Genomic DNA, 55,981 nt, shown 5'->3' with positions numbered 1-55,981 from the left:
GCTGGGCTTCATGGCCATCGCAGCCGGGACGCAGCCGATCGGCACCGACGGCAACACGATCGTCCCGGTGCTCTTCCAGCAGATGTTCCCGAGCTGGTTCGCCGGCATCGCCTTCGCGGCCATCGGCGTCGGGGCACTCGTGCCGGCGGCCATCATGTCGATCGCCGCAGCGAACCTGTTCACCCGCAACATCTACAAGGAGTACCTGAAGAAGGACGCCACCCCGCGGCAGGAGGCCCAGGTCGCCAAGCTCGCCTCGCTGGTGGTCAAGCTGGGCGCGGTCGCGGCCATCCTGTTCCTCGACCCGCAGTTCTCCATCGACCTGCAGCTCATCGGTGGCGTGATCATCCTGCAGACCATGCCGTCGGTGGCCCTCGGGCTGTACACGCGCTGGCTGCACCGGGGCGGGCTCATCGCCGGCTGGGTCGCCGGGATGGCCACCGGACTCGCGCTGGTCTACAACGTCCCGCGGCTCGCCCCCGACGGCACGGTCGCCCGGGAGCACTTCGGCGGGTCGTCGTTCGCCCTGAGCAAGCTGGGCTTCGACACCAAGGTGACGATCTACGCCGGGCTGCTGGCCCTGCTGGTCAACCTGGTGGTGACCGTCGTCGTCACGGCGGTGCTGCGGGCCATGAAGGTCGCCGACGGCGTCGACCGGACGGCGGAGAGCGACTACACCGCTGAGCGGGAGGACCCCACCTTCCGTGACCTGCCCGACCCGCTCTCCGACGAGCCGCTGGGCGGCCCGCCGCCGGGCAGCGCCCCCGCGTCCCGGCACTGACCGTCGGCTGCGCCCCGGGCCCGGTCCGCTCCCGGCGGGCCGGGCCCGGGGTGTCCTCGACGGTTCTGCCGCGCGGGTAGGTTGACCGGGTGCAGGCTGACCACTTCGACCAGCAGAAGCTGCTGGCCCTCGCCGCGGAGGACGTCGCCCTCGCGCAACTCGCCCACCGCGCGCGGACCCTCCCCGAACTCGCCGCCGTCGAGGCGGCCCAGGAGGCGCAGCGGACCCTGTCCGACGACGTCGTCCGGGCCGAGACCGAGGTGCGCGACCTCGACCGCGAGCAGAAGCGGCTGGAGGGCGACGTCGACACCGTCCGCCAGCGCGCGGTCCGTGACCAGTCCCGTATCGACTCCGGTGGCGCGACGCCCAAGGAGATCACCGGGCTCCAGCACGAGCTCGAGTCGCTGCACCGCCGGCAGGGCGACCTGGAGGACCAGGTGCTCGAGCTGATGGAGCGCCGGGAGACCGCCGACGCCGCGCTGGCCACGGCGCAGGGCGGGCTGGCCGGGGCGCAAGCCGACCAGGAGCGCGCCGAGCAGCAGCGGGACGCCGCGCTGGCCGACATCGCCGACGGCACGTCCCGGCACCGGGCCACCCGCGCGGAGATCGCCGGCACGGTCCCGGCCGACCTGCTCAAGCTCTACGACCGGGTCGCCCAGCAGACCGGCAGCACCGGTGCGGCGCACCTGCGTGCCGGCCGCTGCGAGGGCTGCCGGATCGAGTTCTACGGCACCGAGCTGGCCGCGTACCGCAACGCCGACCCGCACACGGTGCTGCGCTGCGAGAACTGCGGCCGGATCCTGGTCCGCAACGCCGAGTCCGGACTGTGAAGACTACGGGCGAGCGAGCATCGCAGGGAGCGCCAGCGACCGAGGAGCGGAACGAGTCCGGAGTCGGACGGGGAGCGCTGTGAGGCCGGTCCCGAGGGCAGGAGTGGCCACTTCCGCCGCTTGGGGTGTGCGGTGAGCCGCCGCCTCGTCGTGGAGGCGGACGGCGGGTCCCGCGGGAACCCCGGCCCGGCCGGCTACGGCGCGTTGGTCCGGGACGCCGAGACGGGGCGACTGCTCGCCGAGCGGGCCGAGTCCGTCGGCCGGGCCACCAACAACGTGGCCGAGTACGGCGGGCTGGTCGCCGGGCTGCAGGCCGCCCTCGACCTCGACCCGACGGCGAGCGTCGAGGTCCGGATGGACTCCAAGCTCGTCGTGGAGCAGATGTCGGGTCGCTGGCAGATCAAGCACCCGGACATGAAGAAGCTCGCCGTCCAGGCGCGGGACATCGCCCGGCAGCTGGGCACGGTCCGCTACACCTGGGTGCCGCGGGCGCAGAACGGCGCCGCGGACGCGCTGGCCAACAGCGCGATGGACGGCAAGCCGGTGCGCCGGGACCTGGCCGCCGAGCCGGTGGTCCTGGAGGACGAGACGCAGCCGGCCACCGAGCCCGCGCCGGTCGTGGTCACCACGACCTTCCTGCTGCGGCACGGGCGCACCGAGCACACCCCGGAGCGTCGGTTCAGCGGCAGCAGCGACCTGCCGCTGTCCGAACTCGGCCGGGCCGACGCCGCGGCCGCCGCCCAGCACCTGGCCGGCCGGGGCATCGACGTCATCGTCGCCTCGCCGCTGCAGCGCACCCGGCAGACCGCCGAGGCCGCCGCCGCGGTGCTCGGCGTCCCGGTGGAGGTGGACGGCGACCTGCGCGAGCTCGACTTCGGTGCCTGGGAGGGCCTGACCGCCACCGAGGCCCAGGAGAAGAGCCCGCTGGCGTTCCGCCGCTGGTCCGGGGCGCTCGACGTCCGGCCCCCCGGCGGCGAGTCCATCGCCGACGTCTCGACCCGGGTGGCACGGGCGCGGACCCGGGTGCTGGACCGGCACGCCGGGAAGACGGTGCTCGTGGTCAGCCACGTGACCCCGATCAAGCTGCTGCTGGCCGCCGGGCTCGGCGTCGGCGACGACATCGTCCACCGGGTCTTCCTGGAGGCCGCGTCGCTGTCGACGGTCACCTGGTCCTCCGACGGCCGCACGAGCGTGCGGCTGGTCAACGACACCTCGCACCTGAGCTGACCGGCCGGGATAGCCGTCGGCGTCCCCGGCCGTTCCTCCTGCTGGTACCGACCCGCCCTCCTGAGGAGAGCCGATGACCGCCACCACCGCTGCCGGCGACCGCACCATGTCCGACCTGGAGTACGAGGCGTGGGCGGCCGAGGTCCGCCGGCTGGCCGACGAGCGCGGCGCCGTCGTCCTGGCGCACAACTACCAGGTGCCCGAGATCCAGGACGTCGCCCACTTCACCGGCGACTCGCTGTACCTGTCCCGGGTCGCGGCCGAGACCGACGCCCGGGAGATCGTCTTCTGCGGCGTCCACTTCATGGCCGAGACCGCGAAGATCCTCTCGCCGGACAAGACCGTGCTGCTGCCCGACCACGCGGCCGGCTGCTCGCTCGCCGACAGCATCACCGCCGAGCAGCTGCGCGAGTGGAAGGCCGAGCACCCCGGCGCCGTCGTCGTCAGCTACGTCAACACCACCGCCGCGGTGAAGGCCGAGACCGACATCTGCTGCACCTCGTCCAACGCCGCCGACGTGATCCGGTCGATCCCCGAGGACCGCGAGGTCCTGTTCTGCCCCGACCAGTTCCTCGGCGCGCACGTCAAGCGGGTCACCGGGCGGGAGAACATCTCGATCTGGGCGGGGGAGTGCCACGTGCACGCCGGGATCAGCCCCAGCGACGTGCGAGCGCAGATCGCCGACCACCCCGACGCGGAGATCCTGGTGCACCCCGAGTGCGGCTGCACCACCTCGGTGCTGGACCTGGTCAGCCACGGCGACCTGCCCGCCGACCGGACCCGGGTGCTGTCCACCGGCGGGATGGTCGAGGCCGCGGTGGCGACGCGGGCCCCGCAGGTGCTGGTGGCCACCGAGATCGGCATCCTGCACCAGCTCCGCTCGCTGAACACCGGCACCGACTTCATCCCGATGAACGCCCGCGCCTCCTGCCGCTACATGAAGATGATCACCCCGGCGAAGCTGCTGGCCACGCTGCGCACCGGCGAGGGGGCGGTGGACGTCGACCCGCAGGTCGCCGCCCGGGCCCGCCGCGCGGTGGAGGCGATGGTCGCCATCGGCGAGCCGGGCCGCGGCGGCGAGTGACCCGGGTCTCCGGGTCCCCGGTCGGGTGTTGATCATCGGCAGATGGTCAGGAGACACGCCGTCAGCGGCGTGTCCAGCGGCAAGACGCCCATGATCACCCGGCAGCGGCTCAGATGAGCAGCGCTGCCCAGAGGGCGGTGGTGGCAGCTGCGATGGTGAGGGGGACGGTGGCCAGGCCTACCGCGGTGAAGCGGGCGGTGCCCGGGGCGTGCTCGCCGAGCACCCGCCGCCACAGCAGGTTGGCCAGCGACCCGGCGTAGGTCAGGTTCGGGCCGAGGTTCACCCCGATCAGCATCGCCAGCACGGTCGGGACGCCGCCGGCCGCGGCGACCGGCACCAGCGCCAGGGTGGCCGGCAGGTTGTTCACCAGGTTGGCCAGCAGCGCCGAGATGCCGGCCACCGCGAGGAGGGCGAGCAGCCCGTCGCCGTCCGGGAGCACGGCGTGCAGCAGCGTCTCCAGGCCGTGCAGCTGCAGCACGAGCACCAGCACCGCCAGGCCGACCACGAACAGCCCGAACGGCAGGTTCGCAGCGACCAGCTGCTCGCGCAGCGTCGTCCGGCGGGTGGCCAGCTGGCGGACACCCAGGACCAGCACCCCTGCGGCGGCCGGCCAGACCGGCGGCAGGCCCACCAGTGAGGCGACGCCGAAGCCCAGCACGGTGGCGCCGACCACCACCAGGGCCAGCACGGGCGTGCCCGGGACGTCGTGCACCGGCACGTCGACCGCCCCGCGCAGGTCCTGGCGGAACAGCCACCGCAGCACCAGGTACTCCAGCGCCACCGTGGCCAGCTGCGGCAGCACCATCAGCCCGGCGAAGTGGACGAAGGACAACCCGGTCGCCGCCACCGCGAGCAGGTTCGTCAGGTTGGACACCGGCAGCAGCAGGGACGCCGAGTTGGCCAGGTGCCCGACCGCGTAGCCGTGCGGCCGAACCGGCACCCGCATCCGCAGCGCGGTCGCGACCACCACCGGCGTCAGCAGCACGACCGTGGCGTCCAGGCTCAGCACCGCGGTGACCACGGCGGCCAGCACCGTCACCCGGGTGAGCAGCCGGGTCGCCGAGCTGCCTGCCTGCCGGGCGGTGAGCGCCGCGGCCCAGCTGAACAGCCCCTCCCGGTCGGCGAGCTCGGCGAGCAGCAGCACCACCACGAGGAACGCGACGGTCGGTGCCACCTCGCGGACGGTGTCCGCGGTGTCGTGCCAGCTCACCGCCCCGAGCAGGACCAGGAGCAGCGCACCCGGGACGGCGACGACGGCCGGCGGCAGCCGCGGCGAGTCGGCGGCTGCCGCGGCGAGGGTCGCCGCCAGCAGGACGGCGGCCAGCAGCAGGGCGAGCGGAGCGGACACTGCGCCGGGCCGGTCAGCCGCGGATGAACAGGTAGATCGAGACCGCGATGCCGAAGACGACGATGAGCACCCGCAGCGGCGTGCTCGGGATCCGGGTGGCGACCTTGGCGCCGAGGAAACCGCCGAGCAGGGCCGCGGGCGCGCAGACCGCGACGTAGGCCCACTCGACCGGACCCCAGATGCCGAAGACGACCACCGTGACCGAGGCGGTGACCAGCGAGATCGCGCTCTTCATCGCGTTGGCCAGCTTCAGCCGTCCCAGACCGAGCCCCAGGACGCCGACCAGGATCACGCCCAGCGCGCCACCGAAGTAGCCGCCGTAGACGGTGGCCAGGAACAGTGCCACGTACAGCCACGCCGGGTCGCCGGTCCGGCCGCCGTCGTCGGCCCGCTTGAGCCGCTTGGTGATCAGCGGCTGGAAGGCCAGCAGGATGCTGGCTCCGAACACCAGCACCGGGACGACGGTGTCGAACGCCTCGCTGGGGGTGGTGAGCAGCAGGACCGAGCCGACCGTGCCGCCGAGCACCGCGACGACGGAGAACCGGACCAGCCGCCCGCGCTGGCCGCCGTACTCGCTGCGGAAGCCGAGCACCCCGCCGATGTAACCGGGCCACTGGGCGACCGAGTTGGTGACGTTCGCCGGCACCGTGCCCAGGCCCAGCCCGACCAGGACGGGGAACAGGATCAGCGACCCGCCGCCGGCGATGGAGTTGATGCCACCGGCGAGGAGCGCGACCCCGGCGGCGATGAGCAGGTCGACAGCGGACACGACCGGCGAGCCTACGGTGTGCCCATGCCGAGGGACGTGCGAGCGCTGGCCATCGCGGCGGGGATGACCGGGACCGGTGCCTTCCACCTCGTCCGTCCGCAGGCCTACGACTGGATGATCCCGCCCGAGCTCGGCCGGCCCCGGCCCTGGGTGATCGGCAGCGGGGTGGCCGAGCTGGCCACCGCCGCGCTGGTCGCCGTCCCGGCCACCCGCCGGCTCGGGGGCTGGGCCGCGGTGGCGGTGTTGGTCGGGGTGCTGCCCGCGCACGCGCAGACGCTGCGGGCCTTCCGCCGTCAGCCGTGGAAGCTGGCGGTCGCCGCCGCCCGGATCCCCTTCCAGGTCCCGATGATCCAGGCCGCCCTGCGAGTCGCCCGCGGGGGGTGAGGGTCTCGTGGCCTCGTCCCGAGGCTCGCCCCGAGCGTGCGAGGGGTGAGGAGGACGGGGTCCTTCCTCAGCGGCCGCGGACCGGTGGCGGCTCGGGGTCGGTGAGCCGCGGGCCGTCCATCAGGCTGCCGGCCTGCTTGACCCGGCGCAGCACGGTGGAGGTCTCCAGGCTGCGGACCGGCAGGGCGCCGACCCGGTCGGTGAGGAACCGGTACAGGTGCGCGGTGTCCCGGCAGGTCACCGCCACCATCAGGTTGGCCGGACCGGTCACCACGGCGGTGAAGGCGGTCTCCGGCTCCCGGGCCAGCGACTCGCCGACGTGGGCGATGTCCGCCGGTGCCACGCCGAGCCAGAGCATCGCGCTGACCGGGTGCCCGAGCAGTTCGCTGGCGATCTCCAGGTCGAAGTACAGCGCACCGGCCGACCGGAGGGCCTCCACCCGCCGCGCCACCCGGCTCTCCGACCACCCGGTGACCCCGGCGAGCTCGGCGTAGCTGAGCCGGCCGTCGGTGGCGAGCGCGGCGAACAGCAGGTCGTCCTCCGGGTCGAGGGCCACCGGGGCGGTCGCGACCCGCGCTGACTCGTGGCTGAGCGCGGCGACCTGCTCGTCGGTCAGCGGGTCCTCGAAGCCGGTCCACTCGTAGGCTCCGCCGACGTAGGCGTGCAGCACCGAGAAGGCGGCCAGGTCGATGACCTGCACCGTGCGCGGCAGCCGGTCCAGCAGCAGCGCGTCGCGCTGGCGCGGCGTGCGCGGCCGGGTCGAGCAGGTGATCTCCGCGCCACCGGCGGTCAGGCTCACCCACGAGACGTCGGGCCGACGGGCCAGCGCGTCGGCGACGGCGCCGGCCGCGGCCGGCTGGACCCGCATCCGGATGTGCCAGCTGGGCTCGGTCGCCTCCGGCGTGGTCAGCCCCAGCACCCGGACGACGCCGTCGGCACGCAGCCGCCGCCACCGGCGGGCCACGGTCTGCTCCGAGACCCCGAGCACCGACGCCACCCGGCTGAAGGGAGCGCGACCGTCGATCTGCATGGCGTGCACGATCTGACGGTCCACGGCGTCGAGCACAGTCGACATCCTGCACCATTCCGCGTAATGGTGGAGGATCCCGTCACCGACGCCGCTCTGGTGTCACTCCTGTCGCTGGGTCGTCGCACAGTGAGCGCATGCGCAAGTGGTTGCCGCTGGTCGCGATCTGCACCGGCACGTTCATGCTCCTCATCGACGTCACGATCGTGAACGTCGCCCTGCCCGACATGGCCCTGGACCTGGGCACGTCGTTCGACCAGCTGCAGTGGGTGGTCGACGTCTACGCGCTCGCGCTGTCCGCGCTGGTGCTGGGCGCCGGGTCCCTCGCCGACCTGTACGGCCGGCGGAAGGTCTACCTCGCCGGACTGCTGCTGTTCGCGGTGGCCTCGCTGGCCTGCGGGCTGGCCCCGAACGCGGAGCTGCTGATCGGAGCGCGGGCGGTCCAGGGGATCGGTGGCGCGGCGATGCTGGCGACGACCATCGCGCTGATCAACACCAGCTACGAGGGGCGTGACCGCGGGACCGCCTTCGGGATCTGGGGCGCCGTCGTCGGTGCGGCCGCCGCGCTCGGTCCGATCCTTGGTGGCGCGCTCACCGAGCTCTCCTGGCGCTGGATCTTCTTCGTCAACCTCCCGATCAGCGTCCTCGCCGTCGTGGTGACGCTGGTCGCGGTGCAGGAGGCGCGCCAGCCCAACGCCCCCCGGCCCGACGTCCCGGGCATCGCGCTGTTCACCCTCGGCGCCGGCGGCGTCGTGTTCGGCCTGGTCCGTGCAGCGGCGGACGGCTGGGGTGCGCCGGTCGCCTGGGGGCCGCTGGTCGGCGGTCTCGTCGTCCTGGGGGTGTGGGTGCTGGTGGAGCGCAGCCGCCGGGCGCCGATGCTCGACGTCTCGCTGTTCGGCAACCGGTCCTTCACCGGGATCATGCTGGGCGCGCTGCTGCTGAACGCGGCCGCGTTCTCCGCGAGCCTCTACACCTCGCTGTGGCTGCAGTCGGTGCTCGGCCTCTCGCCGCTCCAAGGTGGGCTGGTCTTCATCCCGCTGTCGGCCTGCAGCTTCCTCGTCGCCGCCCTCGCCGGCCGGTTCCTGCAGACGATGGCGCCGCGGCTGGTGCTCGGCGGTGGGCTGCTCCTGATCGGGGTCGCGTCGCTGCTGCTGGCCATGGTCGACGCCGACTCCTCCTGGACGGTGCTCGTGCCCGGGCTCGCGGTGCTCGGCGTCGGGGTCGGGGTGGCCAACCCGACGCTGGCCTCCGCGGCGCTGGCGACGGTCCCGCGGGAGCGCAGCGGCATGGCCTCCGGTGCGGTGAACACCGCCCGGCAGCTCGGCTTCGCCCTCGGCGTGGCGGTGCTGGGCAGCGTGTTCACCGCCCAGGCGACCGCCGCGCTGCGGGACGGCGGTTCGCCGGACCCGGCGGGCACCGCGTCAGCGCTGACCGCCGGTCAGGCCGGCCAGCTCATCGGCTCCGCACCCGCCGAGCAGCGGGCGGGCCTCGCCGATCTGCTGGGCAGCGCCTACGCCAGCGGGCTGCGTGACGTGTTCGTGGTCTGCGCCGTCGCCGCGCTCGTGGGCGGGGTGCTGGTGTTCTGGCTCGTCCGGGCCGGCGCGCCGAGCAACGGTCACCAGGCCGGCCGGCCGGCGGGCCAGCCGCAGGAGACTGCCGCGGCGCGCTGAGCCCGGGCAGACTCCCGGCATGGCTCCTACGGCGTTCCCGGACGACTGGCAGCGCGCACTCGTCGTCGCGGCCCATCCCGACGACATCGAGTACGGCCTCGCAGCCGCCGTCGCCTCCTGGACGTCGGCGGGCAAGGAGGTGCACTACCTGCTGGCCACGCGAGGCGAGGCCGGGATGGCTGGGGTGCCGCCGGAGGAGGTCGGGCCGCTGCGCGAGGAGGAGGAGCGGCGGTCGGCCGCCGTCGTCGGGGTGAGCGAGGTGGAGTTCCTCGACTTCCGCGACGGTGTGCTCGTCGAGGGGCCGGACCTGCGGCGGGCGATCGCCGGCGCGATCCGCCGCCACCAGCCGAACCTGGTGGTCACCGGGTACTTCGGGGCGACGTGGACCCCGCCGGGCATGTCCCCGGGCTACCTGAACTCCCCGGACCATCGGGCGCTTGGCCAGTGCGTGCTGGACGCCGTCGCGGACGCCAACAACGAGTGGATCTTCCGGGACCTGACCGAGCCGCGGTGGCGGTCGCAGTACGTTGCGGTGACCGAGATGCTCGATCCGGCGCACCTGGTCGACGTCGGCGAGCACGTGGAGACGGCGGTGGCCTCGCTGAGCGAGCACCGGCGCTACCTGGAACTGCTGTCGGACACCCCGGTCGAGGAACAGGCCCGGCAGATCGTCGACATGGCGACCGCGGCCGAGGACGGCACGCGCCGGGTGGGCTTCCGGCTCTACTGGGGATGACCGGCGGGTAAGCTCCGGCCCGACGGACGAGTTGGCTGGGCGGTCGCGTCGGCGGGGGAGACCCCGCCGCCGAGGAACGTCCGGGCTCCACAGGGCAGGGTGGTCGTTAACAGCGACCCGGGGTGACCCGCGGGACAGTGCCACAGAGAACAGACCGCCAGTGCGTGCACTGGTAAGGGTGAAACGGCGGTGTAAGAGACCACCGCACACCGGGTGACCGGTGTGGCTCGGTAAACCCCACCCGGAGCAAGGTCGAGAGGGACGACGGCTCGCCGCCGTCCTGCGCAGGCGTTCGAGGGCTGCCCGCCCGAGCCTGCGGGTGGACCGCTCGAGCCTGCCGGCAACGGCAGGCCTAGATGGATGGCCGCTCATCGGGATGCCGTGAGGCACCCGGGGACAGAACCCGGCGTACAGGCCGACTCGTCCGTCGTCCCCTCCGGCCAGTGGTCACAGTGACCGCAGGAAGTCCAGGAGCCCCGGGAAGTAGTGCTCGGGGTCGTCGAACTGCGACAGGTGACTGCCGTTCGGGCAGTGCAGGTACCGGCCCTGGGGCAGCTGCTCGGACATCCACCGCATGTGCGCGGGGTCCATCGTGTCGTGCGTCGCGCCGATCACCAGTGCCGGGACGTCGATGCCGGCGAGGTCGGCCGAGCGGTCCCAGTCCTCGAGCGTCCCGGACAGCCCCAGTTCGCTCGGACCCTGCATCGGCACGTAGATCTTCGGGTTGATGTGCGCCAGCGACCGGACGACCGGGTCGGGCCACTCGTCCTGCGGCAGCCGGCACACGTGCAGCACGTAGTGGTGCTCCATGAGCAGGGACTCGTAGCGCGGGTCGTCGGTCCGGCCCTCGGCCTCGTACCGCTTGATCTCCGCCAGGACGCCGGAGTCCATCGCCGGCATCAGGACGTCCTCGGCGTAGTCGTTGTACTGCCGCGCGCTCGACATCATGTTGGAGATGACGAGCCCCTTGAGGGCCTCCTGGTGGTGGACCGCGTACTCCATGGCCAGGATGCCGCCCCACGACTGCCCGAGGAGCACGAAGTTGCTGCTGTCCAGGCCGAGTGCCAGCCGCACCTGCTCGACCTCGTCGACGAACCGCTCGAGCGTCCACAGCGAGTCGTCGTCGGGCTGGTCGCTCCGGAACGAGCCGAGCTGGTCGTAGTAGTAGAACTCGATCCCGGCCCCGGGGAACCAGACGTCGAAGCTCTCGTACAGCTCGTCGGTGGCGCCCGGGCCACCGTGCAGCAGCAGCACCTTGAGATCCGGGTTGGTGCCGACCCGCTTCGTCCACACCCGGAAGGTGCCGCTGGCCGTCTCGACCGGGATCAGGCGCGAGCCTCCGGAGACGACGGTCCGGGGGTCCCAGCCGGAGGTGTCGAACCAGGACGGTGCCGGGGTGCTCGTCATGCCGGACCCTAACCCGCGCCCCGTCGGCTGACGCGGAGCACGTACCGGCGGACGAGGAGGGCATGTGCACGTCGGACTGGACAGGCTGGTCGCAGCGGAACTCGTGCGGCACGTCCCGGAGAGCCGGGCGTTCTACGCCGCGCGAGGTGAGCGGCGCGGGCCCGCGTCCCTCGGGGAGCTCATGGCGGCGCGTGCCCAGCACGTCCCTGCGCCGCTCGCCGGAGGCGTTCCCGTCGAACAGGTCGTGGACGCCTCCCGGCGCGAGGTCCGGCTGCGCATCCACCGGCCGACGCACGGGGAGGTGCGAGGCGTGTACCTCGACCTCCCCGGTGGGGGCTTCTACCTCGGGTCCACAGCGGACGGGGACGCACGCGACGCGGCGCTCGCCGAGTCGCTGGGGCTGGTCGTGGTCAGCGTCGACCACCGGCTCGCGCCCGAGCACCCCTGGCCTGCCGCGCCCGACGACTGCGAGGCCGCCGCGCTCTGGCTCATCGACCAGGCCGAGGCCCGCTTCGGCACGACCGACCTGGCGATCGGTGGCAGCTCGGCGGGCGCCACCCTCGCCATGACCACACTGCTCCGGCTCCGGGACAGGGGCCTGGCGGGCTCCTTCGCCGGCGCCGCCCTGCAGTTCGGGACCTACGACCTGAGTGGCCGGACCCCTGCGGGACGGCTGATCGCCGACGAGTACTTCCTCGAGGCCTACGTCGGTCACCTGACCGATCGCACCGTCCCCGACGTGTCACCCGTCTTCGGCGACCTGCGCGGTCTGCCGCCGGTCCTGCTGGTCGTCGGGACGCGGGACGTCCTGCTCGAGGACAACCTGGTCATGGCGGCCCGGCTCTCCGCATCCGGAGGGGAGGTCGATCTCCGCGTCTACCCGGAGTCGCCGCACGGATTCACCGGCCACCCGACCGGCATGGCCAGGGTCGCGCTGGCCGACCGGGACGGCTGGCTCGTCGAGCGCCTCCGAGCGGTCAGGCGGTCGGCTGGCGGCGGACCATCTCGGTGATCCAGATCGGCGCGAACGGGGACGTGCAGTTCGGCGGGGTCGGGAAGTCCTTGAGCACCTCGAGGCGCTCCCCGATGTCCAGGGCACGGGCGCGGTGCTCGGGGTGCTCGATGCCGATCTGGGCCAAGCAGTGGTTCATCGCCCACTGCAGGCGGTCCGGTGCGCTCTTCATCTCGGCCTCGATGACGTCGAGCAGGCCGGCGAGGTCGACGCCCGCCGGCTTCTTCGCCACGCGTTCGGTGGTCAGCGCCCAGCCGGCGCTGGCGACCACCGGGTCCGGGTCGGTCGACCAGGCCAGCCGCAGCTCCTCGGCGTGCGGGCTCTTCTTCACCACGTAGTTCACCAGCCAGTCGTGCACCTTCGGGGCACGCGACTCGCGCAGCATCACGTCCAGCTCGTCCCGCTGGAACGCCTTCGGGCGGCAGATCAGGAGGGCGAGCAGCCGCGCCGCGGTGTCGTCGGTCTGCCAGAGCTGGAGCGCGAGCTCCTGCTGCGTCTTCAGCCGCTTCGCCACCGCCCGCAGCTTGCCGAGGTTCACGCCGTGGTCGTCCCCGTGCCGCTCGTTCACCTCGCGAGCCCGCGGGTCCTCGAGCGCGGCCAGCTCGGCCATCACCTCGGCCACCGTCGTCCCCGCCACCGTCGTCCCGGTCACCCGAGCACGTTCTCGCGGGCCCGCGCGGATGTCCAGCGCCGGTCGACGCCTCAGCGGAGCGGGCGGGTGGCGGTCGTGTGAGCGCTCACCGCCCGGTAGCGGGTCGGCGTCGTACCGTACGCGGCGCGGAACGCGCGGCTGAACGTGGCGACATCGCCCCCCGGGGTCGTCGTCTCCCCGATGGGCGCATGGCTGAAGAACGCCCCGGGCAGGTCGACGGTCAACGCGGTCAACCCGCGGGCCTTCGCCGACCTGGGCAACGCCCCGACGTTCTCGGACTCCCGGGTCGAGATCGCCTCCGCCTGACGGCCCGACCGCCGCCCGAGCCGCCCCCGCGACGGTCGGGGTCCGCAGGGCCGTCAACCGCGGGAGCGGCGGTGGGCGCGGATCCGCCAGGCGAGCAGGGCCAGGACCAGCACGGCCGCGACGACCAGCGCGGTCCACCGCCCGAGGCCCCGCTCGACCTGCGCGTAGGAGGCGCCGGCCGCGTAGCCGGCAAGGACGACGACAGAGCCCCACGCCAGGCCGCCGGCGGCGTTGAAGGCGAGGAACCGTGGATAGGGCATCCGCGCGGTGCCCGCCAGGGCGGGGATGACGGCGCGGAAGAACGCCACCCAGCGCCCGAGGAAGACCGCGCTGCCACCCCGGCGGGCGAGGAAGGACCGGGCGTCGTCCAGGCGTGCTCGTCGCTTCTCGAGAACCGGCAGCCGCAGCACGCGCGGGCCGAGGTGCCGGCCGACCTGGTAGCCGACGGAGTCACCCGCCACGGCGGCCAGCACCACGACGGCGAGGACGGCGCCCAGCGGCACGTGCCCGAGGCTGGCGGCGACCCCGGCCAGCAGCGCCACGGACTCACCCGGCAGCACGAACCCCACGAACAGGGCGTCCTCGGCGAAGACGACCAGCCCGGTCACCAGCAGCACCACCCAGCCGGGCACGCCGAGCAGTTGGTCGACGAGGCCGCTCACCGGACCTCGGGCCTCGCGGCGGTGGAGTGCACCTCCCGAGCATCGCGACCGGCCGTGCTCAGCACCAGCCCGGCCGCCACGGGCCGGAGGTCAGCGCAGCGAGTCGGGTGCGACGTCGGCGACGATCGCCTTGAACGTGCTGGTGTCCACCTCGTTGTCCACGGTGACCCGGACGATGTCGCTGACCTGCTGCCGCGACGTGGTGCGGGCGGCGCTGACCCGGGCGGCGGCGATCAGCTTCAGCTGGTGCAGCCGCGCGGTGGAGTTGGGGACCGGGGGGAGTCGGTTGTCGGGCATGGACGGACGGTAGGCAGATCGTCCATCCCCAGCCGGGCGCGCCGGGTCGCCGTGTCGCGAAAACCTCGTCCCCCAGGTCACAGCTGTCCCCACAGGGCCACGAACCCCTCCCGCGGGCCCCCGCGCCCTGGCACTGTCGCCCCCGGGCGCAGGGCCGCATCACGGCGACGACGGAGGGCGGCACCATGTTGACCGTCCGCCGCTCGGTCCCGCGGCGACTGCGGATCGCGCTGCTGCCCGTGCCGAGCCAGGCCGGGGGGCCCGCCGCCGTGGTCGCCGTCCTGGTCGCCGTCCTGGTGTCGATCCCGCTGATGCTGGCCTCCGCCGAGGAGGCGGCGTGGCGGCAGGTGCGGGCCGAGCAGTCCGCGACCGCCCTCGGGACGACGCTGTTCTCCGCGGCCCGGCCCGGTGCCGCCGACGGGGACCCGGACGCCACCCAGACACCCGGCGGACCGCTCAGCCGGACCGCGGACCTCGACGCCGCGGTCCGGGACGCCGGCCGGGCGGCGGGCGTCGGCGAGCCGGTGTTCGTCGCGCGCCTGCACGACCCGCTCGCCGCACCGACGGCGTCCGGCGTCCCGGCGCGCGTCCAGCTGGTCACCGCCGACGGCGCGGAGGACCACGTCGACGTCGTCGCCGGCCGGCCCGCGGACGGCGGCGTCCTCCTGCCGCAGCGTCTCGCCGAGGCCCTCGGGCTCGGGCCCGGCGACGTGTTCAGCGCCCAGTCCCGGCGCGGTGGGGTGGCCGAGCTGCCGGTCGCCGGCGTCTACGCCGACCTGGTGTCCCCGTTGCCGGCCTACTGGGAGCCCCAGGCTGCGCTCTTCGTCCCGCGGCCCGACTCCGACACGGGCAACCCGGCCTTCCCACCCGCCGTCGTCCTCGGTGCACGGGACCTCGTGCTGGCCACCGCCGATGCCGTGGACCAGGACGTGTACCTCCAGTGGCACCTGCCGCTGCCCGCCGGCGCCGACGTGGGGGAGGCCCGCGCCTGGGCAGCGCGGGTGGACCAGCTCGGCTCGGAGCTGTCCGAGCCGTCCTCCGCCGTCGCGCGTCAGGCCGCGGCCGAGCGCTTCCCCCGGCCGGCCCCGAGGTCCGAGCTGGCCGACGCCCTGTCGTCGGTCGACGACACGGTCGGGCTGCTCAGGCCGCCGGTCCGCGCCGTCGGCATCGGCGGTGCGGCGGCCTCCCTGGTCCTCGTGGGCGCCTGGGCCGCCCTGCGCGTCCGGCGGCGCAGCGACGAGCTGGAGTCCCTCGCCGCCCGCGGGCACTCCCCGCTGCGCGGGGCCGGGCGGGCCGTCCAGGAGGCGGTGCTGCCGGTGCTCGCCGGAGCCGGGGTCGGCGCGGTCGCCGCCTGGCTGCTGGTGCGTGCCGGCGGACCCGGCGGGCCGCTGCCGGTGGACGCCTGGTCGCCGGTCGCCCTCCCGCTGGCCGTCGGTGTGGTCGCCGCGCCCGCCGTCGTCGCCGTCGTCACGGTCGTGCTCGTGTCCCGGATGGGACAGCTCAGCCCCAGCCCGCTGAGCCAGTGGCTGGGCCGGCTGCCCTGGCTGGCCATCACGGCCGCCGTCACCGTGGTGACCGCCGTCCCGGTGCTCACCGGGGACGACGGCGGCCGGAGCATCGACCTGCTCACGCTGGTGCTGCCCCTGCTGGTGGTCGTGGTCGTCGCCGGCGCGGTGACCGCGGTGCTGCCGGTCGTCGGCCGGCGGACCGGGGCACGGGTCCGCCGGCTCCCCCTCACGCCGTTCCTCGTCGTGCGACGCGTCCTGGCTGCGCCCGGCACCGCCCGGCTGCTGGTCGTGACCACCGCGCTCGCGCTCGGCGTGGTCGTCTACGCCGGTGCGCTCGCCGACTCCGCCGCCCGCACCGTCGCGGCGAAGTCCGTCGTGGCCACGCCCAGCGACGTCGTCCTGCCGTTGCTCCTCACCACCGCACCCACGCGACCGCTGCCGCCCGGCGCGACGCTGGTCGGCAGCGAGCAGGACGTCGACCTGGCACCGGCGGACCTGTCGGCGGACGTGCTCGTCGTCGACCCGGCCGAGGTCCTCGACGTCCTGCACTGGGACACGTCGCTCGCCGACCGGTCGCTGCCGGCCCTGCTCGGCGCCCTCACCGGCTACGACGGCGACCGGGTGCCCGTGGTCGTCGCCGGACCGGTGCCGGACGAGACCGCCGTGGCGCCCGGCCGGGAGCTCGAGGCCAGCGTCGGCGTCTACTGGTCGATGGCGGTCGAGGTGGTCGGGCGGGCGGACGCGTTCCCGGGTCAGCGGTCGCAGGGGCCCGTCCTGGTCACCGCCTGGGACCCGATGGAGACGGCGCTGATCCGGGCCGGCCGGGACCCCGCCCGGGTCCTGGACCGCCAGGTGTGGGCGACCGGGGAGGCGGTGCCGGCGCTGGACGCGGTGGCCGCGGCCGGCTACGGCTTCGACCCGGCCGAGCTGGACACCGGTGGGTCCTTCGCCGCCCGGCCCGAGGTCCGCGCGCTGTCCTGGTCGCTGGGCTACCTGCGCGCGGTCGCGCTGGCCGCGGGGGCGCTGGGCCTCGTCGGCCTGGCGGTGCACGCGGCGGCGCAGCAGCGGCGGCGCACCGTCGCCGCGCTGCTGCTGTCCCGGATGGGGCTGAGCCGGCGGTCGGCCGACACCGCGGTCGCCCTGGAGACCGGGCTGCTGGCCGGGTTGTCGCTGGTCGTGGCGGTCGCGGTCGGGCTGCCGTCGTCCGCCCTGGTCGTGCGGCTGCTCGACCCGGTGCCCACGCTGCCGCCAGGCACCCTGCTCGCGGTCCCGTGGGCCACCCTGGCCGGGGTCGTCGGGGGAGTGCTGCTGGCGACCGTCTGCGGCGCGGTCCTCGTCGGCCGGGTGGCCCGGCGGGCCTCCGGGGGGCAGGTCATGCGCGATGCGGACTGAGGGGCGGCCGCCGGCGGCGGTGTGCGAGGGCGTGGTGCGGATCTACTGGTCCCGCAGCGGGGACGTGCACGCGCTCAAGGGCGTCGACGTGGTGGTCCCGGCCGGTCGGCTCACCGCGGTCACCGGCCCGTCCGGCTCGGGGAAGAGCTCCCTGCTGCGGATCCTGGCCGCCCAGGACCGACCGACCGCCGGCCGAGCGGAGGTCGCCGGGGAGGCGCTGGGCACCCTGTCGGTGCGCCGGCTGCGGGCGCTGCGACGCCGGCACATCGGCTACGTGTTCCCGCGGCCCGCGCAGAACCTCTCCCCCCACCTCGACGGCCGCGAGCACCTGGCGCTGGCCGCGCGGTTCCGCGGCGTGCCCCGGGACCGCGCGCGGCACGAGGCCGAGGAGCTGCTGGACCGGCTCGGGATCGCCGACCGCGCCGACCACCTGCCCGGGGAGCTCTCCGGCGGCGAGCAGCAGCGGCTGGCCTTCGCCCAGGCGGTGATCGGCGGTCCGGCGCTGGTGGTGGCCGACGAACCGACCGGCGAGCTGGACTCCGCCACGACCGCCGACCTGCTGGCCGCCGTGCGGGAGCTCACCCGGACGGGGACGACGGTCGTGCTCGCCACCCACGACCCGCTGGCCGCGGGCGCCGCCGACCAGGTGGTCCACCTGCGCTCCGGGGCGGTCGCCCACGAGGAGGTCGCCGGACGCCGGCTCGCGGTGATCGACGGCGACGGCCGCGTCCAGCTGCCCGAGGAGGCGCTGCGCCGGTTCGCCGCCCGACGGGTGCAGATCGAGCTGACCGACGACGGCGTCGTCCTCAGGGAACCGTCGTGACCGTGCTGCGCGCGGTCGACGTGCACAAGACCCACCGCCGCGGCCGCGAGCAGGTCCACGCGCTGCGCGGGATCAGCCTCGAGCTGCACGCCGGGGAGGTGGTCGCGCTGCTGGGCCGGTCCGGCTCGGGCAAGACCACGCTGCTGAACTGCCTGCTCGGCTGGGAGCGGCCGGACCACGGATCGGTGGTCGTGCCCGGCGCCGGCGACCCGGCGGGGGCCCCGTGGACCACCGTCGCCGTCGTCCCGCAGCGGTTCGGCCTGCTCGCCGAGCTCAGCCTGGCCGAGAACGTCGCCGTGCCCGCGCAGCTGGCCGGCGTCCCGGCCGCCCACCGGTCGGCGCTCGCGGTCCTGGAGAGGCTGCTGCTCGGCGAGCTGGCCGACCGGCTCCCCGCCGAGGTGTCGCTGGGGGAGCAGCAGCGCACCGCGCTGGCCCGCGCCCTCGTGGTCCGGCCAGCGTTCGTGCTCGCCGACGAGCCCACCGGGCGGCTGGACGAGGACCTGTCGGTCCTGGTGCTCGACACGCTCCGCGACCTGGCTGCCGCGGCCGGCACCGGCGTGCTGGTCGCCAGCCACGACCCGGTCGTCGTCGCGGCCGCCGACCGGGTCGTCCGGCTCTCCGACGGGCAGCTGGTGACGCCCGACTGACCGATGGTTGCGTTTACCCCGTAAACCCGTCGGGGCACACCAGGGGCGTGAGCTCTTCTCCCGCACCGCCGGTCCGACCCCCGGTGCCCACCCGCACCATCCTGGCCACCATCGGCCTCCTGCTGGTGACGGCGCTGCTGCTGTACGTCCTGCTGGAGACCCGCCAGATCCTCACCTGGTGCGTGGTCGGCGCGTTCTTCGCCGTCGCGCTCGCCCCGGTCGTCGGGTGGGTGCAGCGGAAGGTCTTCCACGGCAAGCGCCGGTCGCTGGCCACGCTGCTGGTCTTCTTGGTGGCCTTCGTCCTGTTCGCCGCCCTGATCACTGCCTTCGCCGTCCCGCTGGCGCAGGAGGGCACCAAGGTGGCCGGGCAGCTGCCCGGCCTGGTCGACGACGCGCGCAACGGCCGCGGCCCGGTCGGCGACCTGCTGGAGCGGACCAACGCGCTGCAGTGGGTGCAGGACAACCAGCAGAAGATCAGCGACTTCGCCAGCGGCCTGACGACGCCGGCCGCCGGCGTGCTCGGCGGCATCGCCACCGGCGTCACCGGCCTGGTCACCGTGATCGTGCTGGCCTACCTGATGGTGCTGGAGGGTCCGAAGATCGTCGACGGCACGCTGGCCCTGTTCGCCCCGCCCACCAGCAAGCGGATCCGCCGGGTGGCCACCGACTGCGCCAAGTCGGTCACCGGCTACCTCTCGGGGAACCTGCTGATCAGCTTCATCTGCGGGGTGCTGACCTACGTGGTGCTGCTGATCGCCGGCGTCCCGTTCGCCGGACTGATCGCGCTGTTCGTCGGCATCGCCGACCTCATCCCGCTCGTCGGCGCCACCATCGGCGGGGTCGTCGCGGTGCTGGCCGGCTTCCTGCACTCGGTCCCGGCCGGCATCGCCGTGCTGGTCTTCTTCCTGCTCTACCAGCAGCTGGAGAACCACCTGCTCCAGCCGCTGGTCTTCGCCCGCACCGTCAAGGTCAACCCGCTGACCGTGATCATCGCGATCCTCGTCGGCGTCGAGCTGGTCGGCGTGCTCGGCGCGCTGCTGGCCATCCCGGTGGCCAGCATCATCCAGGTCATCGCCCGCGACGTCTGGGACCACCGGCGGGGTGAGCTCAAGGACGAGCCCACGGTCGGGGAGGAGCGCAGCCCGGCGCTCGCCGCGCACGAGCGGGAGGACGGCGGCGTCCCCTCCGGGGCCTCGGTGGTCGCGCCGGCCGCGCGGCGCTGATCTCAGCCGAGCAGCGCCGGCACCGGGTCGACGCGTTGGGCGCGCAGCCAGACCTCCAGCTCGGCCGCCGGCAGCGGCGGGGAGTGCAGGTAGCCCTGGCTCTCGTCGCAACCGAGCAGCCGCAGGTCGCGCAGTGTCGCGTGGTCCTCCACGCCCTCGGCGACCACCCGCAGACCGAGCTGGTGGGCCAGGCCGATGGTGCTCGCGATGATGGCCGCCGCCCGGGCGTCGGTGAGCAGGTCCGCGGTGAAGGAGCGGTCCAGCTTCAGCTCGGCCACGGGCAACGCGCGCAGGTAGGTCAGTGAGGCGTAGCCGGTGCCGAAGTCGTCGATGCTCACGGTGGTGCCGAGTGCGGCCAGCGCCGCGACCACGGCGAGGCTGCGGTCGGGGTCGCTGAGCAGGACGCTCTCGGTCACCTCCAGCACGATCGCTGACGGCGGGACGGCGGAGGCCTCGAGCAGGTCCGCGACCCGCCGCGGCAGCCCGGTGTCGAGCAGGTTGCTCGCCGACAGGTTGACCGACACCCGCAGGTCGAGCCCGGCCCGGCGCCAGGTCGCCGCCTGCGCGACGGCCTGGGTGAGCACCGTGTCGGTCAGCGCGCCCATCAGGCCGTGCACCTCGGCCTGGGACAGGAAGTCGGCGGGGGCGAGCAGGCCGCGCATGGGGTGCGCCCAGCGCACCAGGGCCTCCACGCCGAGGGTCCGGCCGGTCGCGATGTCCAGCTGCGGCTGGTGGTGCAGCACGAACTGGCCGGTCGCCAGCCCGTGCCGCATCTCCTCGACCAGGGCGAGGTGGCCGCTGCTGTCGAGGTGCCGGGTGCCGTCGTAGACGACTACCTGCTCGCCGGACCGCTTCGCGTCGTACATCGCGGCGTCGGCCTGGCGGAGCAGCAGTGCGCGCATCGCCTGACCGTCACCTGCTCCGGCGGCGGCGCCGCCCGCGTGGGTCAGCCCGACGCTGACCGACACGTGCAGGGACAGCCCACCCACCTCGAACGGCTCGGCGAGCTGCCGGTGCAGCGCGCGGCCGAGCTCGACGGCGTGGTCGGCGGGGCGGGTCCCGTCGGGGACCCGGACGACCACGGCGAACTCGTCCCCGCCCAGCCGGCCGACCACGTCGACCGGTGCGAGCACCGGCTCCAGCCGGGCGGCGACCAGCCGCAGCAGGTCGTCACCGGCGGAGTGGCCGAGGCCGTCGTTGACCTCCTTGAACTTGTCCAGGTCGAGCAGCGCCACGACGACGGGCTCGTGCTGGTCGCACAGCTCCTCCACCCGCCGGAGCACCGCGCGGCGGTTGGCCAGGCCGGTCAGCTCGTCGGTGAGCGCCTCGCGACGGCTCACCGCCAGCTGGGCGAGCTCCCGGACGTTCACCAGCAGTCGCACGCTGGAGCCGGTGGCGGCGATCGCTGCGCACCAGGTCGCCAGCTCAGGGGCCGTGTCGCTCACCGCGCCGGCCACCAGGATGGCGGTGGAGGCGATGATCACGATGAAGGCGCCGACGGTGGACGCCGTGGGGTCGGCCGGCTGGGGCGTCGACGGTGGTGGTGACCACAGCGCGGCCAGGCCGAGGCACACGGCGCTCAACGCCCCGGCCGCGCCCGCCCACAGCACCGGCTCCCCGCCGGCGAGGGTGGTCGCGGCCGAGCCGGACAGCTGGACGGTGAACGCCCCGACGACGAGCCAGGTGCGCGGGTCGCGCCCCATCGCGCCGAGGAAGACCATCGAGAACGCCGTGCCGGCGATCACGAACAGGCTGGCGTCCTGCGCGAGCAGCGGCTGCAGCCGCCACCAGGGCAGCCCGGCCAGCTCGTGGCCGGTCCGGTCGACCACGACGTTGAGCAGGGCGACCACGGCCAGCACGGCCGCCGAGCCGTTGAGCACGTCGTTGGGGTCGGCCAGGCTGGTGCTGTAGCGGTTCCAGCGGACGAGCCCGCCGTAGGCGAACGGGAAGGCGAGCACCGGCGCGCAGGTCACCGGTAGTGCCACCACCGCCGCGGGCACCGGCAGCAGCAGCAGGACCCCGCTGGCCAGGACCGCGACCGCACCGATCAGGCCGGCCACGGCCAGCCGTGCCCAGAGCGCGTGCTCGTGCCGCCCCCGGCGCGACCGCCAGGCCAGCACGGCCGCCAGGGCGAGTTGGACGGCGGCGACGACGAGGTAGCCGGCCGTCGTGGGAGGCGTGCCCGACGTCGCCCAGACGGCCATGCCGCTCGGCGCGGCCCCGAGCGCGGCGAGCGGGACGGCCAACGCCCATCCCGGCGCTCCCGGGAGGAGCACCGCGCGGTGCGTCTCTGCCATGCCAGCTCATCGGACCGCTGGGAGACCGGGTGAAGTCGGTTGCGCGCCACTCACCCTTTCGAGCGCGGCCGGTCGGGCTGCGACGATGGTCGGGTGGACCCCGCACGCTGGTTGACCGCGCTGGGCGTCGGCGCGGCGGCCCTGCTGCTGAGCTGGGCGGTGCTGGTGCTGCTCGCCCGCCGCCTGCCGGAGGGCACCGCGAAGGAGCTGGCCCGGTTCCTCCCCGCCTGCGTCACGACGGTGCGGCGGCTGCGCCGGCACCCGGCGGTGCCCCGGCGGGTGCGGGTGGCGCTGGTCGTCGCGGGGCTGTGGGTGCTCTCGCCGATCGACCTGATCCCGGAGTTCCTGCCGGTGATCGGGCCGCTGGACGACGTCGTCGTCGTCGCGCTGGCGTTGCGCTACGCCGCCCGGCGGGTGCCCCGCGAGGTGCTGCTGGAGGCCTGGCCGGGAGACCGGCGGATCGTGCTGAGGCTGCTCGGCGGTCCGGCGTCCCCGGAGGTGGGGACGCCGGACCGCGGTTGAGCGAGCCGGGTCAGCGGGGCTGCGCCGGGTTGGTTGGGTCGCCGTGCGAGGGCGGGTTGATCGGCGGGCCGGACGTGGCCTCGGAGACCTCGGATCCGCCGGCGGCAGCCGGGGCGTGCTCGGGCTGGGCGGCCGCCGGGTCACCACCCGAGGGCTGCGCCCCTGACCTCAGCTCGCCGAGCCGATGGGACATCGCCTGGACGACCTGGATCCGGTTGGCGTGGGACTTCTCGTAGCTCAGCACCGTCTGGAGTCCGTCGGCGTCCAGCGTGCGGATGCGGGAGGTGAGGCTCCCCACGGGCAGGTGGTCGTAGTCGGGCAGCGGGAGATCGGTGCGCTCGGACATCCCGGCTCCTTCCGGTCGTGGGAACAGGTCCCGGACCGCCTACCCGGTCGGTTGCCGCTGACACACCGGGTGTGAGCGCGGGGGCGGTGGGTAGGCCGACCGTCGTAGGACGCGGGGCCCAGCACCGGCCCCTGACCGCACGCACCGAAGGAGCAGTTCGTCCCATGGACGTGACCTTCCTGGGGTCTGTGACCGACCACCCCGGCCCGTTCGCCACCGTGTGTGCCGACGTCACGCACATCACCGAGAACGCCGACGCGGAGCTCGACCTGCGGGTCCGGGCCCTGGCCGACCGGCTCACCGAGCAGGGTGCGCCCGAGGCCGTCGTGGCGGCGGTGCGCGGCCGGTTGATCGAGGGCAACGACGGCGGTGAGGCCGGCACGTACCGCGGGCGGGCCGTCGTCGCCGGGCCCGACGGGACGGTGCTCTTCGACGCGCCGCTCGCCGCCGCCCCCCGGGCCGAGACCGCCGAGTGGTCGCCCATGCCGGACCTGGTGACCGTGCTCCGCGCGCTGCCCGGCCGCATCCCGCACATCGTCGTCGTCGCCGACCGGGTGGGTGCGGACATCACCGTCGCGACGGCGCCCGGCCTGCCGTCGCAGGAGAAGACCGTCGAGGGTGACACCCGGCTGATGCAGAAGGTCAAGGTCGGCGGCTGGTCCCACCACCGGTACCAGCACACCGCCGAGAACGTCTGGATCCACAACATGCAGCAGGTGATCGACGAGATCGACGAGCTGGTCGAGGAGTCCGGGACCCGGTTCGTGCTGCTCGCCGGCGACATCCGGGCCCGGCAGATCTTCACCGACCGCGCCACCCCGAAGATCAAGGCCGTCCTGGTCGACATGGACGAGGGTGGCCGGGCCGAAGGGGCCGACCGCTCGGTCATCGACGAGCGGGTGCAGGAGCTCCTCGCCGAGCACGAGGCCGCCGAGGACGCCTCGGTGCTGGAGCAGATCTCGGCCGCCTCGGCCCACGGGCTCGCCCTGACCGGCACCGCGCTGGTCGTCGAGGCGCTGCGCAAGGCGCAAGTGGAGACGCTCGTGCTGGCCGAGGAGCAGGACGACGAGCAGCTGTTCGTCGGCACCTCCCCGCTGGAGGTCGGGGTGAGCACCGAGGACATGGCCGCCCTCGGGATCACCGATGCGGCCCGGGTGCCGGTCGAACGGGCGCTGCTGCGGGCCGCCGTCGGCAGCAACGCCGGGGTCGTCGTGCTGCCCCGGTCGGCGATGCCCGGCGACATCCCGGTGGCCGCCGTCCTGCGCTACACCGACGCCTCCACCGCCAACTGACCTACCGCTCAGCCCCCTGACCACGGCCGCGACCGCGGCCGACCGAGAGAACGGAACACCCATGACCGACCCGCACCAGCCCGCGACCTCCCCGGGGACCGACCCGGCCGACCTCGAGCGCCGCGCGGCCATCGCCGAAGCACTGGGCAAGGAGGTGTGGCCGGCCGACCGGGACACCCTGGTGAGCAAGGCCGAGGAGTCCAACGCCCCCGACAACGTCCTCGCCCAGCTCCGCCGGCTGCCGGCCGGCACCGAGTTCACCAACATGCAGGACGTCGCCCAGGCCCTGGGGATCAAGACCGAACAGCAGCGCTTCTGAGCGGACCGCTGGCGCCGTGCATCGCCTCGGGGGAGCGGGGTAGGTGGGCCTCATGCCCAGCATGAAGGACCCGTCCCCCGAGGCGATCGCCAACCTCACCGAGCACAACGTCGACAGCCGCGCCCAGCTCCTCCCCGAGGAGCAGTCCGTGGAGGGCGACGCGAACCCCACGAACGGCGGCCTGGACCCGAAGGTGCAGGCCGCGGTGATCCTCGCCGAGTCCGAGGAGCGGACGGTGGACGCCGACCCCGACGACGCGCAGGGCGGCCACCGGCAGTCGGCGGAGACCGCCGACCTGCCCTGAGCGGAGGAGGACCCGTGGCGAAGACGACGAAGAGCGGCGACGCGCGGCAGGACGAGATCCCCAGCACGCTGCAGCGCTCGGACGACAAGGCCCAGCGCACCTTCGCGAAGGCGCACGACTCGGCGGCCGAGTCCTACGGCGACGAGCAGCGGGCCAACCAGGTGGCGTGGGCGGCGGTCAAGCACACCCACGAGAAGGTCGGTGACCACTGGGAGCCCAAGGACCACAAGGGCCCGAGCGACCCGCAGGCCGAGGGCGGTGCCGACACCGACCGCGAGACGTACGGCGGGGTGGACGCGAACGCCACCAAGGAGCACCTGATGGGCCTCGCGCGGCGGCTGGGCGTGCACGGCCGCTCGTCGATGAGCAAGGACGAGCTCGTCGAGGCCATCCGGAAGGCCAACGACAAGCAGACCGCCGCCGCGCGCCAGGGGTGACCCGGCCAGACTGACCCGGTGAGCAAGGACGCCCTGCGCAGACGGTACGAGGAGCTCAGCCAGTGGCCGCTGGTCGTGCTGGCGCTGCTGTTCGTCGCGGCCTACGCCTGGGGCGTGCTGCGCCCGGACCTGCCGCACCCGCTGCTGGTCACCCTGCGCACGGTCACCGTGGTGGCCTGGCCGGTGTTCCTGGCCGACTACGTGCTGCGCCTGGTGCTCGCCGACCACCGGTGGCGGTTCGTCCGGCAGAACTGGGTCGACGGCCTGGCCGTGGTGCTGCCGCTGCTGCGGCCGCTGCGGGTCCTCAGCCTGGTCCGGGTCGCCCGGGTGCTCGACCGGCGGCTGACCACCAGCCTGCACGGCCGGGTCGCCGCCTACGTCACGATGACCGCGTCCCTGGTCGTCTTCATGGCCTCGCTGGCCGTGTACGACGCCGAGCGCGGCGCGCCCGGCGCCTCGATCACCAGCTACGGCGACGCGGTCTGGTGGGCGCTGACGACCATCACCACCGTCGGCTACGGCGACGAGTACCCGGTCACCGGTGACGGCCGGCTGGTCGCGGTGCTGCTCATGGTCAGCGGGATCGCCCTGCTCGGCGTCGTGACCGCCGCCGTCGCCTCCTGGTTCGTCGGCCGGGTCGCCGAGGCCGCGCAGGCGCAGGACGACGCGGACGACGCCGCGCTGCTGGCCGAGGTCCGCGAGCTGGCCGACGAGGTGCGCCGGCTGCGCGCCGAGCTCGCCGACCGACGCGAGCTCGACGCGCCGCCGGTCAGCTGACGCGGGGACCGGTCAGGACGACGGGATGAGGATGAGCTCGGTCTGCCGCTCGTCGAGGTACTCCACCCCGCGTTCGGTGAGCGCGATGCCCTGTTCCAGCCCCAGCCGCACCAGCTGACCGCCCCACTCGGGCACCGGGACCCGCACGCACAGCTCCAGGGCCCACACCGTGTCGGTGCGGACCGGCGCCGAGCCCGCGCCGGGCACGCCGTCCTGCTGGTCCCACAGGCCGATCGCCGGACCGGCGCCGTGGCCGTGGACCCCGACCGGGTGGGAGTAGACGTCGCCGTCCACGCCCGCGGCCGCAGCGGCGGCCCGCGCGGCGGCGAGCACCTCGTCGCCGGTGCGGCCGGGCTGCAGGGCCTCGGTGGTGAGGTCCTGCATCCGGTTGCCGACGGCCAGCGCCGCGACCAGACCGGCCGGTGCCCGGGTCTCCCCGGGGCGCAGCACGTAGCCGTTGCGCTGGGTGTCGGTCGTCAGCCCCAGCGTGGACAGGCCGACGTCGCAGTGCACCAGGTCGCCGGGGGAGATGACGGCGTCCCAGGGCACGCCGGGCAGCGCCGTGCCGCGCTCGTCGGCCAGCGGGACGCCGGCGCGCTGCAGCCCGACGGTGGGCTGGAACCAGCCGTCGACGCCGAGGTCGGCGAAGCGCTGCCGGATCCACCAGGCGACGTCCAGCGCGGTGGTCTCCCCGACCGTGATGACGGCGGGGGAGTAGGCCTCGTCGATCACCTGGTGGACGAGGCGGTTCATCGCGTGCATCGCCGCGATCTCCTCGGGCAGCCGGGTCTCCAGCCAGCCGACGGCGAGCTGCTCGGCCGACACGAGCCTGTCCGCGTGCGGACCCAGCGCCTGCACCAGCAGCCCGTGCTCGGTGTGCGAGAGGCCGTCGGCGTGCGCGAAGACGGGGGAGGAGTCCACCCCGATGGTCCGCGGTGCGGCCTGGTCGACGAACCGGCGCAGCGCGGCCCACTGCGACTGCGCGGCGGTCGTCCCGGGGGTCTCGTCGGGTTCCCAGGCGGTGAGGAACTGGCCGACCGGGTAGCGGGAGACGGCCGCGGCGGTGACGCCGTCGTCGCTGCGGTGGAACAGCAGGATCGTCCGCCGCCGGGCCGACAGCCAGGTCGCCGGCAGCATGGTGGCCAGCACCGGGTCCTCGTTGTACTCGCGGCCGAGCACGATCCACAGGTCGATGCCGGCGCGGTCCATCAGCCCGGGGAGCACGTCGAGCAGGCGCTGGGTCAGCCAGCGGGCTCGCACGTCGGCCTGCTCGCGGAGCGGCAGGGGCACGGTGCGGGTGGGGTCCGGGACGGTCAGGTCGACGGTGGCGGTCATGCCGGTAGGAGAACAGACCCCACGGACCAGTGCACCGTCGAGCGATCAGGTCCGCCCGCTGGCGGCGCGCGGCGTGGGCCCGCCGGGGACGCGGGGCGCCGGGACGACGGCCGCGGCGGCCAGCGCCACCTGGTCCCGGCCGTGCTGCTTCGCCTGGTACATCGCCACGTCGGCCCGGTCGATGAGCCGCCACAGCGCGTCCGCGGGGTCCTCGCCGTAGCCGGGGCGGGTGAGCGCCACCCCGATGGAGACGGTGACCTTGCGGTGGTGCTCCGAGCCGCTGGCTGCCACGGCCGACCGCAGCCGCTCGGCCAGGTGCCGAGCCTCGCTGTTGTCGGCGACCAGCCCGAGCACGACCAGTTCCTCGCCACCGGTGCGGGCCAGGACGTCGGTCGGGCGGACGGTCGCGGCCAGCGCGGCGGACACGCAGCGCAGCACGTCGTCACCGGCGGCATGCCCGAAGGCGTCGTTGAGCCGCTTGAAGTGGTCCAGGTCCAGCACCAGCGCGGCCACCCGCTCCCCGTCGCGGCGGGCCTGCTTCCAGATCCGGGGGGCCTGCTCGACCAGCGAGCGGCGGTTCGCCAGCCCGGTGAGCGGGTCGGTGGACGACAGCGCCACGGTGTGCACGAGCAGTCGCTGCACCCGCCGGCGCAGCAGGAAGATCACCAGGGTCATCAGGTCCAGGACGGCGGCGTTCACCGTGACCTGCACCAGCAGGCTCGCGGTGTCGGGGTAGCTGCGGCCCAGCACGGCAGCACAGGCGGCGACCACCAGGGCCATGTGCAGCGCGAGCATCCGGGGCCCGAGGAACCAGGCGGCGGCGACGCAGCAGAACAGCAGCATCAGCGGTGAGGCGTAGCGCAACGGGTCGGTGACCGACTCCGCCACGACGACGTAGACGAGGTCACCGACGACCACCATCGTCGCGGTGGTCGCCGCGTTCACCCGCCGGCGCACGAGGACGACCAGGCCCAGGACCAGCAGCCCGGCCATGGTCACGGCGTACACCGGCCGGGTCGGTCCGGGGCGCAGCACGCCGTCGATGAGGAGGTTCAGCGAACCCAGAGCCGCCCCGACGCCCAGCAGCGCGGCCAGGCAGCGGGCGGCGAGCCGGGTGTCCGAGCCGTCCGCCGCGAGGGCCGGGTCGTCCTCCCGCCGCAGGTCGGTGACGGTGCGGGCAGGACGATCGCGACCTCGGTGCAGCGGTTCGTCCCCCGACATGGCAGCAGGATGCACCACACGCGGGTCCAGCAGAACCCCATCGAGCTCTCCTGTTTCCGGAACTCGTCCGGGTCGCGGCCGGTCCGGCCGGCCCAGCGCCGACCCGGGAGGGGGTGGAAGGCTGCACGCCGGAGCAGTTCCCGAGAGGAGACGACGTTGGACGAGGGCCCCTTCTTCTTCTGTCTGAAGCACCACACCGTCGAGACCAGGGACGGCTGCGCCGAGCGTCACCGGCTCGGCCCCTTCGCCACCCGGTCGGAGGCCGAGCACGCGCTGGACAAGGTCGCCGAGCGGAACGAGCGGGCCGACGCCGAGGACCGCGCCTGGGACGAGGGCGACCGCTGAACCCACCGGGTCAGCCGCCGCAGGACCGCCGAGGCATGATCCTCGGCAGGGGCGTCCGGCCGGGTCGCCCGCGGGGACGGGAGGGCTCGTGACGGACGGACGTGCGGTGGAGGACCTCGTCGTCGGGGTGCTCGGGGGGACCGGACCGCAGGGGCGTGGGCTGGCGGTCCGGCTGGCCGCCGCCGGCCAGCGGGTGCTGCTCGGGTCCCGGGACGCCCAGCGCGCCGAGGAGGTCGCCGGCGAGGTGGCCACCCGGGCCAGGGCGGCCGCCGGCGGGGTCGAGGTGTCGGTGCGCGGCGGGTCCAACGTGGACGTCGCCGGCGCGGCCGACGTGGTCATCGTCGCCGTCCCCTACGCCGGGCACGCCGAGACCATCGCCGAGCTGGCCACCCCGCTGGCGGGCAAGGTCGTCGTCGACTGCGTGGTGCCGATGGGCTGGGACGAGCTCGGCGCCTACGTGCTCGACGTCCCGGAGGGCAGCGTCTGCCAGCAGGCGGCCGCGCTGCTGCCGGACAGCTCCGTCGTCGGCGCGTTCCACCACCTGTCCGCGGTGACGCTGGAGGACCTCTCCCAGCCGACCCTGGACGGCGACGTCATGGTCGTCGGCGACACCCGCGAGGGCACCGACCTGGTGCAGGCGCTGGCCGGTCGCCTCCCGGGCATGCGGGGGGTGTACGCCGGGCGGCTGCGCAACGCACGGCAGGTCGAGGCGCTGACGATCAACCTGGTGTCGGTCAACCGCCGCTACAAGGCCCACGCCGGCGTCCGCATCACCGACGTGTAGTTGCGGCCGGTAGGCCGCTGTCCGGTCCCGTCGCGGGGGCCGGAGGCTCCCCGACGGGCACGGACCAAGCGGCTCAGCGGCGGCCGGGGACGGCTCCTGGCCGCGGTGACGTCCGGAGGACGTCAATCGAAAGAGTGCTCGGGGCTGGGGAAGACTCCCTCGCGGACCTCGGCGGCGTACTCCTGGGCTGCGCGCAGCAGCTCACCGCGCAGGTCGGCGTACTTCTTCACGAACTTCGGCACCCGGCCGGCGTTGAGCCCGGCCATGTCCGGCCAGACCAGCACCTGGGCGTCGCAGTCGGCGCCGGCGCCGATGCCGATGGTCGGGATGGACAGCTCCTTGGTCACCTGGCCGGCGATCCCGGCCGGCACCATCTCCAGCACGACGGCGAAGGCCCCGGCGTCCTGGACGGCGTGCGCGTCGGCCAGCAGCTGCTCGGCGCCGGCCCCGCGGCCCTGCACCCGGAACCCGCCCAGGGCGTGCTCGCTCTGCGGGGTGAAGCCGATGTGCGCCATCACCGGGATGCCGGCGTCGACCAGCAGCCGGATCTGCGGCGCGACCCGCACCCCGCCCTCGAGCTTGACCGCCTGCGCGCCGCCCTCCTTCATCAGCCGGACGGCGGTGTCGAAGGCCTGCTGCGGGCCGGACTCGTAGCTGCCGAAGGGCAGGTCGGCGACGATCAGCGACCGCGAGGTCGACCGGGTGACCGCCTTGGTCAGCAGCAGCATGTCCTCGACCGTCACCGGCACCGTCGAGGCGTGGCCGAGGACGACGTTGCCGGCGGAGTCGCCCACCAGCATCACCGGGATGCCGGCCTCCTCGAACACCTGCGCGGCGTAGGTGTCGTAGGCGGTGAGCATCGCCCACCTCTCGCCGCGCTCCTTGGCCTGCTGCAGGTGGTGCACGCGCACCCGGGCGGTGGACCCCCCGCCGTACAGCACCGATTCGGTCATGCCTGTGCCGCTCCTTCGCGCACGCTGGGCAGGCTCTCCCGCCAGCGGTTGGTGACCGGCAGGCGCCGGTCCCGGCCGAACGCCTTCAGCGAGATCTTGGTGCCGGGGGCCGCTTGGCGGCGCTTGAACTCCGCCGTGTCGACCAGCCGGAGCACCCGGGCGACGACCTCCGGGTCGTGCCCACGCTCGAGCAGCTCGGCCATCCCGAGGTCGCGGTCGACGTAGTCGGTGATGACCGCGTCCAGCTCCTCGTAGGAGGGCAGCGAGTCGCTGTCCTGCTGTCCGGGCGCCAGCTCGGCCGAGGGCGGCTTGTCGATCGAGTTCTGCGGGATCGGCTCGACCTCGCCGCGCTCCCGGGCGTGGGCGTTGCGCCAGCGGGCCAGGTCCCACACCAGCGTCTTGAGCACGTCCTTGATCGGCGCGAAGCCGCCGGCGGCGTCGCCGTAGAGGGTCGAGTAGCCGACCGCCACCTCGCTCTTGTTGCTGGTGGCCAGCAGCAGGTGGCCGTGCTGGTTGGACAGCCCCATGAGCAGCGTGCCGCGCACCCGGGCCTGCAGGTTCTCCGCAGCCACCCCGGACAGCTCCACCGACGCCTCGTACGCCTCGACCATCGGCGCGATCGGGACGACGGAGTAGTGCATCCCCAACCGCTCGGCGGAGTCCTCGGCGTCGGACAGCGAGTGCTCGCTGGACCACCGCGACGGCAGCCCGACGCCGACCACCCGGTCCGGGCCGAGCGCGTCGACGGCGAGCGCGGCCACCAGTGCGGAGTCGATGCCGCCGGACATGCCGAGCACGACCGAGGGCATGCCGTTCTTGTCGATGAAGTCGCGCAGGCCCAGCACCAGCGCCCGCCAGACCTCCTCGGCGTCGCTCAGCGGCTCAGCCACGCTGCCCGGGCGCGGCTCGAACGGTGCGACCGGGGCATCGGACACCAGGTGCCGGGTGACCGTCATCGGGCCGATCCGGCCCTCCCGCCGCTCGGGCACCGCAGCCGGGTCCAGCGTGAGGTCGACGGTGAGCAGGTGCTCGACGAACTGGGGTGCGCGGGCCAGCAGCTCCCCGTCGGCGGCGACCGCCAGCGAGTCGCCGTCGAAGACCAGCTCGTCCTGACCGCCGACCAGGTTGGCGTAGACGATCGGTGCCCGCGCCTCGGCGGCCCGGCGCTGCACCAGCGGCAGCCGCAGGTCGTCCTTGGCGCGCTCGTACGGGGAGGCGTTGGGGGAGACGACGAGGTCGACGCCGGCCTGCCCGGCGACGCCGCACGGGCCGCCCTCCACCCAGAGGTCCTCGCAGATGGTCAGCGCGACGTCCACCCCGTGCAGCCGGACCACGGGCAGCTCGCTGCCGGGCACGAAGTAGCGGGCCTCGTCGAAGACGCCGTAGTTGGGCAGGTGCCGCTTGTGGTACCTGGCGACGACCACGCCACCGTGCAGCAGCGCGGCGGCGTTGCGGGGCGCGCCGCGGCGCGGGTTCGCGTCGCCCGGGGTGTCCTCGGCCTCGGCCGGGGCGTGGTCGACCGGCGCCGGCCCGGGTCCTTCCGTGTGCGCCAGGTACCCGACGACGACGGCGGTCTCCTCGAGCCCCGCCTCGGCGAGCCGGGTGGCGAGGTCGACCAGGGTCTGCTCGCTGGCCCGGGCGAAGGACTCGCGCAGCACCAGGTCCTCGGCGGGGTAGCCGGTGAGCGTCATCTCCGGGAAGACGACCAGGTGAGCGGTCTCCGCCGCGGCCCGCCGGGTCCACTCGAGGACGAGGTCCGCGTTGCCGGCGAGGTCGCCGACCCGGGTGTCGACCTGAGCGAGCGCCACGCGCAGCTGTACCGGTGCAGTCACGACTCCCAGTCTGGTCGTCCGGTGCGCGCCCCGGCCATCCAGGGCGGCCGGCGGGACGGTGTCCACCGTCACAGCAGGCCTCCGACCTGCCGATACGGTCGATGTCGTCCGCCTCAGCCATCGGGGAGCGCCATGTCCGGAACCCGCTCCTCCCGCACCACCGCCGTCCTCACGGCGCTGGTGGTGCTCGCGCTGCCCGCCTGCCGCTCCGGTGCAGACGACCACGCCCGGGCGGCGCCGGCGGTGACGACGACGAGCGCGCAGCCGGTGCCGGCCGTGGCCGAGCCGGTGGTGATCAGCACCGATCCGCCGCTGGACTCCGTGGACGTCGACCCGGTGACCCCGTTGCACGTCAACGCCGGCCACGGGGAGCTCACCGCGGTCACGGTCACCGATGAGGACGGCGTCGTCCTGCCCGGCGGCCTGGACCCCGACGGGACGACCTGGACCGCCGCGGCCGACCTCGCCTACGGCACCACGTACGCCGTCACGGCCACCGCCGTCGGCGCCATCGGCACGCCCGCCGAGACGACCGGCACGATCAGCACCGTGCGCCCGCGCACGCTCACCCTGCCCACCGTCTACCCCGACGGCGGCTCGGTGGGGGTCGGTCAGCCGGTCTCGGTGACCTTCGACGAAGACGTGACCGACCGGGCGGCGGTGGAGCGGCAGCTGCGGGTCACCAGCACGCCGGCGGTCGCCGGCTCCTGGTCGTGGCTGTCGGACCGGACCGTGCACTTCCGGCCCGAGCAGTACTGGCCGGCCCACACCCACGTCGCGGTGGACGTCGACGTCTACGGCCTGGACGTGGGCGACGGCGTCCACGGCCAGCGCAGCGAGCACGTCGAGTTCGACGTCGGGCCCAAGAAGGTCGCCGTGGTCGACGCCGCGGAGCTCCAGCTGCGGCTCTACGTCGACGACCAGCTGGTGCGGACCATGCCCACCTCGCTGGGCAACCGGGCCAACCCGACCCCCACCGGCACCTACGTGGTGATGGGGCAGTCCCGGCACTACACGATGGACTCGTCGACCTACGGCGTGGCGATCGACGCCCCGGGCGGCTACCGCACCGACGTCGAGTACGCCTCGCGGCTGTCGAACTCGGGGATCTTCGTGCACGCGGCGCCCTGGTCGGTCCGCGACCAGGGCCGGCGCAACGTCTCGCACGGCTGCCTGAACGTCTCCACCGCCGACGCCGGCTGGTTCTACGAGAACTTCGGCCGGGGCGACGTGGTCGAGGTCGGCGCCGCCGGCCCGGCGCTGCAGGTCTGGGACGGCTTCGGGGACTGGAACGCCAGCTGGACCGACTGGCGTGCCGGGTCGGCGCTCGCGGGCTGACCGGTCCACCTGCGACACGCGCCTGGTCCACCTGGCGTCCACCCCGACCGGGCAGGGTGGGGCCGGTAACACCACCGACATCCCCGGAGACGACGATGGCCACCATGGACCGCCAGCAGGAGTTCGTCCTGCGCACCCTGGAGGAGCGCGACATCCGCTTCGTGCGGCTGTGGTTCACCGACGTGTCGGGGTACCTGAAGGCGGTCGCCGTCGCCCCGGCCGAGATCGAGGCCGCCTTCGCCGAGGGGATCGGCTTCGACGGCTCGGCGATCGAGGGCTTCGCCCGGGTCTACGAGTCCGACATGCTCGCCAAGCCCGACCCCGGCACCTTCCAGGTCATGCCGGCCTCCCGCGGGCAGGCCAGCGACACCGCGCGGATGTTCTGCGACATCACGCTGCCCGACGGCTCGCCGGCCTGGGCCGACCCGCGGCACGTGCTGCGCCGCGCGCTGGCCAAGGCCGCCGACATGGGCTTCACCTTCTACACCCACCCCGAGATCGAGTTCTTCCTGCTCAAGGACCTGCCCAGCGACGGCAGCCCACCGGAGCCGGCGGACACCGGGGGCTACTTCGACCTGTCCACGCACAACGTGGCCCACGACTTCCGCCGGGAGGCGGTCTTCGCGCTCGAGGCGATGGGCATCTCGGTGGAGTTCAGCCACCACGAGGTCGCGCCGGGCCAGCAGGAGATCGACCTGCGCTACGCCGACGCCCTGTCGATGGCGGACAACATCATGACGCTGCGGCACGTGGTGCGGGAGGTCGCGCTCGCCCAGGGCGTGCACGCCACCTTCATGCCCAAGCCGTTCACCGAGCTGGCCGGCTCCGCGATGCACACCCACCTGTCGCTGTTCGAGGGCGACCGGAACGCCTTCCACGACGCGGGCGACCCGATGCGGCTGTCCACGACCGGCAAGCAGTTCATCGCCGGTCTGCTGACCCACGCCCGGGAGGTGACCGCGATCACCAACCAGACGGTGAACTCCTACCGGCGGCTGCTGGCCGGCACCGAGGCGCCGACCGCGGCCACCTGGGGCCGGGCGAACCGCTCGGCGCTGGTCCGGCTGCCCTCCTACAAGCCGAACAAGGGCAACTCCGCGCGGGTCGAGGTCCGCTCGCCGGACTCTGCGTGCAACCCCTACCTGACCTTCGCGGTGCTGCTGAGCGCCGGGCTGCGGGGCATCGAGAAGGGCTACGAGCTCCCGCCGGAGGCCGAGGACGACGTCTGGTCGCTGACCGACACCGAGCGGCGGGCCGCCGGCTACCAGGACCTGCCGGTGTCGCTCGGCGAGGCGCTGACCGCGATGCAGGGCAGCGAGCTGGTCGCCGAGACCCTCGGCGAGCACGTGTTCGACTTCTTCCTGCGCAACAAGTGGGAGGAGTTCAACTCCTACCGGCAGAACGTGACGCCCTTCGAGCTCAAGCGCTACCTGCCCGGCCTCTGAGCGCCGTCTGGTGCACTTTCGCGCGCGAAAGTGCACGGGACGGGCCGGCCGGCGGCCCGGCTAACCTCACCCATGTGGCCCGCCTGCTCGTCGTCGTCCCGTCCGACACCGATCCGCCCACCCGCCTGGGGGAGTGGCTGACCGACGCCGGGCTGGAGCTCGACGAGCGGTGGGTGTCGACCGGTGAGCCGCTGCCCGCGGACCTGACCGGCGTCGACGGGCTGCTCGTGCTGGGCGGTCCGCAGTCCTCGACGGACGCCGAGGAGGTCGCCCCGGAGCTGGTCGGGGTGCGGCACCTGCTCGGCCAGGCGGTGGCCGCCGACGTGCCCACGCTGGCGGTCTGCCTGGGCGCCCAGCTGCTCGCCCAGGTCGGGGGCGGCAGCACCCGGGTGGGCGAGGACGGCCCGGAGGTCGGCGCCACGCTGGTGGCCAAGCGGGACGCCGCCGACGCCGACCCGCTGTTCGGCCCGCTGCCGCTCTCACCCGACGTGCTCGAGTGGCACCACGACGAGATCGACCGGCTCCCGCCCGGCGCGACGCTGCTGGCCAGCAACCCGCGCTATCCGAACCAGGCCTACCGGATCGGCGAGCACGTCTACGGGCTGCAGTTCCACATCGAGCCCGACGAGCCGCTCATCCGGCAGTGGGCCGAGACCGACCCGGTCGGGGTGGCGGCCAGCGGGCTGGACGTCGACACCATCTGCGCGCGGGCGGCCGCCGTCCAGCCCGACCTCGCGGAGGTCTGGGGACCGTTCGCCGGCCGGTTCGCCGACCTGGTGCGCGCCCGGGCCGGCCGGCGGAGCGACGCGACCCGCGGCGCCTGACCGATGGCGATCGCCCCCGGTCCGGCTCCCGGTCCAGCTCCCGACGACGAGGTCCCGCGCCGGGCCGTCGTCCGGCTGGTGCGCTTCGGCTTCGAGGACGGCGCCCGGGCCGCCCGGCTGCTGGCCGACCCCACGCTGGGCCTGTGGGACCTCGAGCGCAACGAGCCGGCCGACCCCGAGGCCGGTCCGGTCGTCTCTGCGCTGGCCCGCACCGGCGACCCCGACCTCGCGCTCCGCTCGCTGGCCCGGCTGGTCGAGGTGCTGGACGCCACCGACCCGGCCGGCGAGCTGGCCGCCGGGCTGCTCGCCCGGCTGCGGGGCTCGGGCGTGCTGCGGTCCCGGCTGCTCGCCGTCCTCGGCGCCTCCGCCGGCCTCGGCGACCACCTGGCCGCCCACCCCGCCGACTGGGTGGTGCTCGACGCCGACGAGCGCGGCGCGGGCCGCCCCACCCCGCACGAGCTGGAGCAGCGGATGCTCTTCGCCGTCGGCGCGGACCCCGACGACCCGCCCTGGGGGGTGCGGCTGGGCACCGCCGCACCGGACCCCGACCCGGCGCGGGTGCCGGAGCTCAAGCACGCCTACCTGCGCGCCGTGCTGTCGGTGGCCGGCCGCGACCTCGGTGACGGGCTGCCCGCCGACGAGGTGGCCGCCGAGCTCGCCGACATCGCCGGTGCGGTGCTGACCGCCGGCCTGGCGCTGGCCGTCGCCGAGCAGCCCGCCGACGCCGCGGCCTGCCGGCTGGCGGTCATCGCGCTGGGCAAGACCGGCGGCCGGGAGCTCAACTACGTCAGCGACGTCGACGTCGTCTTCGTCGCCGAGCCGGTGGACTCCGGCGGGGACGACGCGGCCGCGCTGGCCAGCGCCACCCGGGTCGCCGGCTCGCTGATGCGGATCTGCGGGCAGGCCGCCTGGGAGGTCGACGCGGCGCTGCGGCCCGAGGGCAAGGCCGGCGTGCTGGTGCGCAGCCTGTCGGGGATGCGCGCCTACTACGAGAAGTGGGCGAGCACCTGGGAGTTCCAGGCGCTGCTGAAGATGCGCCCGGTGACCGGGGACCCGGCGCTGGGCCGGGAGTACGTCGACGCGTTGTGGCCGATGGTCTGGAAGGCCGGTGACCGGACCGGCTTCGTGGGCGAGATCCAGGCGATGCGCCGCCGGGTGGAGGCCAACATCCCGGCCGGCCAGGCCGACCGGGAGCTGAAGCTGGGCCGCGGCGGGCTGCGGGACGTGGAGTTCAGCGTCCAGCTGCTGCAGCTCGTGCACGGCCGCGCCGACGTCTCGCTGCGGGCCGGCGGGACCATCCCGGCGCTGATCGCGCTGGGGGCCGGCGGCTACATCAGCCGGGACGACGCCGCGACGCTGGTCGCCTCCTACCGGTTCCTGCGCACGGTGGAGCACCGGTTGCAGCTGCTGCGGCTGCGGCGCACCCACCTGCTGCCGGTCGCCGAGGACCAGCTGCGCTGGCTGGCCCGTTCGCTGGGCTACAAGCCCGACGACCGCGGCGACTCGGTCGCCGTGCTGCGCGCCGAGCTGGCCCTGCACACCCGGGTGGTGCGCCGGCTGCACGAGAAGCTCTTCTACCGGCCGCTGCTGTCCTCGGTGGCGCGGGTGCCCGGCGAGCAGCTGGCGCTGGGACCCAAGGCGGCCGGGGACTGGCTGCGGGCGCTGGGGTTCGCCGACCCGGACGGCGCGCTGCGGCACCTGACCGCGCTCACCGGAGGGCTGAGCCGGTCGGCGTCGATGCAGCGCTACCTCCTCCCGGTGCTGCTGCAGACCTTCGCCGGGTGCGCCGACCCGGACGCCGGGCTGCTGGCCTACCGCAAGGTCAGCGAGGCGCTGGGCCGCGACCAGTGGTTCCTGCGGCTGCTGCGCGACGAGGGGCAGGCCGCCGAGCGGCTGGCCGTGCTGCTGGGCTCCAGCCAGTACATCGCCGGGTTGCTCACCCGCACCCCCGAGGCGATGCGCATCCTGGCCGACGACGCCCAGCTCGAGCCGCGCGGCGCGGACGCGCTGACCTCGGCCTGGCGGCAGGCGGTGGCCCGGGCCGGGGACGCCTCCGCCGGAGTGCAGGTGCTCCGCTCGCTGCGCCGCCAGGAGCTGCTGCGGATCGCCTGCGCCGACCTGCTCGGGCGGCTGGACGTGCTCGGAGTCGGTCGGGCGCTGCACGACGTCGCGGTGGCGACGCTGCGGGCCGGGCTGGACGCCGCGGTGCGCAGCTGGGCCGCCGAGGCCGGGGTGGCCGCGGCCGACGTGCCGGTCGACCTGGCGGTGATCGGGATGGGCCGGCTGGGCGGGGCCGAGATGGGCTACGGCTCGGACGCCGACGTGTTGTTCGTGCACCGGGCGCGGGCGGGCACCGACGAGTCGCGCGCCGCCCCGGTGGCCAACGCCGTCGCGCACACGCTGCGCCGGCTGCTGGGCGAGCCCGCGCCGGACCCGGCCTTCGAGGTCGACGCGAACCTGCGCCCGGAGGGCCGGCAGGGAGCGCTGTCGCGCAGCCTGTCGGCGTTCGCCGAGTACTACCAGCGCTGGGTCTCCACCTGGGAGGTGCAGGCGCTGCTGCGCGCCGAGCCGGTGGCCGGGGACGAGCAGCTGGGCCGGGACTTCCTCGCCCTGGTCGACCCGCTGCGGTACCCGGTCGCCGGGCTGGGCACCGAGCAGGTCGCCGAGATCCGCCGGATCAAGGCGCGGGTGGACAGCGAGCGGCTGCCGCGTGGCGCCGACCCGGCCACCCACACCAAGCTCGGCCGCGGCGGGCTGGCCGACGTCGAGTGGACCGTGCAGCTGCTCCAGCTGCAGCACGCCGCCGCGCACCCGCAGCTGCAGGTCACCCCGACGATCGCCGCGCTGGAGGCGATCGGCGCCGCCGGGCTGCTGGACGCCGAGCAGGCGGGCGCGCTGCGGGCGGCGTGGGAGCTGGCCAGCCGGGCGCGCAACGCCGTCTTCCTGGTGCGCGGTCGGCCCGGTGACCAGTTGCCGCGGCAGGGGCTGGAGCTGCACGGCGTCGCCCGGGCCTGCGGCTACGGCGCCGACACCGACCCCGGTCGGTTCCTCGACGACTACCGGCGGGTCACCCGGCACGCCCGCACCGTCGTCGAGCGGGTGTTCTACGGTCGCACCGAGGAGGACTGATCCGTGTACGTCCCCGCGCACTTCGCCGCCCCGGCCGACGCCCTCGCCCAGCTGCTGGCCGCGCCGGGGGCCGTGGACCTGGTCAGCAGCACGCCGGCGGGACTCACCGCCACCACGCTGCCGATGCTCCACGACCCCCGGGCGAACACGCTGACCGGCCACCTCGCGCGCAACAACCCGCAGTGGCGGGACACCGTGGGAGAGGTCCTGGTCATCGTCCGCGGGCCCGACGCCTACGTGTCGCCGTCCTGGTACGCCAGCAAGGCCGAGCACGGCCGGGTGGTGCCGACCTGGGACTACGTGCTGGCCCACGTCCACGGTGAGCTGGTGCTGCACTCTGACGCCGACTGGCTGGCCGCCCACGTCACCCGGCTCACCGCGGCGCACGAGGCTGGCCGGACCGAGCCGTGGGCGGTGACCGACGCGCCCGCCCGGTTCGTCACCGGCCAGCTGCGGGCGATCGTCGGCGTCGAGGTGCGGATCGGCCGGGTCGAGGCCAAGTGGAAGCTGTCGCAGAACCGCCCGGCCGCCGACGTCGACGGCGTCGTCGCCGGACTCACGGCCGACGGGGCGCGGGACACGGCGGCCGCGGTGCAGGCAGCCCGCCCGAGCTGACCGACCGGAGAGCGGGGAGGATGGCGGCGTGACCGAGGAGCTGTCCGCCGACGACGTGACCGACGAGCGGGTGCGCGACCTCCCGCCGGCCGACGAGCCGACCGCCACCATCACGCCCTACCGGGACGGCCCGCTGCTCGTCCGCGGGGACTTCCGGCTGGTCGACACCGAGGGCAACGAGATCGACCCGGGACGCAGGACCGTCGCGCTGTGCCGGTGCGGCAGGTCCGGCATCAAGCCGTTCTGCGACGGCACCCACAAACGGTCCGGCTTCCACGCCGGGAGCGCCCCCACCCGCCCGCGCCCGGCGGCCGACATCCACCGAGACCGGGCCTAGGCACCGCTAGGCAGCCAGGGCGGGCTCGGCGAACAGCCCGGAGCGGCCGGCCTCCCAGGCACCGAGCAGGTGGACGGCGGTCAGCCCGTCGAGGGCCAGCGAGCAGGCCGCGCCGAACAGGACGTCGGCCAGCAGCGACGGCTCCTCGGCCACCAGGGACCCGCACATGTCGACCGAGGCGATCTGCTCGTGGACGGCGTCGGCCTCGACGTGCTCGTCGTAGAACACGGTGGTGGCGTCGCCGAAGCCCAGCCGGCGCAGCCCCGACGAGTAGCGGCGGCTGGGCTCGGAGGAGGTCATCTCCACCGCCGCCAGGTGCCCCAGGCAGGCGCCGCGAAGCGCCCGGTGCAGGCCGAACAGCGACATGGTGTTGACCGCGGTGAACGCGACCGCCGGGGCGTGGTCCCACAGCGCGCCGTACCCGGTGTCCAGGTCCAGGTCGCTCATCATCCCGGCGAACAGCTGGCTGTGCATCCGCTCGGCGGACCCGCCGCCGTACTCGTCGGCCTGGATCTCCACCATCGCCGCCTTCGCCCGGCCACCCAGCCGCGGGATGGCCCAGGTGTGCGGGTCGCCCTCCTTGAGGTGGTAGACCGACCGCAGCGTCAGGTACTCCTGCCACTGCGCAAGGGTGCCGCTCCGCGCCAGGTGGCGGGACAGCGACGGGCCGTCATCCGCGGCGATGAGGGCGGTCAGCTGTTGGTCGACCGGGGCGCCGGTCGCCGCGACGTCACCGACCAGGGCCCGCAGCGCGGCGGTGTGCCGCTGCTCCAGCCGGGCGCGCAGCCGCAGCAGCTCGGGGTCCCACTCCCAGGCGTCGGCGACGTCGTCGAAGCCGCGGTAGTGCAGCTCGTAGCAGATCGCCAGGCTCAGCTGCAGGTCGTCGTCGAGCAGGGGGTCGGTCGTGGCGGCGAGGAGGGTCTCCGCCGCGGCGGCCGTGCTCGGTGAGATCGAGTCGCCGGAGGCGAGGTCGGTGCACAGTCCGGCGCTGAGGGGGCCCCGTGACCCGGGAAGCTGCATGCCCGCGATCATGCCCGCGATCGCGTCGTCCGGAACGTCCCAGACGGAGGAACCTGGTGCACGGTCGGGTGGCGCGCGACACGACCCGCCGCAGCATCAGGCGCGCTCGAAGGCGCTGGCCATCCGGGCCTGCTCCTCAAGGACCTCGCCCATCCGAGCCTGGACGGCGTCGAGCTGGCCGATGATCTCGCCGGTGGTGTGGATGCCGGAGGCCACGGCCTTGCTGCTGGCCTGGATGCCGGCGATCTGGTCCGACACCCGCTGGGTGGCCTTCGCGGTCTCCCGGGCCAGGTCCTTGACCTCGCTGGCCACCACCGCGAAGCCCTTGCCCAGCTCCCCGGCGCGGGCGGCCTCGATGGTGGCGTTCAGCGCCAGCAGGTTGGTCTGGTCGGCGATGCCGGAGATGATCCGGATGACCTCCCCGACGGCCGCGGAGGCCTCGTCCAGGGCCTCCACCTCACCGGTCATGGTCGAGGCCTGCACGACCGCGGACTCCGCGACCCGGCCGGCGTCGCCGGCGGCCTCCCGCAGCCGGGCGACGGTGTCCAGCAGCTCCCGGGCGTTGGCCGCGGACTCCTCGGTGCGGCGCAGCACGTCCAGCCGCTGGGACACCAGCTGCTGCACGTTGCGCAGCGCCGAGGCCCGCGACTCGGACAGCTCGATGGTCTCGGTGACGAAGAAGTCCATCGTGCCGATCACCCTCCCACCGACCAGCAGGGGGAAGCAGACGCCGGAGCGCACCCCGGCCCGCTGGGCCGCCGGGGCGCGCACGCAGTCGGTCATCTCGCCGATGTCGGAGACGAAGAACAGGTCCCGGGCCCGCCAGGCGCGCCCGGACAGGCCCACGCCCTCGGCGAAGCTGGCGGCCAGGGTGACCTTGCGGAACTCCTCCCCGGCCGAACCGGACTCCTGCTGGAACCGCAGCACCCCGGCCGCCTCGTCGAGCGCCCAGTAGGAGCCGTAGGCCCAGCCGAAGGCCTCGCGCACGGTGTCCAGCGCCGTCCGCAGCGCGGCCTGCTGGGTGCCGGCCGCCCCGACCTCGGCCACCACCGTGGTCACCGCCACCCGGTCGTCGAGCGTCTCCTGCAGCTGGGTCCGTTGCACCGCAGCGCGGCGGGCGTGGCTCAGCAGCCGGCCGAGGGAGTCCCACTTGCCCTTCCGGGCGCCGAGGAACGGCAGCTCGCCGGTGGTGTAGTACTCGTGCAGCGCGGTCACCCGGCCGTCCTCGACCAGCGGCAGGACGCAGCCGCTGGTGGCCCCCGCTGCGAGCGCGCCGGCCCACCGCTGGCAGGAGCGCGGGTCGCTGCCCAGGTCGAGCACGACGGCCTTCCTGGCGCGGACGGCCTCGCCGCCGTACCCGTCGGCCGACGTGATCCGGGCCACCTGGCCACCGGGACCCGCCGCGATCGCGCCGGCCAGCGGGCCGAACTCGCCGTGCAGGTGGAACGCGCCGTCCTCCCCGGGCAGCCAGACGGCGCAGTAGCCGAGCTGCAGCTCGCGGACGAGCGTCTCGGTGACGACCAGGTGCCCGTGCGCCTCGCCGCTGATGCCGCGGTCGAGCTGGTCGATGACGGCCTCGACGGCCTCGACGTCGCGGGGCATCTGTGCGGGCGTCAGCGTCGCCGCCGCCTGGCTGCTGGTGCGCCGCCTCATCCGTGTCCTCCTCCGCCGAGCCCGCCCGCGAGTGCGGACGTCGCCGTTCCCGGTCCTCATCGGCAGTCGGGACCCCGAGTTGAGCCGGGACGTCCCCGACCGGTCCCGGGCGTACGCGGACGGGATCGTGTCGTTGCATGAGTCAAGTGCTTTCGGCTGGGTAGTCGCAGGGCTCGCTCGTACAGGAGGACCCCCATGACGACTGCTCCCGCGGCTCAGGTGCCCGGCAGCATCCGCAGCCTCATCCCGGCCCGGATCGACCGGCTGCCCTGGTCCCCGTTCCACACCCGGATGGTCATCGCGCTGGGGGTGGCCTGGATCCTCGACGGCCTGGAGATCACCGTCGCCAGCGCGGTCGTGGACACGCTGACCGAGGAGGACACCCTCGCGCTGTCCTCCACCGCCGCCGGCCTGATCGCCACCGTCTACCTGCTGGGCGAGGTGGTCGGCGCGCTGTTCTTCGGCCGGCTGTCGGACAAGCTGGGCCGCAAGAAGCTGTTCGTCATCACCCTGGCCGTCTACCTGATCGGCAGCGGGCTCACGGCGTTCACGCTGGGCAACAGCGCCTTCTGGATCGGCTTCCTCTACCTGACCCGGTTCATCAGCGGCATGGGCATCGGCGGGGAGTACGCCGCCATCAACTCCGCGATCGACGAACTCATCCCGGCCAAGTACCGCGGCCGGGTCGACATCGCCGTGAACGGCACCTACTGGGCCGGCGCCATCATCGGCACGCTGGGCACCTACATCTTCCTCAACCAGCTGGACCCGGGCTGGGGCTGGCGGATCGCCTTCCTGATCGGCCCGGTCCTCGGCCTGGTGATCATCTTCGTCCGGCGGCACCTGCCGGAGAGCCCGCGCTGGCAGGTCATGCACGGCCGTGAGCGCGAGGCCGAGGAGACCATCAGCTACATCGAGCAGGAGGTCGAGCAGGGCGGCCGCACGCTGCCCCGAGTCGACGACGACCGGGCGATCGAGCTGAAGCCGGCCGAGAACATCGGCTACTTCGCGCTGGCCCGGGTGCTGTTCAAGGAGTACCCGAGCCGCGCCGTCTACGGCGCGACGCTGATGATCACGCAGTCGTTCCTCTACAACGCCATCTTCTTCACCTACACCCTGGTGCTGGGCAACTTCTACGACGTCGACTCCTCGCAGGCGCCGCTGTTCCTGATCGCCTTCGCGGTCGGCAACCTGACCGGGCCGCTGACCCTCGGGCACCTGTTCGACACCATCGGCCGCAAGAAGATGATCGCCGGCACGTACATCCTGTCCGGGCTGCTGCTGGCGGTCACGGCGTTCCTGTTCCAGGCCGACGTGCTGACCGCCGTCACCCAGACGATCGCCTGGTGCGTCATCTTCTACTTCGCCTCCGCCGGGGCCAGCGCGGCCTACCTGACGGTCAGCGAGATCTTCCCGCAGGAGGTGCGGGCCAAGGCGATCGCGGTCTTCTTCGCGATCGCGCAGTGCTTCGGTGCCCTCGGCCCGGTCATATACGGCGCGCTGATCGGCGAGGGGGAGAGCCGGGGTCCGCTGTTCTACGGCTACCTGCTCGGCGCCGGGGTGATGGTCGTCGGTGGTCTCGTCGCGGCCGTCCTCGGCGTCAGCGCCGAGGGCAGGTCGCTGGAGGACGTCGCCACGCCGCTGGCCGCCCGCAACGCCCAGACCCGTCGTCCCGGCACCCGGGCCGAGGGCGCCGCACGCCCGCACTGACCCGGATCCTGCTGGTCAGCGTTCCGGACGGCCCTCGACCTCGGGCAGGTCGGGGGCCGTTCTCGTCGTTCGGAGCACAGCCGTCCCACCTGTGCGTGTCGTCACAATGTGCAACCATCTCGCTGCTTTACTGCCCGCGGTCTCCAGACAGCGGGAGGACGTGCACGGCCCTGACGCCTGCACCGTCACCGGTGGACGGGCCATGTCCCCCGCCCGTCCCCAGCTCCCGAGGACGCTCATGCCATCCGCTGCCGCGCCGTCCCGACCGTCGTCGGACTGGACCTGCGACCCCGCGATCGAGACCGCTGCCGGCTACCTGGCCACGGTCCGGCACGCACCGGACCGGGCGACCGCCTGGCGCGCGGCGGCGTCCCGGGGAGGGCCGGCCGCGCTGCTCGCCCTGCTCCGGTCGCTGCCGCGGGAGACCGCCACCTTCTCGGCCGCGCCGGCGGGGGAGGAGCTGCGCTCGTGGTTCGGTGCCGGCCGCCGGCTGCCGGTCGACCGGGTCCCGGTGGGGCTCCTGCGGCTGCCGGCGTCCCGTGCCGAGTACCTGCGCGGACGACCCCGGCAGGCGCTGCGCACCAACCTCAACCGCGCCGCGGCGGACGGGCTCACCTCCACCAGCGACCTGTCCCCGGCCGAGGTGCAGCGGAGCGCGGCGCACATCGGTCAGCGGCGGGGTGGCCCACTGGCGCTGCTGACCGGACCGCGGGCGCTGCCCGGGGTGTCGCCGCTCTTCGCCGTCAGCCACGACGCCGCCGGGGACCCGGTGGCCGTGTGCGAGGTGGTCGTCGACGGCGGCTGGGCCGGGCTCCGGACCCTGCAGACCGTGCCCGACGGGCAGACCCTCCGGTACCCGCTGCACACCCACGTCGTCGCCGAGCTCATCGCCCGGGACGTCACCATGCTCACCGTGCGCGGGTCCATGCTCCTGTCCAGCGCGGGCACCCGCTACTTCCAGCGCCGGACGGGGTACGAGCCGGTCTGGCTGCGGCCCGACCCGGTGCCCACGCAGGCCGCACGCGTCACCGTCGACGCGTCCAGCAGGACCCGGCCGTTCATCCCGGCGCAGCGGACGGGCTCCAGCCCACTCGGCGCGGCACCGGAGCTGACCAGCCGCTGCTGACCATGCCGGCAGCGCCGGGACACCACCTGCCTACGGTGCGGCATGGAGTCAGACGCTGCCGGGGCCCCGGCGTGAGGATCGTGCACGACGGCGACCACGGCATCGACGACGCCGTCGCCACGCTCTTCCTGCTGCTGCGCGGCGACGTGGAGCTGGTCGCCATCGGTACCGTGCACGGCAACGCGCACGCCGCCCAGGCCGGGTCCAACGCGCTGCAGCTGATCGAGGTCGCCGGCCGCAGCGGGATCCCGGTGGCGGTCGGTGCCGCACGCCCGCTGGTCCAGCCGGCCGACGTCACCGGGCTGGTGCACGGTCTCGACGGGCTGGGCGGGCAGGCGGTGCCGCACACCGCGGGGCTGGCCGAGGTCTCCGCGGCCGAGCAGCTGGTCCGGCTCGCCCGCGCCGAGCCCGGCGAGCTCACCGTGGTGGCCACCGGCCCGCTCACCAACATCGCGCTGGCGCTGCTGCTCGAGCCCCGGCTGCCCGAGCTGCTGCGCCGGCTGGTGCTCATGGGCGGCGCGGTCGAGCACCCCGGCAACATCACCGCCGTCGCCGAGGCCAACGTCGCGATGGACCCGGAGGCCGCAGCGCTGGTGCTGGCCGCGGGCTTCCCGCTCACCCTGGTGCCGCTGGACACCACCATGGCGACCTGGTGGACCGCCGACGACGTCGCCCGGATCGCCGCGCACGGCACGCCGCTGACCGACCTGCTCACCGGCGTCCTGGCCCACTACCTGGACTTCTACGCGCTGCAGGGCGGCGCCGGCGGGTGCCCGCTGCACGACCCGACCGCCGCGGTCGTCGCGGTCGACCCCTCGGTGGTCACCCGCACCGCCACGGTGCCGGTGGGCGTGGAGCTCGCGCCGGGGCGCACGCGCGGGATGCTGCTGGTCGACCGGCGTCCGTTCGCGGTGCCGGACCCGGCCGCGGCGGCCACCGAGGTGGTGCTCGCCGCCGACCGGGACCGGATCACCGGGCAGCTGCTCGACGTGCTGTTGCGCTGACCGCACGCCGCTGGGTCGGGCGCGCGTCGGTTCGTCCCACTCGTCCCGCCAGCGCACCGGCAGCACACCCGACCCGGGACGTCCGCCTGCTGCCGCCGCCGGGCCGCCACGCTGTGCCGCACGGACGACCCGGGCACGTCGCTGAGGAGGACCCGATGGAGATCGAGGCACACGAGGGCAGCAGCACCGGGGGACGACCGGGCGCGGCCGAGCGCTCGGCGGACGGAGACCGTCGGCGTCGCCAGGTCATGGAGTTGCGGGCCGCGATCTCGCTGGTCAGCAGCGCTGCGGCCGACCTCGGCTGGGGTGCCCGACCGGACGTCCGGTTGCTGCCGGACGGCCGGCTGTGGCTGGACGAGCTGCAGGTGGCGGTGTCCGCTGCCCAGGTCTACCAGGCAGCCCGGCACCTGGTGGCCGCGCAGGTGAGCACCGTCGCGGAGCGGGCGGGCGTGCCGGTCGGGGACGTGGCCGGGCCCTGGCTGCTCAGCCTGCACACGAACGAGGCCATGATCGCGCCCGACCTCGACCTGCCGCAGGACGACGCTGCCTGAGCCCTGCCGCGGAGGCAGTGTTCACCCGCGCGAAACACCACTGGTGCGTGCCCTTCCTAGGTTCGCGGCATCGGGTTCCGTCCGGTTCCCGGGCATGCACCGCCGTCCCGAGGGAGCTCCCGTGAGCGGGAACGCCGTCCGTCTGCAGGCCATCAAGGACGTCGAGGCCCACGTGCCCCCGGCCGTCAGCTTCACCGCGGGGGAGACGCCGGGCGAGGTGTTCGGCGCGAACGTGTTCAGCAAGGCGGTGATGCAGAAGCGGCTGCCCAAGTCGGTCTACACGTCCGTCCTGGCGACGATCGACCACGCCGCGCCGCTGGACCCGCTGGTCGCCGACGCCGTCGCCTCGGCGATGAAGGACTGGGCGATGGAGAAGGGGGCGACGCACTACGCGCACGTCTTCTACCCGCTCACCGGGCTGACCGCCGAGAAGCACGACAGCTTTCTCGAACCGGCCGGGGACGGTTCGGCGCTGGCCGAGTTCGCCGGCAAGACCCTCACCCAGGGAGAGCCGGACGCCTCGAGCTTTCCCAGCGGCGGGCTGCGGAACACCTTCGAGGCGCGCGGCTACACCGGCTGGGACGTGACCAGCCCGGCGTACGTGCTGGAGAGCCCCAACGGCAACACGCTGTGCATCCCCACCGTCTTCGTCTCGATGAACGGTGACGCGCTCGACCACAAGACGCCGCTGCTCCGGTCCCAGCAGTCGATGGCCAAGCACGCCGAACGGGTGCTCCGGCTGTTCGGGCACGCCACCCCGGACGCGGTGGTCTCCTACTGCGGCCCCGAGCAGGAGTACTTCCTGGTCGACCGGCACTTCTTCCTCGGCCGGCCGGACCTGCTCAACGCCGGGCGCACCCTGTTCGGCACCAAGCCGCCCAAGGGTCAGGAGTTCGACGACCACTACTTCGGGGCCATCCCCGAGCGGGTGCTGGGTTTCATGATGGACACCGAGCGGGAGCTGTTCAAACTCGGCATCCCGGCCAAGACCCGGCACAACGAGGTCGCGCCAGGCCAGTTCGAGATCGCTCCGATGTTCGAGCGGGGCAACGTCGCGGCCGACCACCAGCAGCTGCTGATGACGACGTTCAAGCGGACAGCGCGCAAGCACGGCATGGAGTGTCTCTTCCACGAGAAGCCGTTCGAGGGCATCAACGGCTCGGGCAAGCACGTCAACTTCTCCCTGGGCAATGCCACCGAGGGGAACCTGCTGCTGCCGGGCGACACCCCGCACGAGAACGCCCAGTTCCTCGTCTTCTGCGCCGCGGTGATCCGCGCGGTGCACAAGTACGGCGGGCTGCTCCGCGCCTCGGTCGCCTCCGCCAGCAACGACCACCGGCTCGGCGCGAACGAGGCGCCGCCGGCGATCATCTCGATCTTCCTGGGCGACCAGCTGGCCGACGTCTTCGACCAGGTGGCCAAGGGCGGGGCGACGTCGTCGAAGGAGAAGGGGACCTTGACGATCGGCGTCGACACCCTGCCGGTGCTCCCGACCGACCCGGGTGACCGCAACCGGACCAGCCCCTTCGCCTTCACCGGCAACCGGTTCGAGTTCCGCGCGCCCGGTTCGATGCAGTCGGTGGCCGGCCCGATGGTCACGCTCAACACCATCATGGCCGAGGCGCTGGACCACATCGCCACGCAGCTGGAGTCGGCGGTCGCCGACGGCGCGGAGTTCAACACCGCCGTCCAGAAGCTGCTCGAAGAGGTCATCACCGACCACGGCGCGGTCGTCTTCAACGGCGACGGCTACTCCGAGGACTGGCAGGTCGAGGCCGCGGCACGCCGGCTGCCCAACCTGCGCACCACCCTGGACGCGCTGCCGGAGCTGATCACCGACTCGGCGATGGAGCTGTTCAGCCGCTACCAGGTGTTCAGCCACCGGGAGATGCACAGCCGCTACGAGATCGGCCTGGAGCACTACGCGCTCAGCGTCGGGGTGGAGGCCCGGCTGACCCTCGAGATCGGGACGACGTCGGTGCTGCCGGCCGCTGTCCGGCACCAGACCGAGGTCGCGCAGAACCTCGGCGCGCTCAAGGCGGCCGGGGTGGACCCCGACCTGTCGGTGCTGGCCGAGATCAGCGCGCCGCTGGCTGAGCTCCGCGGCGCACTGGTCACCCTGCGGACGGCGTTGGCCGGTGACGCGGGGGGATCGGCGCTGGAGGAGGCGCAGCGCGCGCAGGACGCGCTGCTCCCGGCGATGGCTGCCGTCCGGGCCGCCGCGGACGAGCTCGAGGACGTCGTCGCCGACGACCTGTGGCCGCTGCCGACCTACCAGGAGATGCTGTTCATCCGCTGAGCCCGCAGCAGCCAGGCGCACTGGGGACCGAGGTCCCGCCCGGCTCGGTCCCGGACCTTATGCTCTGCGCGGACGGCGTCGACGATGACGCCGCGGTGCTCGGAGGCGCTCATGTCCACGACGGCGACCAGGGACGACGCGAGCGGCGGCGGGCAGCCGCCGGGCGGGGCAGCCGGACGCCGCTCGTCGGTGCGCTCGGTGGCCATCTGGGTCGCGGTGGCAGCGGTGGGTGCGGTCGCCTGGACGGTGCTGGCGCTGGCCCGCGGCGAGTCGATCTCCGCACTGTGGATCCTGTTCGCGGCGCTCTGCTCGTACGCGATCGCCTACCGCTTCTACGCGCGGTTCCTCACCTACCGGGTGCTCGGCACCGACGACCGTCGCGCCACCCCGGCCGAGCGGCTGCACAACGGCGTCGACTACGACGTCACCGACCGGCGGGTGCTCTTCGGTCACCACTTCGCCGCCATCGCCGGCGCCGGGCCGCTGGTCGGGCCGGTGCTCGCCGCGCAGATGGGCTACCTGCCGGGGACCATCTGGATCGTCGTCGGCGTCATCTTCGCCGGCGCCGTCCAGGACCTGACGGTGCTGTTCTTCTCGATGCGCCGCAACGGCAAGAGCCTCGGTCAGATGGTCCGCGAGGAGATCGGCGTCGTCGGCGGCGTCGCCGCGCTGATCGCCGTCTTCGCGATCATGATCATCATCCTCGCGGTGCTCGCGCTGATCGTGGTCAACGCGCTGGCCGAGTCGCCGTGGGGGGTCTTCTCCATCGCGCTGACCATCCCGATCGCGCTGTTCATGGGCCTCTACCTGCGCCGGCTCCGACCCGGCAGGGTGCTGGAGGCCACCGGCATCGGCGTCGCGCTGCTGCTGCTGGCGATCGTCGGCGGTGGCTGGATCCAGGACACCGGGCTGGGCGACGCACTGACGCTGTCCAAGGAGTGGCTGGTCCTCGCGCTCGTCGTCTACGGGTTCGTCGCCTCGGTGCTGCCCGTCTGGCTGCTGCTCACCCCGCGCGACTACCTGTCGACGTTCATGAAGGTCGGCGTCATCGTCCTGCTCGCGCTCGGGCTGCTGATCTCCCGCCCCGTGCTGCAGGCCCAGGCCGTCACCGACTTCGCCCGGGAGGGCACCGGTCCGGTCTTCGCCGGCCAGCTGTTCCCCTTCGTCTTCATCACCATCGCCTGCGGCGCCCTGTCCGGCTTCCACGCGCTGATCTCCTCGGGCACGACGCCGAAGATGGTGGCCAAGGAGAGCCAGGTCCGGCTCATCGGCTACGGCGGCATGCTGATGGAGTCGTTCGTGGCCATCAGCGCGCTGATCGCCGCCTGCGTCATCGACCAGGGGCTCTACTTCGCGATGAACAGCCCGGCCGGGGCCACCGGCGGCGCGGTCGACACGGCTGCCACCTTCGTGCAGGGGCTCGGGTTCGACACCAGCGCGCAGGACCTCGCCGCCGCCGCGGCCGCCGTCCAGGAACCGACCCTGATCTCGCGCACCGGCGGCGCCCCCACGCTCGCCATCGGCATCTCGCAGATCTTCAGCGACGCGTTCGGTGGCGGGCTCCAGGCGTTCTGGTACCACTTCGCGATCATGTTCGAGGCGCTGTTCATCCTGACCGCCGTCGACGCCGGCACCCGGGTGGGCCGGTTCATGCTGCAGGACTCGATCGGCAACGTCTGGAAGCGCTTCGGCGACCTGTCCTGGCGGCCCGCCAACGTCATCGCCAGCGCCATCGTCGTCGGGCTGTGGGGCTCGGTCCTCTACATCGGGGTGACCGACCCGCTGGGTGGTGTGAACCAGCTGTTCCCGCTGTTCGGGATCGCCAACCAGCTGCTCGCTGCCATCGCGCTGACCCTGGTGACGGTGCTCCTGATCAAGCACGGCAAGCTGCGCTACGCCTGGGTGACCGGCGTGCCGCTGGTCTGGGACCTCGTCGTCACCATGACCGCGAGCTGGCAGAAGGTCTTCTCCGACGTCCCGGCGATCGGCTACTTCGCGCAGGCCCAGCGGTACCGGGACGCGCAGGACGCCGGTGAGCTGCTGGCACCGGCGCAGGACCAGGGGCAGATGGACCAGGTCATCTTCAACTCCACCCTCAACGGCATCCTGCAGAGCTTCTTCGCCGTGCTGGTGCTGGTGGTCGTCGCCAACGCCGTGTTCGTCATCGCCCGGGCGATCCGGGCCGGTGGCCTGCCGACGACGGAGGAACCGCCCACGCCGTCGGAGCTCGTGGAACCGGCCGGCCTGTGGGCCACGGCCGAGGAGAAGCGCGCCCTGGCCGAGCACGACCGCCTGGTCGGCTCGGGTGCCGGGAGCCGGGACGGCGGTCGGCCGTGACCGCCGGGGACGTGCGGGCGGCCCTCGTCCGGGCCGGGCGCGGGGTGCGGTGGTACCTGCGTGAGTGGAGCGGCGAGGCCCGCTGGGACGACCACCTGCGGGAGTGCGCCGAGCACGGGCACGAGCCGCTGACCCGGCGGGAGTTCGAGCGGCGCCGGGCCGACGCCGTCGAGCGCACCCCGATCAGCCGCTGCTGTTGATCGCCGTGCCGTGCGTGGTCGGCGCGCGAGGCTGCCTTCCACGAGTTCGAGGCGCTGGAGGCGGTCGGGGTGGCCCGCCGGGGCGTCCCGCGTCATCCGGTCGGTCCGGGAGCGTCGTCACCGGTGCAGGCGATCGGCCTGACCGAGGAGAGGTGGCGACCGTGAGCGACGACGACGCAGTCCGCGACGCAGGGAGCCGAGTCGGCTCGGCCGACCGGCGGGGAGCGGGCACCGCTCCCGGCCGGACCCTGCCCCGCGACCACCTCCGCCGGATCGCGGTGCTCCTGGAGACCGCGGCCGTGCTCGACGGCCGGGCGAGCCGCACCGGCAACGCGGTGTTCGCCGAGGTGCTGCGCGAGCGCGCCACCCGGCGCCGGGAGACCGCTGCCCAGCTCCGTGCGGGGCTGTGGGGGCCCGACCGGCGCGCTGCCGGGTGAGTCGCCGCGCCCCGGGAGGACACCGCTGACCGCCGTGCGGCGGGTCGACGCAGGAGGTGCGGATCGCCGGGACGGCGGTAGCGTGCCCGGCATGCCGGCCCCGGCACCCGCCGACTCCTCCCCGGAGCCCCGCGGCCCCCTGGACGTCGCGGCGCTGATCCCGATCGTCCGCCGCATCGTCGCCGCGCGCGTGCCCGACCGGGCGACCGCCGACGACCTGGTGCAGGAGACGCTGGCCCGGGTGCTCGCGGCCGTCGAGCGGATCGAGCCGGGCATGGTCGAGCCGTACGCCATCGTGACCGCGCGGAACGTGGTGGCCACCATGTGGCGGGACCAGGACCGGCAGCGGCGCCACCAGCACCGGGTCGTCGACCTGCGCCCACCGCAGCTGCCGGACGAGGACGTGCTGGCCCAGGAGGACCGGGCGGCGATGGCCGAGGCCCTGACCCGGCTGTCCGAGCGCGAGCGCAGCACCCTGCTGGCGCACGAGGTCTCCGGGCAGGACACCCACTCCCTCGCCGCCGAGCTGGGCTCCACGGCGGGTGCGGTGGCCGCGCAGCTCAACCGCACCCGCGCCCGGCTGCGGGTCGAGTACCTGCTCGCCGCCGACCGGGTCGAGCCCTCCACCCCGCGGTGCCGGCCGGTGCTGCTGGCCCTCTCCAGCGGCGACCGGCGGCGGCAGCGCGAGGTCGACGCGGCCCGGCACCTGCTGGAGTGCGAGCTGTGCGCCCGGCTCAGCGAGCCGCTGATGGGGCGCGGACGCAGCCGGGACGACGAGGTGCGGGTCGCCGTCCGCGCCGACGCGGACGTGGTGGCGGCCCGGCAGGCGGCGCGCGAGCTGGCCGCCCGGCTCGGGTTCCCGCCCACCGACCTGACCGAGATCGCGACGGCGGTCTCGGAGGTGGTGCGCAACATCGTGCGCTTCGCCGATGCCGGCGAGGTGCTGGTGGAGCTGCTGGACTCCCCGCGCCGGGGGATCCGGATCACCGCGCGGGACTCCGGGCCTGGCATCCCCGACGTGCAGGAGGCGCTGCGCGACGGCTACAGCACCTACCGCGGCCTGGGGCTGGGGCTGCCCGGTGCCCGGCGGCTGATGGACGAGTTCGCCGTGGCCTCCGAGCCGGGGCGTGGCACCACCGTGACGATGACGAAGTGGCGGGAGGACCGATGAACACCGAGGACACCGAGGACACCGAGGACGACGAGGTCGGCGGGGCGGCACCGGGAGGTGCGCCGGGGGACGACGACGGCCTCCTGCCCCAGCTGGTGGCCCACCTGCGGGAACACCGCAACCGGCTGCGGCAGGAGTGGGTCGGCCGGATCCACTCCGCGCACCTGCTCCAGGCGATGACCAGCCAGGAGATGGCGGCGGAGACGACGTCGGTCTACGACAACTACGTCGAGGTGCTCGAGACCGGCAGCGTCGAGGCGCTGCAGCACTACGCGCGGGACCTCTCCGAGCGGATCATCCCGCGCGGGGTGGAGACGCAGGAGGTCGTCGGCATCGTCCTGCTGCTGCGCGACGTGCTCGCCCGGTCGCTGTTCGAGAAGTACCAGCGCGACCTGCCGCTGCTCAACCGGGTGCTGGACGCCTACGAGCCAGCTGCCAACCGCATCGCCAACACCGTCGCGGTCAGCTTCGTCGACGAGCGGGAACGGGTCATCCGGCAGCAGCAGGACTCCATCCGGGAGCTGTCCACGCCGGTGCTGCGGGTCCGCGAGCGGCTGCTCATCCTGCCGATCATCGGGGTGCTGGACCGGGAGCGGGCCCGGCAGCTCACCGAGCAGCTGCTCACCGGGATCCGGGCGCACCGGGCGAAGGTCGTCGTCATCGACATCACCGGGGTGCCGGACGTCGACGAGGCCGTCGCCAACCACCTGGTGCAGACCGTCGACGCGTCCCGGCTGATGGGGGCCAGCGTGATCATCACCGGGCTCTCGCCGGAGATCGCCCAGACGCTGGTCACCATCGGGGTGGACCTGAGCCGGCTGGAGACCATCGGGGACCTGCAGGGCGGTCTGGAAGAGGCGGAGCGGTTGCTGGGGTTCATCGTGACGCGGGACAGCGAGGCGGCCGGGCCATGATCGCGGGGCCCCGGCTCTTCTCCATCCTGCGGCAGGGGACCTGCCTGATCGCCTCGATCCACACCGCGCTCGACGACTCCCAGCTGGTCCGCTTCCAGCACGACCTGATCGCCACGATCGGCCGGGACCGGGCGCGCGGGGTGGTCATCGACGTCGCCGCCCTGGACGTGCTCGACTCCTTCGCCACCTGCACGCTGCGCGACATCGGCAACATGGCGCGGCTGCGCGGCGCGGCGACGGTCATCGTGGGCATCCAGCCCGAGGTCGCCATCGCGATGGTCCGGCTGGGGCTGAGCACCGGGGTGGTGGAGACGGCACTGGACCTGGAGGAGGGGCTGGCCCTGCTGGACGGCCGGACGGCGGGATCCCCGGACGGACGGCGGTGAGCGACGACGGCGTCCGCCGCAGCTACCGGGCAGCGTTCCTGCGCTACCTGGCCCGGCACGAGGAGGCGGCACTGCACGCCGGCTACGAGATCGGCCGGGCCGGGCTGGAGGCCGAGCTCGGGCTGCTCGAGCTGGTGCAGGTGCACCACCTCGTGTTGATCGACGTCCTGCGGGACACCCCGGCGGACGAGGTCCCGGCGGTCGCCGCCGCGGCCTCGGACTTCCTGCTGGAGGTGCTGTCGAGCTACGACATGGTGCAGCGGGGCTTCCGCGCCGGCGGCTGACCGCGGGCCCGGGGCCACGTGCCCCCGAACAGGTCAGGGGGCACGTGGCATCCGAGGGGCGGTCGGGGTCAGGGACCGCCCTCCGCCACCGCGGGCCGGGTCCTCCGGGCGGCGGTGACGGCTGGTCTCTCGTCCTGCACCCCTGAAGACCCCGCAGGACACCCGGGATGACGTCTCGTCCGCCGGTGCCCGTCCGGCCGGCTCAGCGGCTTGACCAGGCGGCGGGCCGGGACCCCCGGCGCCGAGCCCGCGTCATGCGCCGGCGCGGGGAGCGTCCCCCGGCGCTGACCCCGACGGATGAGGCGCTCCAGCAACGGTCCCGATCGGCCGATGGGGTCGGGACCGAGGACGAGAGTGAGGGCACGTGAAGCGGAGACGATCAGACGCCGACCAGCAGGTCGCCGAGCTGCTGCGGACGGCCAAGGAGTCGCTGCAGCTGTCCGTGGCCTTCCTGAGCCGGCTGGACGGCACGACGCAGCACCTGGAGGTCGTCGAGTCCTCCGTGCCGTTCCTGTTCCAGGAGGGCAACCAGCAGCGTCAGGAGACCTCCTTCTGCCAGGCCATCCTGGACGGCGACCTGCCGGCGGTCATCCCCGACGTGCGGCAGCACCCCCAGGCGATGGCGCTGCCCGCCGCCCGGTTGCCGAGGATC

56 protein-coding genes and 1 other RNA gene (2 of these 57 running past the window's edge) are annotated in these 55,981 nt (G+C 74.1%); 41 read left to right on the top strand and 16 right to left on the bottom strand.

Annotated features, from left to right (window positions below; genetic code table 11):
- The 4 genes from mctP to nadA all read left to right on the top strand — a co-directional run.
- Positions 1 to 781 carry the end of a monocarboxylate uptake permease MctP gene (mctP, locus tag FHL79_RS00815; RefSeq protein ID WP_246080179.1) on the top strand. 848 nt of this gene lie to the left of the window's left edge, so only the last 781 of its 1,629 coding nucleotides appear in the window; its start codon lies off the left edge, out of view; it ends in the stop codon at positions 779 to 781.
- 89 nt (positions 782 to 870) lie between these two features.
- On the top strand, positions 871 to 1,611 hold the full coding sequence (locus tag FHL79_RS00810) for a zinc ribbon domain-containing protein (RefSeq protein WP_138756739.1): 741 nt from the start codon (positions 871 to 873) through the stop codon (positions 1,609 to 1,611).
- Between the two features lie 132 nt (positions 1,612 to 1,743).
- Positions 1,744 to 2,838, top strand: a complete 1,095-nt coding sequence (locus tag FHL79_RS00805; RefSeq protein ID WP_138756738.1) for a bifunctional RNase H/acid phosphatase — start codon at positions 1,744 to 1,746, stop codon at positions 2,836 to 2,838.
- Positions 2,839 to 2,911: 73 nt separating this feature from the next.
- Positions 2,912 to 3,922 (top strand): quinolinate synthase NadA, encoded by a 1,011-nt coding sequence (gene nadA / locus FHL79_RS00800; protein ID WP_138756737.1) that lies wholly within the window; start codon positions 2,912 to 2,914, stop codon positions 3,920 to 3,922.
- 109 nt (positions 3,923 to 4,031) lie between these two features.
- Here the strand turns inward: nadA and FHL79_RS00795 are convergent, their stop codons facing one another.
- Entirely contained in the window at positions 4,032 to 5,270 is a 1,239-nt protein-coding gene (locus FHL79_RS00795; protein WP_171057942.1) for an SLC13 family permease, read from the bottom strand.
- A gap of 13 nt (positions 5,271 to 5,283) precedes the next feature.
- Complete coding sequence (locus tag FHL79_RS00790) at positions 5,284 to 6,039, bottom strand: sulfite exporter TauE/SafE family protein (RefSeq protein ID WP_138756736.1); 756 nt, start codon at positions 6,037 to 6,039, stop codon at positions 5,284 to 5,286.
- Positions 6,040 to 6,063: 24 nt separating this feature from the next.
- On the opposite strand from FHL79_RS00790, the gene FHL79_RS00785 reads away from it, so the two are divergent.
- Positions 6,064 to 6,423 (top strand): DoxX family protein, encoded by a 360-nt coding sequence (locus FHL79_RS00785; RefSeq protein ID WP_138756735.1) that lies wholly within the window; start codon positions 6,064 to 6,066, stop codon positions 6,421 to 6,423.
- A gap of 67 nt (positions 6,424 to 6,490) precedes the next feature.
- Here the strand turns inward: FHL79_RS00785 and FHL79_RS00780 are convergent, their stop codons facing one another.
- Positions 6,491 to 7,489, bottom strand: coding sequence for an Lrp/AsnC family transcriptional regulator (locus tag FHL79_RS00780; RefSeq protein WP_218938274.1), 999 nt, complete (start codon positions 7,487 to 7,489; stop codon positions 6,491 to 6,493).
- A 98-nt stretch (positions 7,490 to 7,587) separates the two neighbouring features.
- Between FHL79_RS00780 and FHL79_RS00775 the strand changes: the two genes are divergently transcribed.
- From FHL79_RS00775 to rnpB, 3 genes are all read left to right on the top strand, one after another.
- Positions 7,588 to 9,120 (top strand): MFS transporter, encoded by a 1,533-nt coding sequence (locus tag FHL79_RS00775; protein ID WP_138756733.1) that lies wholly within the window; start codon positions 7,588 to 7,590, stop codon positions 9,118 to 9,120.
- Positions 9,121 to 9,139: 19 nt separating this feature from the next.
- Positions 9,140 to 9,856, top strand: a complete 717-nt coding sequence (locus FHL79_RS00770; RefSeq protein ID WP_138731575.1) for a PIG-L deacetylase family protein — start codon at positions 9,140 to 9,142, stop codon at positions 9,854 to 9,856.
- Between the two features lie 27 nt (positions 9,857 to 9,883).
- An RNA gene (gene rnpB, locus FHL79_RS00765) (RNase P RNA component class A) lies at positions 9,884 to 10,283 on the top strand.
- Positions 10,284 to 10,303: 20 nt separating this feature from the next.
- On the opposite strand, the gene FHL79_RS00760 is transcribed toward rnpB, so the two are convergent.
- A complete protein-coding gene (locus FHL79_RS00760; RefSeq protein ID WP_138756732.1) occupies positions 10,304 to 11,263 on the bottom strand; it encodes a proline iminopeptidase-family hydrolase in 960 nt (319 codons plus the stop codon).
- Between the two features lie 64 nt (positions 11,264 to 11,327).
- On the opposite strand from FHL79_RS00760, the gene FHL79_RS00755 reads away from it, so the two are divergent.
- Positions 11,328 to 12,275 carry an alpha/beta hydrolase gene (locus FHL79_RS00755; protein ID WP_138756731.1) on the top strand — a complete coding sequence of 316 codons (948 nt, stop codon included), beginning with the start codon at positions 11,328 to 11,330 and terminating at the stop codon, positions 12,273 to 12,275.
- Here FHL79_RS00755 and FHL79_RS00750 read toward each other — a convergent pair.
- A complete protein-coding gene (locus tag FHL79_RS00750; protein WP_246080178.1) occupies positions 12,241 to 12,927 on the bottom strand; it encodes a DNA alkylation repair protein in 687 nt (228 codons plus the stop codon). The two genes, FHL79_RS00755 and FHL79_RS00750, sit on opposite strands and share 35 nt — an antisense overlap.
- Positions 12,928 to 13,071: 144 nt before the next feature.
- Here FHL79_RS00750 and FHL79_RS24890 point away from each other — a divergent pair, with 144 nt between their 5' ends.
- Entirely contained in the window at positions 13,072 to 13,233 is a 162-nt protein-coding gene (locus FHL79_RS24890; RefSeq protein WP_179966078.1) for a hypothetical protein, read from the top strand.
- A gap of 53 nt (positions 13,234 to 13,286) precedes the next feature.
- Here the strand turns inward: FHL79_RS24890 and FHL79_RS00745 are convergent, their stop codons facing one another.
- Positions 13,287 to 13,895, bottom strand: coding sequence for a DedA family protein (locus tag FHL79_RS00745; RefSeq protein WP_138756730.1), 609 nt, complete (start codon positions 13,893 to 13,895; stop codon positions 13,287 to 13,289).
- A 90-nt stretch (positions 13,896 to 13,985) separates the two neighbouring features.
- Positions 13,986 to 14,192, bottom strand: a complete 207-nt coding sequence (locus FHL79_RS00740; protein WP_138756729.1) for a hypothetical protein — start codon at positions 14,190 to 14,192, stop codon at positions 13,986 to 13,988.
- Positions 14,193 to 14,377: 185 nt separating this feature from the next.
- On the opposite strand from FHL79_RS00740, the gene FHL79_RS00735 reads away from it, so the two are divergent.
- Genes FHL79_RS00735 through FHL79_RS00720 form a run of 4 tightly spaced genes read left to right on the top strand, consistent with a single transcriptional unit; the run spans position 14,378 to position 19,785 of the window.
- Positions 14,378 to 17,092 (top strand): ABC transporter permease, encoded by a 2,715-nt coding sequence (locus FHL79_RS00735; RefSeq protein ID WP_138756728.1) that lies wholly within the window; start codon positions 14,378 to 14,380, stop codon positions 17,090 to 17,092.
- Positions 17,082 to 17,915 carry an ABC transporter ATP-binding protein gene (locus FHL79_RS00730; RefSeq protein WP_138756727.1) on the top strand — a complete coding sequence of 278 codons (834 nt, stop codon included), beginning with the start codon at positions 17,082 to 17,084 and terminating at the stop codon, positions 17,913 to 17,915. Before FHL79_RS00735 ends, FHL79_RS00730 begins: the two co-directional genes overlap by 11 nt.
- On the top strand, positions 17,912 to 18,562 hold the full coding sequence (locus FHL79_RS00725) for an ABC transporter ATP-binding protein (protein ID WP_138756726.1): 651 nt from the start codon (positions 17,912 to 17,914) through the stop codon (positions 18,560 to 18,562). Before FHL79_RS00730 ends, FHL79_RS00725 begins: the two co-directional genes overlap by 4 nt.
- A 47-nt stretch (positions 18,563 to 18,609) precedes the next feature.
- A complete protein-coding gene (locus FHL79_RS00720) occupies positions 18,610 to 19,785 on the top strand; it encodes an AI-2E family transporter (RefSeq protein ID WP_138756725.1) in 1,176 nt (391 codons plus the stop codon).
- Between the two features lie 2 nt (positions 19,786 to 19,787).
- Here FHL79_RS00720 and FHL79_RS00715 read toward each other — a convergent pair whose 3' ends face one another.
- Complete coding sequence (locus FHL79_RS00715) at positions 19,788 to 22,082, bottom strand: putative bifunctional diguanylate cyclase/phosphodiesterase (RefSeq protein ID WP_138756724.1); 2,295 nt, start codon at positions 22,080 to 22,082, stop codon at positions 19,788 to 19,790.
- Positions 22,083 to 22,175: 93 nt separating this feature from the next.
- Here FHL79_RS00715 and FHL79_RS26570 point away from each other — a divergent pair, with 93 nt between their 5' ends.
- Complete coding sequence (locus FHL79_RS26570) at positions 22,176 to 22,604, top strand: YkvA family protein (protein WP_138756723.1); 429 nt, start codon at positions 22,176 to 22,178, stop codon at positions 22,602 to 22,604.
- Positions 22,605 to 22,614: 10 nt separating this feature from the next.
- Here FHL79_RS26570 and FHL79_RS00705 read toward each other — a convergent pair whose 3' ends face one another.
- Positions 22,615 to 22,950, bottom strand: a complete 336-nt coding sequence (locus tag FHL79_RS00705; RefSeq protein ID WP_138756722.1) for a DUF8129 domain-containing protein — start codon at positions 22,948 to 22,950, stop codon at positions 22,615 to 22,617.
- 164 nt (positions 22,951 to 23,114) lie between these two features.
- Here FHL79_RS00705 and FHL79_RS00700 point away from each other — a divergent pair, with 164 nt between their 5' ends.
- The 5 genes from FHL79_RS00700 to FHL79_RS00680 all read left to right on the top strand — a co-directional run bounded on the left by FHL79_RS00700 (position 23,115) and on the right by FHL79_RS00680 (position 26,079).
- Positions 23,115 to 24,242, top strand: a complete 1,128-nt coding sequence (locus FHL79_RS00700) for a baeRF2 domain-containing protein (RefSeq protein WP_138756721.1) — start codon at positions 23,115 to 23,117, stop codon at positions 24,240 to 24,242.
- Positions 24,243 to 24,303: 61 nt separating this feature from the next.
- The gene (locus tag FHL79_RS00695; RefSeq protein WP_138756720.1) at positions 24,304 to 24,561 is read left to right on the top strand and encodes a DUF2795 domain-containing protein; all 258 of its coding nucleotides are present in this window, start codon (positions 24,304 to 24,306) and stop codon (positions 24,559 to 24,561) included.
- Between the two features lie 52 nt (positions 24,562 to 24,613).
- Positions 24,614 to 24,865, top strand: a complete 252-nt coding sequence (locus tag FHL79_RS00690; RefSeq protein WP_138756719.1) for a hypothetical protein — start codon at positions 24,614 to 24,616, stop codon at positions 24,863 to 24,865.
- Positions 24,866 to 24,879: 14 nt separating this feature from the next.
- A complete protein-coding gene (locus FHL79_RS00685; RefSeq protein WP_138756718.1) occupies positions 24,880 to 25,302 on the top strand; it encodes a ChaB family protein in 423 nt (140 codons plus the stop codon).
- A gap of 18 nt (positions 25,303 to 25,320) precedes the next feature.
- Complete coding sequence (locus FHL79_RS00680; RefSeq protein ID WP_138756717.1) at positions 25,321 to 26,079, top strand: potassium channel family protein; 759 nt, start codon at positions 25,321 to 25,323, stop codon at positions 26,077 to 26,079.
- Between the two features lie 12 nt (positions 26,080 to 26,091).
- Here the strand turns inward: FHL79_RS00680 and FHL79_RS00675 are convergent, their stop codons facing one another.
- Both FHL79_RS00675 and FHL79_RS00670 read right to left on the bottom strand, forming a co-directional pair.
- Complete coding sequence (locus FHL79_RS00675; RefSeq protein WP_138756716.1) at positions 26,092 to 27,414, bottom strand: M24 family metallopeptidase; 1,323 nt, start codon at positions 27,412 to 27,414, stop codon at positions 26,092 to 26,094.
- A gap of 45 nt (positions 27,415 to 27,459) precedes the next feature.
- Entirely contained in the window at positions 27,460 to 28,635 is a 1,176-nt protein-coding gene (locus tag FHL79_RS00670; RefSeq protein ID WP_246080176.1) for a GGDEF domain-containing protein, read from the bottom strand.
- A 156-nt stretch (positions 28,636 to 28,791) separates the two neighbouring features.
- Between FHL79_RS00670 and FHL79_RS00665 the strand changes: the two genes are divergently transcribed.
- Positions 28,792 to 28,980 (top strand): hypothetical protein, encoded by a 189-nt coding sequence (locus FHL79_RS00665; RefSeq protein WP_138756715.1) that lies wholly within the window; start codon positions 28,792 to 28,794, stop codon positions 28,978 to 28,980.
- An 88-nt stretch (positions 28,981 to 29,068) separates the two neighbouring features.
- Entirely contained in the window at positions 29,069 to 29,764 is a 696-nt protein-coding gene (gene npdG, locus FHL79_RS00660; RefSeq protein ID WP_138756714.1) for an NADPH-dependent F420 reductase, read from the top strand.
- A gap of 122 nt (positions 29,765 to 29,886) precedes the next feature.
- On the opposite strand, the gene panB is transcribed toward npdG, so the two are convergent.
- Both panB and FHL79_RS00650 read right to left on the bottom strand, forming a co-directional pair.
- On the bottom strand, positions 29,887 to 30,717 hold the full coding sequence (gene panB / locus FHL79_RS00655; RefSeq protein WP_138756713.1) for a 3-methyl-2-oxobutanoate hydroxymethyltransferase: 831 nt from the start codon (positions 30,715 to 30,717) through the stop codon (positions 29,887 to 29,889).
- The gene (locus tag FHL79_RS00650; protein ID WP_138756712.1) at positions 30,714 to 32,549 is read right to left on the bottom strand and encodes an NAD+ synthase; all 1,836 of its coding nucleotides are present in this window, start codon (positions 32,547 to 32,549) and stop codon (positions 30,714 to 30,716) included. Before FHL79_RS00650 ends, panB begins: the two co-directional genes overlap by 4 nt.
- A gap of 132 nt (positions 32,550 to 32,681) precedes the next feature.
- Between FHL79_RS00650 and FHL79_RS00645 the strand changes: the two genes are divergently transcribed.
- From FHL79_RS00645 to FHL79_RS00620, 6 genes are all read left to right on the top strand, one after another.
- Positions 32,682 to 33,887, top strand: a complete 1,206-nt coding sequence (locus FHL79_RS00645; RefSeq protein ID WP_138756711.1) for a L,D-transpeptidase — start codon at positions 32,682 to 32,684, stop codon at positions 33,885 to 33,887.
- A gap of 95 nt (positions 33,888 to 33,982) precedes the next feature.
- Positions 33,983 to 35,332, top strand: a complete 1,350-nt coding sequence (glnA, locus tag FHL79_RS00640; protein ID WP_246080174.1) for a type I glutamate--ammonia ligase — start codon at positions 33,983 to 33,985, stop codon at positions 35,330 to 35,332.
- Between the two features lie 74 nt (positions 35,333 to 35,406).
- Positions 35,407 to 36,156 carry a type 1 glutamine amidotransferase gene (locus tag FHL79_RS00635; protein ID WP_138756710.1) on the top strand — a complete coding sequence of 250 codons (750 nt, stop codon included), beginning with the start codon at positions 35,407 to 35,409 and terminating at the stop codon, positions 36,154 to 36,156.
- Positions 36,157 to 36,159: 3 nt separating this feature from the next.
- Positions 36,160 to 39,285: a bifunctional [glutamine synthetase] adenylyltransferase/[glutamine synthetase]-adenylyl-L-tyrosine phosphorylase gene (locus tag FHL79_RS00630; RefSeq protein WP_138756709.1), complete on the top strand. Its 3,126-nt coding sequence runs from the start codon at positions 36,160 to 36,162 to the stop codon at positions 39,283 to 39,285.
- 3 nt (positions 39,286 to 39,288) lie between these two features.
- Complete coding sequence (locus tag FHL79_RS00625) at positions 39,289 to 39,900, top strand: FMN-binding negative transcriptional regulator (RefSeq protein ID WP_138756708.1); 612 nt, start codon at positions 39,289 to 39,291, stop codon at positions 39,898 to 39,900.
- Between the two features lie 28 nt (positions 39,901 to 39,928).
- Positions 39,929 to 40,237, top strand: coding sequence for a CDGSH iron-sulfur domain-containing protein (locus tag FHL79_RS00620; protein WP_138756707.1), 309 nt, complete (start codon positions 39,929 to 39,931; stop codon positions 40,235 to 40,237).
- A 6-nt stretch (positions 40,238 to 40,243) separates the two neighbouring features.
- Here FHL79_RS00620 and FHL79_RS00615 read toward each other — a convergent pair whose 3' ends face one another.
- Together FHL79_RS00615 and FHL79_RS26050 are read right to left on the bottom strand one after the other, a co-directional pair.
- Positions 40,244 to 41,257, bottom strand: a complete 1,014-nt coding sequence (locus FHL79_RS00615; RefSeq protein WP_138756706.1) for an iron-containing redox enzyme family protein — start codon at positions 41,255 to 41,257, stop codon at positions 40,244 to 40,246.
- Positions 41,258 to 41,353: 96 nt separating this feature from the next.
- Complete coding sequence (locus FHL79_RS26050) at positions 41,354 to 42,910, bottom strand: methyl-accepting chemotaxis protein (protein WP_138756705.1); 1,557 nt, start codon at positions 42,908 to 42,910, stop codon at positions 41,354 to 41,356.
- 195 nt (positions 42,911 to 43,105) lie between these two features.
- Between FHL79_RS26050 and FHL79_RS00605 the strand changes: the two genes are divergently transcribed.
- The 5 genes from FHL79_RS00605 (at position 43,106) to FHL79_RS00585 (ending at position 49,600) form a co-directional block, all read left to right on the top strand.
- Positions 43,106 to 44,620 carry an MFS transporter gene (locus FHL79_RS00605; RefSeq protein ID WP_138756704.1) on the top strand — a complete coding sequence of 505 codons (1,515 nt, stop codon included), beginning with the start codon at positions 43,106 to 43,108 and terminating at the stop codon, positions 44,618 to 44,620.
- A gap of 238 nt (positions 44,621 to 44,858) precedes the next feature.
- Entirely contained in the window at positions 44,859 to 45,746 is an 888-nt protein-coding gene (locus tag FHL79_RS00600) for a hypothetical protein (RefSeq protein WP_138756703.1), read from the top strand.
- Between the two features lie 71 nt (positions 45,747 to 45,817).
- The gene (locus FHL79_RS00595; RefSeq protein ID WP_218938273.1) at positions 45,818 to 46,750 is read left to right on the top strand and encodes a nucleoside hydrolase; all 933 of its coding nucleotides are present in this window, start codon (positions 45,818 to 45,820) and stop codon (positions 46,748 to 46,750) included.
- A 155-nt stretch (positions 46,751 to 46,905) separates the two neighbouring features.
- Positions 46,906 to 47,301, top strand: a complete 396-nt coding sequence (locus FHL79_RS00590) for a hypothetical protein (RefSeq protein ID WP_246080172.1) — start codon at positions 46,906 to 46,908, stop codon at positions 47,299 to 47,301.
- A gap of 121 nt (positions 47,302 to 47,422) precedes the next feature.
- Positions 47,423 to 49,600: a glutamine synthetase III family protein gene (locus FHL79_RS00585; RefSeq protein ID WP_138756701.1), complete on the top strand. Its 2,178-nt coding sequence runs from the start codon at positions 47,423 to 47,425 to the stop codon at positions 49,598 to 49,600.
- Here the strand turns inward: FHL79_RS00585 and FHL79_RS24885 are convergent.
- Complete coding sequence (locus tag FHL79_RS24885; protein WP_171057938.1) at positions 49,573 to 49,806, bottom strand: hypothetical protein; 234 nt, start codon at positions 49,804 to 49,806, stop codon at positions 49,573 to 49,575. The two genes, FHL79_RS00585 and FHL79_RS24885, sit on opposite strands and share 28 nt — an antisense overlap.
- On the opposite strand from FHL79_RS24885, the gene FHL79_RS00580 reads away from it, so the two are divergent.
- The 8 genes from FHL79_RS00580 to FHL79_RS00545 form a co-directional block, all read left to right on the top strand.
- Positions 49,799 to 51,937 (top strand): carbon starvation CstA family protein, encoded by a 2,139-nt coding sequence (locus tag FHL79_RS00580; protein ID WP_246080170.1) that lies wholly within the window; start codon positions 49,799 to 49,801, stop codon positions 51,935 to 51,937. The genes FHL79_RS24885 and FHL79_RS00580 overlap by 8 nt on opposite strands.
- Positions 51,934 to 52,137, top strand: a complete 204-nt coding sequence (locus tag FHL79_RS00575) for a YbdD/YjiX family protein (RefSeq protein ID WP_138756699.1) — start codon at positions 51,934 to 51,936, stop codon at positions 52,135 to 52,137. Before FHL79_RS00580 ends, FHL79_RS00575 begins: the two co-directional genes overlap by 4 nt.
- A gap of 161 nt (positions 52,138 to 52,298) precedes the next feature.
- On the top strand, positions 52,299 to 52,574 hold the full coding sequence (locus tag FHL79_RS00570; protein WP_138756698.1) for a hypothetical protein: 276 nt from the start codon (positions 52,299 to 52,301) through the stop codon (positions 52,572 to 52,574).
- Between the two features lie 91 nt (positions 52,575 to 52,665).
- Entirely contained in the window at positions 52,666 to 53,745 is a 1,080-nt protein-coding gene (locus FHL79_RS00565; protein WP_138756697.1) for a sigma-70 family RNA polymerase sigma factor, read from the top strand.
- Entirely contained in the window at positions 53,742 to 54,659 is a 918-nt protein-coding gene (locus FHL79_RS00560; protein ID WP_138756696.1) for an STAS domain-containing protein, read from the top strand. Before FHL79_RS00565 ends, FHL79_RS00560 begins: the two co-directional genes overlap by 4 nt.
- The gene (locus FHL79_RS00555; RefSeq protein ID WP_138756695.1) at positions 54,656 to 55,045 is read left to right on the top strand and encodes an STAS domain-containing protein; all 390 of its coding nucleotides are present in this window, start codon (positions 54,656 to 54,658) and stop codon (positions 55,043 to 55,045) included. Before FHL79_RS00560 ends, FHL79_RS00555 begins: the two co-directional genes overlap by 4 nt.
- A complete protein-coding gene (locus FHL79_RS00550) occupies positions 55,042 to 55,329 on the top strand; it encodes a phosphatase RsbU N-terminal domain-containing protein (RefSeq protein ID WP_171057941.1) in 288 nt (95 codons plus the stop codon). Before FHL79_RS00555 ends, FHL79_RS00550 begins: the two co-directional genes overlap by 4 nt.
- Positions 55,330 to 55,693: 364 nt before the next feature.
- Positions 55,694 to 55,981 carry the start of an EAL domain-containing protein gene (locus FHL79_RS00545; RefSeq protein ID WP_138756693.1) on the top strand. It continues 954 nt past the right edge of the window, so only the first 288 of its 1,242 coding nucleotides appear in the window; it begins with the start codon at positions 55,694 to 55,696; its stop codon lies beyond the right edge, outside the window.

The organism is Modestobacter altitudinis (genome assembly GCF_005930475.1).
Taxonomy (GTDB): domain Bacteria; phylum Actinomycetota; class Actinomycetes; order Mycobacteriales; family Geodermatophilaceae; genus Modestobacter; species Modestobacter altitudinis.
This window is presented reverse-complemented; position numbering and strand designations above follow the sequence as displayed.

Bases quoted from the DNA above. Each gene is read 5' to 3' on its own strand.
- nadA (WP_138756737.1), top strand. From the start codon at position 2,912: ATGACCGCCACCACCGCTGCCGGCGACCGCACCATGTCCGACCTGGAG.
- FHL79_RS00785 (WP_138756735.1), top strand. From the start codon at position 6,064: ATGCCGAGGGACGTGCGAGCGCTGGCCATCGCGGCGGGGATGACCGGG.
- FHL79_RS00775 (WP_138756733.1), top strand. From the start codon at position 7,588: ATGCGCAAGTGGTTGCCGCTGGTCGCGATCTGCACCGGCACGTTCATG.
- FHL79_RS00770 (WP_138731575.1), top strand. From the start codon at position 9,140: ATGGCTCCTACGGCGTTCCCGGACGACTGGCAGCGCGCACTCGTCGTC.
- FHL79_RS00760 (WP_138756732.1), bottom strand. From the start codon at position 11,263: ATGACGAGCACCCCGGCACCGTCCTGGTTCGACACCTCCGGCTGGGAC.
- FHL79_RS00740 (WP_138756729.1), bottom strand. From the start codon at position 14,192: ATGCCCGACAACCGACTCCCCCCGGTCCCCAACTCCACCGCGCGGCTG.
- FHL79_RS00735 (WP_138756728.1), top strand. From the start codon at position 14,378: ATGTTGACCGTCCGCCGCTCGGTCCCGCGGCGACTGCGGATCGCGCTG.
- FHL79_RS00730 (WP_138756727.1), top strand. From the start codon at position 17,082: ATGCGGACTGAGGGGCGGCCGCCGGCGGCGGTGTGCGAGGGCGTGGTG.
- FHL79_RS00715 (WP_138756724.1), bottom strand. From the start codon at position 22,082: ATGGCAGAGACGCACCGCGCGGTGCTCCTCCCGGGAGCGCCGGGATGG.
- FHL79_RS00705 (WP_138756722.1), bottom strand. From the start codon at position 22,950: ATGTCCGAGCGCACCGATCTCCCGCTGCCCGACTACGACCACCTGCCC.
- FHL79_RS00700 (WP_138756721.1), top strand. From the start codon at position 23,115: ATGGACGTGACCTTCCTGGGGTCTGTGACCGACCACCCCGGCCCGTTC.
- FHL79_RS00695 (WP_138756720.1), top strand. From the start codon at position 24,304: ATGACCGACCCGCACCAGCCCGCGACCTCCCCGGGGACCGACCCGGCC.
- FHL79_RS00690 (WP_138756719.1), top strand. From the start codon at position 24,614: ATGCCCAGCATGAAGGACCCGTCCCCCGAGGCGATCGCCAACCTCACC.
- FHL79_RS00675 (WP_138756716.1), bottom strand. From the start codon at position 27,414: ATGACCGCCACCGTCGACCTGACCGTCCCGGACCCCACCCGCACCGTG.
- FHL79_RS00670 (WP_246080176.1), bottom strand. From the start codon at position 28,635: ATGTCGGGGGACGAACCGCTGCACCGAGGTCGCGATCGTCCTGCCCGC.
- panB (WP_138756713.1), bottom strand. From the start codon at position 30,717: ATGACCGAATCGGTGCTGTACGGCGGGGGGTCCACCGCCCGGGTGCGC.
- FHL79_RS00645 (WP_138756711.1), top strand. From the start codon at position 32,682: ATGTCCGGAACCCGCTCCTCCCGCACCACCGCCGTCCTCACGGCGCTG.
- glnA (WP_246080174.1), top strand. From the start codon at position 33,983: ATGGCCACCATGGACCGCCAGCAGGAGTTCGTCCTGCGCACCCTGGAG.
- FHL79_RS00630 (WP_138756709.1), top strand. From the start codon at position 36,160: ATGGCGATCGCCCCCGGTCCGGCTCCCGGTCCAGCTCCCGACGACGAG.
- FHL79_RS00615 (WP_138756706.1), bottom strand. From the start codon at position 41,257: ATGCAGCTTCCCGGGTCACGGGGCCCCCTCAGCGCCGGACTGTGCACC.
- FHL79_RS26050 (WP_138756705.1), bottom strand. From the start codon at position 42,910: ATGAGGCGGCGCACCAGCAGCCAGGCGGCGGCGACGCTGACGCCCGCA.
- FHL79_RS00605 (WP_138756704.1), top strand. From the start codon at position 43,106: ATGACGACTGCTCCCGCGGCTCAGGTGCCCGGCAGCATCCGCAGCCTC.
- FHL79_RS00600 (WP_138756703.1), top strand. From the start codon at position 44,859: ATGCCATCCGCTGCCGCGCCGTCCCGACCGTCGTCGGACTGGACCTGC.
- FHL79_RS00590 (WP_246080172.1), top strand. From the start codon at position 46,906: ATGGAGATCGAGGCACACGAGGGCAGCAGCACCGGGGGACGACCGGGC.
- FHL79_RS24885 (WP_171057938.1), bottom strand. From the start codon at position 49,806: ATGGCCACCGAGCGCACCGACGAGCGGCGTCCGGCTGCCCCGCCCGGC.
- FHL79_RS00565 (WP_138756697.1), top strand. From the start codon at position 52,666: ATGCCGGCCCCGGCACCCGCCGACTCCTCCCCGGAGCCCCGCGGCCCC.
- FHL79_RS00560 (WP_138756696.1), top strand. From the start codon at position 53,742: ATGAACACCGAGGACACCGAGGACACCGAGGACGACGAGGTCGGCGGG.
- FHL79_RS00555 (WP_138756695.1), top strand. From the start codon at position 54,656: ATGATCGCGGGGCCCCGGCTCTTCTCCATCCTGCGGCAGGGGACCTGC.